The sequence below is a fragment of the Streptomyces sp. NPDC014864 genome (assembly GCF_043081525.1).
In the GTDB taxonomy this organism is placed as follows: domain Bacteria; phylum Actinomycetota; class Actinomycetes; order Streptomycetales; family Streptomycetaceae; genus Streptomyces.
In genome coordinates, this window is the sequence record NZ_JBIBWT010000003.1 from 390314 (window position 1) to 447700 (window position 57387).

The window sequence follows — 57387 nt, forward strand, 5'->3', positions numbered from 1 at the left end:
GGCCGCGTCGTGCGCCCATGCGGCGGGCGGCGGGGTGGGACGGCGCGGTGCCGCTGTTCGAGACGGCCCGGCACGGCCATGTGCCGGACGTGGCGGAGGTCCGGGACCTGGTCGGGTACGTACGCAAGCAGCGTGCGGGCGGGGCCGAAGGGGCCTTCGAGTTCGTGCTGGGCGGTGCCACGCCCCTGAACAGGGCCGAGGCCAAGGACGTGATCGGTCCGCTGCACGACGCCGGTGCCACCTGGTGGGACGAGCGGCAGATCCAGACCGGCCCCGACCTGGATCGTCTGGCCCCGGTGCTCCGTCGCATCGAGGCGGGGCCGCCGGTGATCTGATCAGTCGTACGGACCAGCCTCCGGCGGCCCGCCGGCCGCCGCCCCGTGACGACCCGGCCGCGGGACGGCTGCGGACAACCCCGCCGGGGCCGCAGGCGGCGGTCCCGGCCGGGGGGAGTCCCGGCCGGGGGGAGTCCCGGCCGGGAAGGGCGGGCCTTGTCCGGCCACCTTCACGAGGCGGCAGCCGTCAGGTACGTCAAGTACACCCCCTCCTCGCAGTCGGGCATCTTCCGCAGGGTCCAGCGGCCCTCGACGGTCGCGGAGGCGAAGTTCGACTCGGCGTCGTCCTCCTCCACCTCGCCGTCCTTCGGGGCGTATCCGGCCTTGGGGAGCCGCCTTTGCAGGAACGCCAGAGTGGCGTCGAAGCCGCCGCGTACGACGGTGGCGACGACGAGCCGGTCGCCGGTGCGGTGCTCCACCGAGGTCACGACCGCCCCGTGAGGCACCGGCAGGTTCGCCGGGAAGTCCTGGGGGAGCGGCAGGGAGGCGGCGGTGGGGCATGTCCCGGGTGCGGTGTGGGCCGACTGCCCGGCCGGCGGATGTGTTGCGCGCGGGGCGGTGAGCGGTGAGCCGCCCACGGGCTCGGCGTGCCGCGGCGTCGGCGAGCATCCGGTGGCGGCGGCCACGCTGAGGACAGCGCCGACCAGTACGGTCGCCGGGGGCGAAGGCTTCACTTACCGGACCCCTTGGTCCTGAGGCCCGTGCGCGTGCCGCCGACCCCGGCGTCGTACGCGCCGTACAGCGTGTTGCCGGAGGACTGGCGGGCGATGGAGGCCAGCGCGTCGTAGTTCTGCGCGCCGCCGGTGGCGCAGGTGCCGGTGCAGCCGTCGGCGTAGGCGGCGAGCACGCGGCCCTGGGCGTCGACGGTGACGTCGTTGAAGTCCAGGAGATTGCGGTCCTTGCCGCAGGTCGTGCCGCCCGTACAGATCGATCCCTTCTGCACCGGGTCGGTGGGGGTGGCATCCACGGTGACCCAGGACTGGCCGCCGTCGTAGGTCGTGGCCACGTACAGGTGCCAGACACCGTCGAAGGTGGCGGAATCCTGGTAGTTGCCGCCTGTGGTGGTGCCCAGGAAGGCGAAGGCGGCGCGATTGTCGTCGCCCGCGGTCACGGCCGGGAAGACGATGTTCTTCAGGCCGAGGGCCGCGCCGACGTTCTGGTCGTACAGCCAGGTCTTGCCCTTGTCGTGGCTGACCGCGACACGTGCGGTGCCGTCGCTGTTCTGGTAGCCCATGTAGACGGTCCCGCCGGCCCCGATTCCCACGCTCGGGTCGGAGTCACCGGGGGTGCTGGAAGGGTTGTCGCGAACGGTCCACGTCAACCCGTTGTCCTCGGAGACGGCCATGGCCTGATGCCCGCCGCAGCCCTTGTTGGGCACGTACACCGTGCCGTCGGGAGCGACCTTCACGTGCCCGTGCAGGCCGCCGCAGTCCAGCAGCGAGTACATCGAGACGGCGGGCCCGTACGTCAGGCCCCCGTCCCGGCTGACCGCGCAGGAGGCGTCGGCGATGTCCTGCGAGCAGTAGTAGACGGCGTTCGGGTACGAGGTGATCGGGCCCGGTCCGCCTGGGGCGAAGGGGCCGCCCCCGATGGTCTGGTGGTCCACACCGGAGTTGATGCCCGAGCCGCCCGTCGGCGTCCACGTCTCGCCGTCGTCGTCGGTGTAGCAGGTCAGGGCGCTCTTGCCGGCGAGCTGCGACTCGAAGGTGCGGTGGGTGGCCGGGTCGGTGAACAGGATCGGGTCGAGACTGGTCGTGCTGCCCTGGGGACAGCCGTTGGCCGCGCGGGCGCTCTTGTCCTGCCAGGTGGCGGTGCCTGCGCTGTCGTAGGTGACCTTGAGCGTCGAGGTGTACGCCTGGAACATCGCGGCGCCACTGGCGCGGTCGACACCGATCGAGGGTTCACCGGCGTTGTGTGCGTCCGCGATGGAATCGGGAGCCGAGGAGTTCCCGTACGTCGGCGGTACGGCCGTACTCGGCGGAGGGTCGGCCGGGTTGGCGACGAGGCTCGCGGTGCCGGTGAAGCTGTCGCCGAGCGGTGCGAACGGCACCACGCGGACGGTGTAGGAAGCCGTCACCGCCGGAAGCAGCACGGTCTCGGGGTCGCTGGAGGAAGCCGAGGCGGCCACCTCCCGGCCGCCCGCGTCGAGGACGTACACGTCGAAGTCGGCAGCGGAATTGGGCCACTTGACGTCGAGGCGCAGACTGTGGCCGGCGTCGTAGCCCGCCGGCACCGACACGTCGAGGGCGTAGTCGTCGCACGCTTGCGGAGTCGAGCAGTTCACGGTCCCGGCGGTGCCGGTGGTGTTCGGGACGGTGAAGGGACCCGCGCTCCATGTGGTCGTGGGCGCGGTGTCGCTGACCGATCCGGAGGACGGAGTGGCGGCGTCGGCCGACACACTCGGCAGGCTGCCGACGACGAGCGTCAGCAACCCGACGACGACACGTCCCCGCGACCGCGGGTGGCGGCGGAGACGGAGTGCGAAGTGGAGAGCCACAGATACCTCGTGGGTTCGCGAGTCGGACGAAGGGCGGTGGTGCGTGGCGGAACGGGTGGTGCCTTCATCTGCTCTACGGGGAGGCCGGCCCCATCCGTCGCGACAAACGGAAGCTTCTTTCCAGCCGGGCTGGACGGCGCACACGGGACAGGACTTCCCGAGACCGCCACCGGTGCGCCCTCGGGGACAGCACCAGGAAGACCCAGCCCATCGGCGGCCGGTTCGGCGTCCACCCTCTTGTGCCGCGGCCAGGCGCTGAAGGGGCCCGGGATCTGACGAAGCCTGCGAATGAGTCCGCCGAAGGCCCCGAAGCGGTGGTCAGCGGGGACGTCACAGGGAAGGATGGTCGTCATGACGGATGAAGGCGTCTCCATCGACCCCACCAAGCCCAGCATCGCCCGCGTCTACGACTACCTGCTCGGCGGCAAGGACAACTACGCCGTCGACCGGGAGATCGGCGACGTGTTCAAACGTGACCTTCCCGGTTCGGTGGCCATCGCCTTCGCCAACCGCGCGGCCCTGACTCGGGCGGTCAGGGAGATCGTGACGACGACTGACGTACGGCAGTTCATCGATCTGGGAAGTGGTCTTCCCACCTCCGACAACGTCCATCAGGTCGCGCAACGGCACGCTCCGGAGTCCCGGGTCGTGTACGTCGACATCGACCCCCAGGTACTGGTCCACGGCCGTGCCCTGCTGGAGGAGAACGAGCGGACCCGGGTCGTCCCGGCCGACGTACGCAACCCCGAAGACGTGCGTAATCACCCCGCCACCCTGGAACTGATCGACTTCGACCGCCCCGTCGCCGTCATCTTCAGCGCCATCCTGCACCACGTGAACGACGAGGAAGACCCAGCCGGAATCGTCCGCCACTGGCGCGACCGCGTGCCCTCCGGGAGCTACTTCTTCGTCAGCCACTTCCGTTCGGGCCACAACCCGGAGACGACGGAGGCCGAGGCAGTGCTCCAGCAGACTTTCGGCCGCGGCCGGTGGCGAACCGACAAGGAGATCGAATCCCTGCTGGACGGCCTGGAGATCCTCGACCCCGGGGTCGTCCCCGCGTCCCTGTGGCGTCCTGACGCAGTCGACAGCCCGTTCAACAGAAACGGCGAACGCGAGCTCACCGTCTGGGAGCGTCTCATCGCTGCCGGGCTGGCCCGGAAAGCCTAGATCCGAGTGGCGGCTGCCGGGGTTGCAGCGGAAACGTATGGCCAGGTGTGCACGTGAACGGGCCCACACACGGAACGCTGCACCACGTCGAGCTGTGGGTGCCCGACCTCCACCGGGCGTTCGCTTCCCTCGGCTGGCTGCTTGAGACGTTGGGTTACGCCGTCCACCAGAGCTGGGACGGCGGCCGCAGTTGGCGGCTCGGGCCGACCTACCTGGTCATCGAGCAGTCCCCGGCCCTCACCGCTGAACGGCACGACCGCTGCCGGCCGGGTCTGAACCACCTGGCCTTCCACGTCGAAGACTCCACCATGGTGGAGACGCTGGCCGTCGAGGCTGCTGAGCACGGCTGGCAGCTGATGTTCCCCGAGCGGCATCCCTACGCCGGCGGCAGCCAGCACTACGCCGCCTACCTGGAGAACGATGACGGCTTCGAGGTCGAACTCGTCGCGATCAAACCGCCCGGATGAAACGGCGTGCGACGCTTCTGCATGACGTCTCACAGGGCAGTGTCCGCTGGGCGGGCCCTCGTGCCTGAACGAAGCGGTCTTCGGGGAGGCACGGGGCACACGGGCGTCGGTGAGGGGCTCACGGCCGCGGCCCCCGGACCTTGATCGGTGCGGGGGCCGCAGCTGTCTCACGTCATGTGAGGGCGGGTGTGGGTGGGGTGTTACGGGGTGGGTGTTTTCCAGATGCCTCGGCCGTGCGTGGCGACGTACACCTGGCTGCCGTCCGGGCTGGGGGAGAGGTAGACCGCCGGGGAGGTGGGCAGGTTGGTGCCCAGGCGCGCCCAGTGGCCTTCCGAGGTGCTGGTGAACACGCCCAGGTCGGTGGCGACCACGAGGGTGCCGCCCTTGGTGACGAGCGCCGAGTTCGCCGGGGCGTCCGGGAAGGAGTCCGCGGCTGCCCGGTCGCCGCTGACGTCGGTCCAGGTCTTTCCGCCGTCCGTGGTCTTCCAGACGTGGCCGTAGCCGGCGCCGGGCCCCTCGTTCCAGTGCCGTGAGAAGCCGTTGATCACCGCGTAGACCGTTGCGCCGGAGGCGTCGGACGGGTCGACGGTCAGGCTGGAGATGTAGCGGTTGGGGAAGGCGGCGGGAAGGTTCACCTGGTGCCAGGTGCCGCCGTAGTTGGTGGCGACGCCGCGCCCGAAGGTCTCGTTGACCGCTCCGCAGGGTCCGCACCAGGCCGCCCAGGTCACGTGGTTGCGGCTGGTGACCGCCGAGGCGGAGTGGCCGGCACCCAGGTCGTACAGCTTGGTCCAGTCGGCTCCGGAAGTGCTCTTCCAGGTCTTGGTGTTGCCCCACACGTACTGGCCGCCCGCGACCCACAGGCCGTTCTGGTCGGTCTCGTCCGCGCTGAACGGGGCGATGAAGCGTGCGCCGGGATCGCCGGGCGCGATGTCGGTGATCACGTCCTCGGAGCCGTCGTCGCTCGCGGTGTAGCCGCAGTTGTTCGTGATCTGCAGCGCCAGGTCCACGTACTCGCCGACCGTCTGGCAGCCGTTGGCCGGGTTGACCAGCTGGTCGCCGCCGTCACCGCCGAACGGGGAGACCATCTCGTCGTTCGGGTTGAGCTGGTGTCCCTGGTAGGTGGCGCCCGTGGGGGCGAGCAGCGAGACGCCGTTGTCCTGCAGACCGCCCCAGACGGCCTCGCCGCTGCCGTCGGTCATCCGGCCCGCGCGCACCGAGTAGTACTGGAGGTTGCGCAGCGTGCCCGATTCGTTGAGGTTGCGCCAGCCGGTGGTGGTTTGCGTGGTGGGGCGGGCGTAGGCGCCGCCGTCGTTGCCGACGAACAACTCCGGCGTGCTGCCCTTCCACTGCGAGAAGGCGAGGGCGTGCTGGTCGGAGTGCATGACGTCGCCGTCGCAGGAGTTCGCGTCCGGGTCGTAGGAGAAGCAGGGCATCCCGAAGTCCCAGTAGCGGCCGATCGCCTTCCAGGTGGCGCCGCCGTCCCGGGACTCGAACATCTCCTCAAGTCCCAGGTACACGTGGTCCGGGTTGCTCGGATCGACCGCGATGACCTGGTCGTACCAGGCCTGGGAGCCGGGCTGGTAGCCGGTGCCGATCTCGTTGACCTTCATCGCCGATCCGCTGGTCGACAGCGACGAGGAGGTCGCGATCTGCTTGAACGAGCCGTCGGCGTTGCCGCTCTGGCTGACGTACACGCCGGCGAGGACCGAGTACACCCCGGCCCCCGAGGACTTGGTGAGGAGCTTGGGAGACTCCATCGAGACGTACAGCTTGCTGCCGTCGGCCGCGTAGGCGAAGGCGGCGTTGCCGATCTCGGCGGGGTTGATCGCACCGGTGGGGTTCGCGCGCTTCCAGGTGGTGCCCGCGTCGTCGGAGTAGTAGAAGCCGTTGTAGTCGGCACCGCTGCGCCAGGCCACGTTGGCCAGCAGCTTGGTGCCGTCGCTCCCGGGCTGTACGGCGATGTCGTTGGCGATGTCCGCGTAGTGGCTGTCCACCCCGCAGCCCACGCCGCTGACGCCGACGCCCGCACACGGGGCGAGCACCTTGGTCCAGGCGGTGGACTGACCGGCCGACAGCGGGCGCCGGAAGACGCCGTGCGAGGAGGCCGCGAAGACGTACCCGGCTCCCTTGTCGAAGGTCACGGTGTGGATGGAGGCCGAGTCCAGCTCCGCACCGCCCACCTTGTCGCTCTGACTGAAGGTGCCGGTGACCGGGGTGGCGAGGCGGTAGACGCCGCTGCCCAGATAGTTGTCGGATGCCGTGGTCGCCTCGCCGGTGGCCAGCCACAGCGAGCCGTCGGGGGCGACCGAGAGGGCGCCCACGGACAGGGCGGGCAGCCGGTCGGCGATCGGCGTCCACGTTCTGCCGTTGTCACTGGAGCGGAACACACCGCCGCCGGCGGCGCCCGCGTAGACCACGCCCTGGTGCGTCGGGTCGGTGGCGAGGGCGGCGATACGGCCCGCCGAATGACCCGCACCGCCACCGGAGTTGGAAGCGGACCGGTCGCGGTAGTGCAGCGCGTCCTCGTTGTACGGCGAGGTGGTGACTTCGTTCCAACTGCCCGTCTTCACGGGCATGTTCTGGATATGGGCCCAGGCGTCCGCGTAAGCGCCCGGTGCGATCCGGCCGCTGGGGGAGAGCCTTGGTTCATTGAACGTGTCAAGGGACTCCATCAGCTCCTGGGACTCCTCGCCCGCCACCCCGTGGCGGCTGGATCCCGTGTCGCTGACCGTCCCGTACGCGGACAGGGATCCCGTCCCCGCTATCAGGAGTGCGGCGGCCGCGGCGGCGAGTGCCGCCCGCCCGCTGGTCGCCGCTCTGCGGCGCGGTCTGCGCTGTGCGGAATACACACGCATGCACTGTCTCCGGCTTCTTCGGCACAGGTCGCGGCCGCCCCTACGGCCGCACTGGATCTCCCACTGCCGAGCGCCGGAACCGTACTCCTGTACCACCCCTCAACCCCAGGGGTTTACAAATCCTTTAAAGCCTGACGAACGTAACAATTGTGAATAAGAGCCTCGTTCGCCGCTCCGTCTCTCGAAGCGACGGCATGCCTCATTACTGGAAGCGCAGCCGGCCGGTGTTTTGTCACTCTGCGCCTGTGCGACCGAAGGCGGCGGCCGACATGGTGTCGGCCGCCGCCTGGGGGAGGGGATTCAGGTTCAGATGCGTGGAGAGTGGCGTGGCGTCAGCTGATCGCGCTCCCCGCGACCCACTCGTTCCACGGCATGTTCCAGTCGCTGAGGCCGTTGTCCGCGGCCAGCTTGGTCTTGTCGTCGGAGTTCTTGACGATCACGACGTCACCGATCATCGAGTGGTCGAAGAACCACGCCGCGGGCAGCCTGCCGTTGCCGCCGCCCTTGACGTCCTTAAGCCCCACGCAGCCGTGGCTGGCGTTGACCTTGCCGAAGACCGAGGCGGGAGACCAGTAGTTGCCGTGGATGAACGTGCCCGAGTCGGACAGGCGCATGGCGTGCGGTACGGCCTTGATGTCGTACTCGGGCTTGCCGTCCTTCTTCGTGAGGCCGACGGACGCACCGCTCATGTGGATCTGCCGGAACTTCTCGGAGATGACCATCCGGCCGTTGTACGTCGGGTGCTCGCGGCTGCCGGACGAGATCGGGATGGTCTTGATCGTCTTGCCGTTCCGCACGACGGTCATCAGTTTCGTCTTGGCGTCGACCGTGCTGATCTGGCTCCGGCCGATCTTGAAGGTGACCGTCTTGTGGGTGCCGTGCAGGTTGAGCTTGACGGTGACGGTGGAGCCGGGCTTCCAGTAGTTCTTGGGCCGGAAGTCCAGACGGTCGTTGTTGAACCAGTGACCGACCACCCGCTGGCCGCTGCTGGAGCTGACCTGGATCTTCGACTCCATGGCGGACTTGTTGCCGATCGCCTTGTCGAAGGTGACCGTGACCGGCATGCCGACGCCGACGGTCGAGCCGCTCTGGGGGGAGAGGTGCCCGATGAACTCGTTGGCGGGGGAGACCGTGGTGATCGTGGCGTTCTGGGTGACGGAGCGGCCCTTGGCGTCCTCGGCCTCCGCGGCGACCTGGTACTTGGTGGCCCGGTGCAGCTTGCCGTGCGACTTCCAGGACGTGCCGTGTGCGGACAGGGTGCCCGGAACCTCGGCACCGGTCGCGACGGCGGTCATGGTCACCTTGGTGAGCTTGCCATTACTGACGGTCACCTTGACGGGGGCGTTGACTCCGACGTTGTAGGCACCATGCCCGGGCGTGATCCTTAGTCGGGCGTCGGAGGCGTCCGGAGCTGCCGCCCGGTCCGCCCGCGCCTGCGATTTCAGGTGAGTGTCGGCGTTGTTGTCGCTGGTGGCGGCGTTGCCGGTGCCTGCGAGGGCCGTGAGTGCGAGCGCACCGCCGAGTGCGCCGGCCGTGGCCACCATTCCGGTGCGTCGCTTACGTGCCGTAATCAAACGTTTCTCCCATGCCACTGATCGTTGAATCCCTGGACTTGATTACCGAAGGGGCAACCAGTCTCAAGAACCACTTATACGCACTAATCTGTCCCGATATGAACAAATTGTGGTGAAGGCCACGTGCCGTGGCGTGTGCCGCCGAGATCCACTCGGCGGCCTGACGAGATCGGCTGTGTACACGGGAACGGGTCGTCCGTCGCGTTCGGTAGTCCCTCTGTGGCTTCAGGTGGACGTTGTCGGTCCCGGGTGATGACGTGCCGACCAGGCAGGGCCTGTGACCGGTCGGTGGGAGAGGGCCTGAGCCTCGTCATGCTCTTGCCATGGAGACGCGAGCCGTGGCATGGGCGCGGCGTCGCCGGTCGAGCGACACGGCGTCGAGTTTGATCACCGGTGGGGCACTGCCGAGAAACCCTGTCGGCCGCGCCGCCACCCCAGGTCGCATCGCTGATCGACTGTACGTCCGCAGTTCAGAGACCCGGCCGGACTCGGCCCGCTCTAGGAGGGCTCGCAGAGGGCGAGATGGTCGGCGTGGCCGTGCCGACCGAGGTATCCCTCGCCGACCGTACTCATGGTGCCCGGCGCGAGGGTGGAGCACAGGCTGCTCGCGCCGTCCTGGTAGACGATCGCCACGGTCATGGTGTCAGCGCAGTCGTTGGAAGCCGCGACGTACCGCCAACTCTCATACAGCTTTACGCAGGGAGGGGCCGGCACCGAGGCTTGCGGTGCCGCCGAGGCTGACCCCGTGAGAATCAGCGGAAGGCTTAAGAACATGACGGCACTGGCAGTCGTGGTGATCCGCTTCATCCTTTTATGCATGGATGGGCTCCGCATTCATGTCTCGGACAGTTTCGAGCAGTGTGAACATGGGCCCCGACAGCGTCTTGGCGTGTTCAAGAACCGAAAGTGTCAGTGACAGACTGGCGACCGCAATATCGGGCGCCTGTTCAGGCCAGGCCGGCCCATTCAGCCCCCACAGGGCAACTGCCTGCGTGGACGTCCCCCGGCCCTCCCGACTGCCGAGGTGACGCTTCAACTATTTCAGTAGGGCGTCGCGAAGGTACCTCTCTCGAGCCAGGCAGCCGGACTGGAGCACCGGTGCCGCACCGCGGTTGCTGCAAACGAGATCGAAGCCATGTTGTCCGTCCGCAGACCACACCGAGCCCAGAGGACCCGACCAGCTCCGCACTTCCTCGTCGTCACGGCCCGGCCAGGGCCGCGAGCGGCTGCGCACCCTGCATCACCCGGGACCGCCGACACCGCGGAGCTGATCACCACCGGTTCCGCTCCCGGCCCGGCCCGGCCCGGCCACCCGCGACACCGCCCCCGCGGTCAGTTTCGCCCTGCAGGGGGTTCCTCGACCGAGAACTGTCCGCGCGAGCGCTGAGGGCCTCAGGCAGCAGTCGACCGCCGAGTAGTACTGCGCGGCCCCCGACGGACAGCAGTCCGACCACACGCCCGCGGACCTCCGGCGCGAACAAGCCCACCGCGACCGGCCCCATCACGGCCCGGAACAGCGCCTGGGCGATCGCGGTCAGCAGCCGTGCCACGGGGAGCAGCCAGTAGGAGGGGGCCAGCGCCGCGACGACGCTGGACACGACAAGCGCGGCGAGTAGTCCCGTGAGCACATGACGGCGGGGCACGGCCCGCGCGGTGCGTGAGCATTTCCTGTCGAACGACCCCGACGCGCCGGGCAGTCTGTTCTTCGGGCGTGTCTGATCTGCCCGGCCGATCCTGGGCTCGCGTGCGCGCGTCGATTCGGCGCGCGGGCCGCGGCTCGCTGCCGGAGCTCTGACCGAGGCGGCCCCACGACTCGGCTCCGGACATGCCCTGGCCGGCAGGCCGCTGAGACGGTGATTACAGCAACGGCTTGATCAGAGCCGTCAGTTCGGAGCGGCTGATCTGGCCCACGCGGGCCGCCGCGATTCTGCCCTGCCGGTCGACCACGAGCGTGTAGGGGTACGCCTGCGGATTGACGAGGCCTTTCGGAATGCGCAGAAGCTGGACGGACTTCGGGTCGTGGAGGCTGCGGTAGGTCAGGTGGTGCTGGTGGGCGAAGGACGCGCCGGCTTTTCGGGAGGCGTCGGTGTCGACGCCCATGACACGCAGGCCGCGTGTGCGGAAGGTGGTGTGGACCGCGGAGAGGTCGGGGGCTTCGGCGCGGCAGGGGCCGCACCAGGAGGCCCATGCGTTGATGACGAGCACATTGCCTCGGTAGTCGTGTACGGCGACCGGACGGCCGTCGATCGCCGTGCCCGTCAGGTCGGGCATCGTCTTGCGGTGCGCAGGGGCGAACGTCTCCTGCAGACGGGGAGCTTGACCGTCGTCGAGAGGGGCGCTCGCGCATCCTGAAGCCATCAGGAGGCCCAGGACGAGGCTTGTGGCTTTGGCTGTCTTCATGGGTGGATGAGGAGGTGACGCTTCCTGGTCGCTGAGGAGAAGGGGACGGTGAGACTGTCTGCTCGACCGCTGGTGCGCGTCGGCGGGGCCGGAACCTGGTTGAGGCCGGAACGGGGGATGTCCGCCGGGCGGCACGGTCCTAGGGTGGCGTTCACCTGGTCGGGGTCGCCCGCTCTTCGTCGTCGAGCGTGTGGCGCTTCTTCAGAACGGCGTCGAGCTTTCCCGAGCGCCAGGCGGACAGGCACCAGGCGGTGGGCAGCTGGAGCGTGAACAGGCCGAAGAACGAGTACAGGGCTGCGGCGTCGAGGATTTCCCCCGGGCTGACACTCCGGTAGGGGACGGCGTTCGCAATGCCGAGGGCCAGCACGTATAGGGCGCCGTCGATGAGGACGGTTCTCCAGCGTGGCAGCGGGGAGAGCAGGCGGCGGGCCAGGGCGAGCAAAGTGGTGCAGGTGACCAGGAAGACGGCCTGGTCCCTGCACCATGCGAGCGGCTCGGGGCCGGTGGGCCCGAGGTTGTCTCCGAAAGCGAGCGAGGCTGCGGTCAGCACCACGGTGCCGGTGAGCCATGAGATGAGAGTGACCCAGGCGGCGTAGACGAGGGCACTACGCCACGGAGTGAACATCATGGCGCTCCTTTCAGGCCCATGGTCGGGGCCGGCGGCAGGACTCATCATCCCACTTCACTGCGCGCGGCTGACGTCGGGGCACCGGCCCAGGGGGACTTCTAGTAGCCGCCGTAGTTGGATATGGAGCTGGGTTCGCAGGCGCGGGCGAAGAGGCACTCCAGGCCACTGAACTTCTTGGTGCTCATCTTGTGTTGGTAGACGGTCTTGGCGGAGTGCCTGTTGCCACTGGTGTAGCCGAAGAGGTACATCTCGTGGTCCGGGGCGGGGCGAGCCTTGCCGGACACGTAGAAGTCGCCGTTGCGGGCGAGGCGGGCGTCGTAGTAGACGCCAATGCCGGCGCGACGGATGCCGGACTTGGGGCAGAACGGGTCCGTGGCTTCGATCTGCCCGTGGACTGCACGGGTCTTGCCGTCGAACCGGGTCTTGGTGCGGAAGTCGATCTTCTTGGTCGATGCCTTCCGCTTGTCGATCAACTTCCCCTTCTTGTTGTAGACCTTGGTCCAGCCGGTCTCGGGAAAGAGGTCGTAGGAGGACTTCTTCCAGTAGACGACGCCGCGGACACCGGCGCGGAAGGAGGTGCCGGAGACGGCCTTGGAGAAGCCGCGGCCGTCGCCCTTGTACTTGTAGGCGCTGCCGTACTTGCAGCCGGCGACCTTGCTGATGTAGCTGGGTACGGTCACCCAGCGCTGCCGGATGAAGGATCGCCAGGTCACCACAGTCTTCGTGTATTTCTTGGCCTTGGCCTCGACCTTCTGGGCGGTCTGGGCGAGCGCTGTGGAGGTGTCGCTGGTGGGGACGGTGACGTTCAGGCCCCAGGTGTGGCCGAGGCCCTTTGCGTCACCGCTGATCTGGTAGGAGGGCTCCGAGCCGGGAGCGATCGCGGTGTCGCGGAGACTGTGTCCGGAGGTCCTGGCGATCACCTTGCCGTCACGGATGACGGTGTAGGTCTCGGCGCCGAGATCGGGCCACGACAGGTCAACGAACTCGGACGAGGCCGCCCAGGCGGCGCGCTCGGCCTGGTCGGGGGAGTGGGCGAGGGTGACGTCGGCGACGACGCGCTGGGAGCCGGAGGCGAGGATCTGGCTGTCGGTGGCCTGACCGGTGTAGGTCTTCACGGTGTGCACGGCGCTGGAGGTGAGAGCGGCCTTGCCAGCGGTGAAGGTGCCGGTCGTGGCGTCGAGGACGAACGCGGCCTCTTGTGGCGCAGGGGAGGCTGCGGCGGTGGCTCCGTTGTTGGCCACCGTGGTGGCGAGAAGAGCGACGGGGAGCGCAGCTGCCGCGCACCAGCGTCCCACTGTGCGGTTGACGTTCAAGAACGACTCCTTGGATCAAGCAGTGGCTTCAACGTGCCTGCTTCTAGGGGTGTTTGAGGCCTGGCAGCGCGACGGGGGCGGCTTCCGCGCAGTACGCAGGGCGTTGACACCCTGGAAGCCGCCCCCGGCGGGTCAGGACAGGCCCCACTCCTGGCGTCCGCGGGCCGGGTTGGAGCCTCCGGACTTCTCCAGGTAGGGGTGCGATCCGGCCTTCGTGGAGTTCGACGCGATGACCTTGCCGTTGCGGGCCTGGCTCCAGATCTTTGAGCCGCCCAGCATCCAGCGCTGCGCCTTCCAGCTGGAGTGGCAGGTGTACTGGACGATGTGGCTCTTCTTGTCGACGTTCAGGCACTTGCCCGACTTGTCGTTCTTGATGGTGAACAGCGACTGGTTCCTGTAGAGCCGGTGGAGGGTCCAGCGCTGCGTCTTGTCGGTCTTGGAGCACTTGCCGACGGTGACCCGAGCGTTGTTCTTGGTGCTGCCCCCCATCGAGAGGCAGATGTGGCCGGGCGCCCAGACGCGTTCCAGGCGGGTGTGGGCGTAGGGGTCCCTGGCCTGGGGCGCGGCATTGGCCGTCGGTGCGGTGAGCCCGGTCATCGTGCCGGCGGCAACGGCGGCGAGCAGCAGTGAGCCGGTTGTCTTGCGCATGGGTTCCTCCCCGTTTGATCAACATGGTGCGTCTCGAACGTAGGCGCGAACTGAGATGCCCGCTACGTCTGTTGGGGAGGTGTCCAATGGGGCATCACCCAAGAGGGAGGTGCCCCGTACCCGGTGCGCGATCGTCTGATCCGGTGGCCTACGGTGGCCCTCGCACTGGTCTCACTCACGGGAAGACGACTTTCGCTCATGACGCGTTTGCGCCGTCTCGCATGGGTTGCCGTCTCCGGCGTTGTCGTTCTGACCGTGGGGGGCGCGGTGACGACTCATCTGCTGGACGATCCGGAGCGGGGTCTGACGGCTGCCAGGGGTGCGGGGGATACGCACTGCCGGGAGGCCACTCAGAAGGCGCCGGGCTTGCTGGCAGGCAACGAGCGCCGGTCTGTGAGTCTCGAGGGTGTGGTGGTGTGGGGTGACCAGGACGTGATCCTGCGCTGCGGTGTCAACTCACCGCTGGCTACGAAGGATCCGTGTTTCGAGGCCGGCGGCGTGGACTGGGTGATCGATGTGCGGCAGTCGACGCCGGAGCGGAAGGTCATCGTGACGTTCGGCCGTACGCCCGCGACTCAGGTTGCGATCCGCATTCGTGAGGTGCGGACGGACGAGGCGATCCTCGGGCTGTCGCACCTGGTGGCTGGGATACCGGTGTCCGGCCGGTGCCTGAACTCGCAGTGACCGGCGCCGGGCCCGCCCCCTGCAAGCGGGCGGGCCCGTCCGCCTCAGGCGAGAGTCGGCTCGCGCCACTGGCCTACGACCTTGCCGAGATGCCGTGAACACGAAGGGTCGGTGCACAGCGCATTGTGGGCCAGGGCCGAGATGATCGCGGCCTGTGTCCGCGTCTGCTGTCCCAGCTTTGCCACGATGTTCGCGATGTGCGCCTTCACCGTGCGTTCGGCGATTCCCAGTTCCCTGGACAGCTCGCGGTTGCCCAGCCCCGTCCCCAGTAGCAGCAGAACTTCTCTTTCTCGACCGGTCAGCGCCCTCAGCCGCCAGACGCCGGGTTCCGGGTTCTGGCCAGTTCGCCGGTAGGGGCAGACCGTGTCTGCTACGTCGGACCGTGTGGTCATTCGGTCCCTTTCTGGACGCCGCGTTTCCCGGCAGACCCCCGTGGCCTGGTTGCTGCGGCGCACCATCAGCCAACCTACCTGCTCATCGATTGCATGTTCACGCCATTCTGAGGCCGGACGCGCCACCTCGTCGGCCCGGCACGGGACGCCGGCCTCGGCGAGAGCGCGCACACGAAGCATCTGGTGGGCGCGAGGGAATCTTGGTCGTGAACCCACCTGGTCGACTCGCGATTCTCCTGCGGGGCGGCAAGCCGGTTCGGGGCCGGCGGCGCGATCACCGTGGCACCACCGGCCCGAACAGGCGTGTCCGCCGGACACTTTCTCAGAGAGGTCGGCTGTTCACCGCCTCAGGCGACATACGGCGTCCGCCGCTGGCCCCATACCTGGCCCAGGTGCCGCGAACACATCGGGTCGGTGCACAGTGATCCGTGGGTCAGGGCGGAGACGATCGCGGCCTGTGTCCGCGTCTGCTGTCCCAGCTTCGCCACGATGTTCGCGATGTGCGCCTTCACCGTGCGTTCCGCGATCCCCAGTTCCTGTGCCAGCTCACGGTTACCCTGTCCTGTTCCCAGCAGCAGCAGAACTTCTCTTTCTCTTTGGGTGAGGCTCTCCAGCCGCCGTACACCAGGGTTGGGGCTGTATCCGGTGCGCCGGTAGGGGCAGGCCGTGTCTCCGGCGTCGGACCGTTGGGTCATTCCGGCCCTTCCTGATCGCAGCTTTTCCAGCAGACCCCCGTGGCCTGGTTGCGGCTGCGACCGAACCCCAATCTACCCATCGTTAACAAAGCGCTCACGCCATTAAGGCGCGTCAACTTACCATGGCCGAAAATGCGTTGTCCGTTTGCCCATTGCCCATTGGTGGGGATCCCGTTCGGGCGTTGCCCGAAGAGGCAATATCCGTCAAGCTTTCAAATTGCTCTTGCTGCAGGTCGTGATCTTCATCTCGGCCAGGCGCGATCACGAGCCCGTCACCGGCGGTGACAGGACGGGGGAATCCGTCCACGGGCGCCCCTCGGTCCTCTGGGACCGGGGCCGCTCTCCTCGGGGGGAGAGCGGCCCCACAGTGCGGGCGCTACTTCTGGTTGACGAGCCGGCCGATGAAGGCGCTCCTGGTGGCGTGGAGGGTGACACGCTTGACGGCCTTCTTCCCGAAGGTCTTCACCCGCGGGAGGGCGGTGATACGGCCGCTGGCGTCGTTGCCTTTGACGCTGCTGGTGGCGTCGATGCGGATCGCGGCGTTGATGTTGAACACGTCGGTGCTGGCCTTGGTTGTGCCGGGGAGCTTGCCGACGGTCGGGTAGACGAGGGTGGCGCCCTCGGTGGTGACGGGGATGTTGAAGATCTTCTCCGTCACCGAGAACGTCGCAGTGGTGGTGCGGGCCTTGTCCTTGACGGTCTTGAAGGACGCCTTGGTGACGAAGGTGACGTTCTTGTTGTAGCGGTCGACAGCGGTGACGTTGCGGATCTTGCCCCAGGCCTTGCCGGTGAGAGCCTTGTAGACCTTCTGGTCTTGGAGGGTCTTCACGAAGACCTGCTTCTGATGCTTGCTCAGCTTGGCGAACTGGGCGGCGCTCTTCTTTGCGGCTGAGGTGCTCTGCTGCTTCAGGTACTTCTCGTAGGCCGGAACGGTCAGCTTGGCAGCCGGCTTCGCCGGGGCGCTCTCAGCGGCGTGGGCGGCCGGGACGAGGACGGTGAACCCGGCAATGGTGGCGATGGCGGCAGAGGTGAGACGGCCGGTCGTGGACGTGAGCATGCGCGACTCCCGTGTCGTATGAGCTTCTGTGTGAACGTCAACGACTCTACGAGCGGAACTCCCTGACCGAAATTGTCACTTCAGGCATGGCCCGGTCGGGCACTGCCTGAAGGTGCAATGCCCTTTCGGGTGATCGTCTGCGCCGGCCACCAAGGTGGTGAATGACCACGCCACTCGGCTCAAACAGGCCGCGAACGGGAATTGCTCTTTCTCGTGGCACGTTTTGCAGGAATCCGGGATCTTGCGTGCCGGAGCGGGGGACACGGAACGCGCGCAGTTGGCAGTGCTATGGGGGGCACACACCGCATGGTGTGTGCCCCCCATAGCACTGCCCAGTAGCACTGTCAGTAGTGCTCTTCCCGGTAGACGCCGTCGGCGTCGACACCCCGGCCCCAGTCACCGAAGCTCGTGTTCGCGAGCTCCATGTTGACGACGAAGGAACCGGCCGCGGTGAGGGTGATCCTGAACGGAGCGTCGTCCTCGTCGGGCAGGTTGTTCACGGCCAGCAGAGGAAACTCTGCGGAGGCCAGCGCTCGCTCGTCGGCGATGAGGACGAGAGTACTGTCGGGCCAGTCCTCGTCATCACGGCCGATCCGCGCCTGGACCTGCTCCGCCGTGAGGCCCGCGTAGGCGCGATTGTCGATGACGGTGATCGACTCGTACTGCTCCGAGCCTCGCTCGAGGGTGTGGAGCATGTGTGCCCACTCATCCGGCTGCTCGAAGGACGTCCGTACCAGGAGCGGACCGGCGGACTCCTCGATCGTGGTGGAGGGCGGCTCAGGTTCGGACCCCGTACGCTCGCCCGGGATGACCTGGATGAGGAAACGGGGCTTCTTGCCGTCCGACGAGCGGTCACGGGCATGGACGCGGATCAGGTAGGGGCCGGCTCCGGCGGTGGCGAGATTCTCTTTGCGCAGCGGCTCGTATCCGCTGTCGCACAGGGCGAGGAAGCCGGTCGTGGAGATCACGGTGATCTCCTCGACCTCGTCCCAGCCGCTTTCCGCGCCCGGGTCATCTCCGGCGTAGAGGGTGACGATGGGGTTCTCCAGGGCGCTTCCGGCGTCAATGTGCAGCCAGTCCTTCTCGGCCGCCAGGAACCCGTGTCCGCGCGGCGGCTTGCCGGCATCGGGGTCCATGACGGCCAGGTCGCCCCACTCCTTCATCTTGAGCGGCCGGGTGCGCCCGTCAAGGAGTGGCCAGTTGGAACGCTGCATGGAGAACCCCCATCGTGCTTGCTGTGCCTGCCGGTTACGTGCTGGAAGGTTAGACCGCACCTGTGGCAGGCGCGTTGCGCGCCCTACTTGATGTGGACGTAGTAGCCGTCGCCATTGAGGACGCGCTGGGCCTTGTAGAAGCCGCCGAGACGGGCGCCGGCGCTGCGGTTGTCACCGGCGGAGATGATGCGCGTGCTGCCGCGGGCCGGGTTGCCGCCCTCCTTGCTGGCGGCGAACGGGTACTCGTCGCAGTCGTACTTCTTGGGGTCGGGGTTGTGCACCTTCGCGCACATGGCCTTGCGGTGGGCGTTGATGGTCTTCTCGTTGGTGATGCGGTGCAGCGGGGTGGAGGCGCCCGGGTGACCGGCGATCTTGCGCTGGGCGTCGAGGATGTGGTTGGCGGATTGCCTCACCTTCGCGTCACCGCGGGAGAGGGTGAAGATGGGAGAGGCGGACGGGAAGACGCAGCCAGGGTTCTTGGTGCGCTTCTTGGGACCCCAGAACATGTCGTCGCAGCGGTACTTGGCGGATTTGTAGGTGAAGCCGCCTGCCGTGTAGCCGGCCTTGGTGAAAGTGAACCGGTAGGAGGCGGGGCTGGCGAGCTGCTTCTTCTTTCCGACGCTGGCGGCGTAGCCGACGGTCCCCTTGTGGGCCGGGCCGAGGGTGGACCCTTGCGGGAATTTGACGGCGGTCTTGACGCCCTTGCCGCCGCCGACGGACACGGCGACGTGGATGCCGCCGGCGTTGACGAGCCTGGCCTTGCCGACGGTGAAGCTCTCCGCCCACTTCAGCTTGTTGGTCTTCAGCGTCATGGAGTGCTTGATGTCGAAGGAGGCGGAGCCGACCGGCTTGCCGTTCTTGCGCAGGTCGACGCGGGCGCCGACATCCATGCACATGCTGGTGCGGGTGATGGTGATGGTGTTGAGCCTGCAACTCGCGGCGGCGTCCGTAGCGGCGTAGACGGTCTTGACGGCCGGGGCCTGGGCGAAGGTGATGCTGTACTTCGCCGGTGTGGCCTGCGCGGTTGCGGCGCTGACGCCGGTGAGGAGGAGGGTGCCGAGACCGGCGGATATGACGGCCCTTCCGGGCGCGCTGATGCGCATGGGTGTGTGTCCCCTCGTTGGTGGAGGGACGGCCCCGCGGCGGGGCTGCCGTCCGTGAGGCGAGCACGCTATGCGCTCCAGTGGCCGTGAAACTATTGGTCTTTGGGGCACTGCCTGTTGGGACAAGTCGGCTTTCGGTCAGCAGCGGTGATGGTGGGAGCTGCGACGTCCGAGCCCGGTCGGGGACGCGGTACCGGTCCTCGGCCAGCGCTGATTTCCGTTCCCATGGTTTGTCCGGGCGATTTTCTCTGCAGTGCGTGCCAGGACCGGAACGGGCTTCCTGCATCAGTTCCTTGGCGTGAGCGGTGAGCCTGCCGCTGAGGCTTGATACTGCCTGAAAGGGATGTGCACAAAGAGACAATGGAGGGTAGTGCTGCCGCTTTCGTACGGTGATCCTCCCCTTGTCCGGGGGACGATTACGGGGAGGACAGCATGCAGAAGCTACGCATGGCGGGCATCGGCGCTGTGGCGGCCGGTCTGCTCGCCGGTGCCGCGCCGGCCAACGCGGTGCAGAATCAGGGCCCGCAGCAGACGCAGTCGGTGCAGGCCAAGGCCTTCACGAAGCTGAAGGTGCTCAAGGAGTTCGACTACTCCCACAGCAAGCAGCACCAGCTGCCACTGCGCCTGGGCGAGTACTACCGCAACAAGAAGGGCAAGATGGTCGGCTTCGGCTGGACCAAGATCAAGAAGAAGCACAACATCACCAAGTACGGCATCGTCGGTTGGCTGGCCAAGTCGCCCAACATCGACCACCTGAAGGGCCCCCGCTACAACCTGACCGGCTGGGCCCACCACGTGAAATGCTCCGGAAGCCGCTGCAAGATCGTCGACCGGCGCAAGATGCTGCTGGCCACCGACGAGACTATGACCCCCACCGGCGGGCGCGGCCGGTTCGCCTTCTTCGGCGCGGTCACCGCTTTCTGCGTGGGCACCGAGAAGTGCCCGACCTGGGTGAACACCAAGTTCAAGCCGCGTATGACGGCACTGAACACCGCCCTCGGCGACCAGTACGTGTTCTCCTACGAGCCGCTGAAGGTCAGCAAGGGCAGCCTCGTCCCGATCGTCTGAGCATCCGTCAGAAGATCGGTAGCATGGATGCCGCCCCGGAAGGCAAGCCGGGGCGGCACCCGCACGAGACCGAGGGGAAGCATCATGGCGGCCCGGGGAAAGAGGCGCCGGACGCGCACGGCGACGGTCGGCTCCTACGGACCGCCCTCCGCGAGCAAGCCGGGCGAACGGCCCGCCGCCGACGACGCGACGGCGGCCTTTCTTCTCAGCGTCTCCGACCTCGTCTTCCGCGCCGGGACGCAAGGGATCGAGCTGCGCCGCATGGACGTGGCCACGCGCACCTTCGAGTTCTGCGAGACTCAGACCTCCCGTCGGCACGGCGCCACCAGCGACGGCCGCGCCATCCCCGCCGAGGGGACCGAGCGCCTCGGCCGGTACTGGATGCCGGACGCCGCTTCCCCGGGTTGGGCCCACCTGGCATGGCTCATCCAGGACCTCGCCTCGCTGCCGACCCACCGCGATTACGGTCCCGAGGGTGGCCCCGAACTGGTCGGCCTCCAGGCCTTCGGGCCGGACTGGGTCGATGTGCTCCTCCAGCACCGTGACGGCCGGTGGAGGGTACGGGTCCGGCTGGAAGGACGTGACGAACCCCTGCAGTTCCCGGCCATGGCCCTGGGCGAGCTGTTCGGCGAAGGCCGGCACCGGCACGACGCGGAGCCGGATGAACCCGATCTCATCCGGGACATCCTCTAAAGAGGTGGCTCGCCGGACGCCGACCCCTGCACTGCCGCTACGAACACACGGCCGCACCGGCTATGGCTGACCCGCTGATCCCTCGTCCTCTTCGGCCGTGTCGCCGATGGCCGCACGCAGGTCGTGCATGCCCTGCATGACGTCGATGAGGGCTTCCTCCGCCCCGCCCAGAGCCCGGCGGGTCCCCTCGATATCACCTCGGTCGGCGTGCAGCTGGGCACTGAAGGTGTACAACGCCGTCATCGCCGCCGCGAAGGACGCCTCCCGCCCGGGAGGGGGCTCCTCCGCGTCGGAATCCGAGACCTGCATGGCAGTGCGCTGCAGTCTGTTCGTCAGGACGTTGACCGCAAGGCCGGGATCGGGGCCCAGTTGATCTGCCCACCCGAGCATCGTGTCGAGGACATCCTCGATCTCCCCCTCCTCGGACAGACGTGTCGCGGTGGTGATCTCCAACTCCGTCTTGGCCAGCAGATTGCCCAGCAGCCGCAGACGGTCGCCTTCCTGCGATCCCTCGGAGCCCGCTTCCTGATCCGTCACCGGTTCAGCCCCCAGAGCGCTCAACGCTGCATTGATCTGTTCGGCACTCACCGGACGCTCGTTTCTGATGCTCATACCCTCAGCTTCGCTTCACGGAGGCTCGATCGCCCGTTCACACACCGGCGGGAACACGGCGGGAACACTGCTGGTCCACACCCAGATGGGTGCGGGCCGTCTGCGGCGCCATGCCCGGCAATGCGGTTCCAACCCGGCGAAAGCGCCCACCGATGCGGTCTGTCAGGGCCCGAACAGGGTTCTGCCGGCGGCAGGGCCTATGACGTGGCTTGCGGGCACCGCCTCTCGCACCCAGCCGGCATGAGCAGCTGTTCCGGACTTCAGTGGCCGCGCAGCGGGTTGGCGCGGGCGATCGCCATCAGGTACCAGGCTGTGGCGCCGGTGTGCCGGTACGGGTAGTAGCCGAAGCCGAAACCGGTGTCCAGCGGGCTGCTGGCCGACACCACGCCCGACCGCTCGGGCAGGGCCCGGCCTCCCACCGTCTGCCCCTGACCGAGCCGGTCCTGGGCCCGCTCCAGGGAGGCGAGGAGACGGGCCGCGCGCCGCGCGTCGCCCGGCTGGGCACGCTCGCGCAGGGCCAGGGCGAGGTGGGCGGTGCCCTCGAACCATACGCCGCTGCGGTCGGGCTTGGGCTGGTAGGGCGCGATGGGTGCGCTCTCGTCCGCCACCAGGGAGGCAGAGCTGAAGGTCACGCCCTCGTAGGACTGACCGGCGGGCACGGTGCTGTTGGGGCGGTCGGCGGTGTCCGTCACCTTCAGATGTGCGCAGGCCCAGTCGAGCGACCCGGCGTGGCGACGCTCGCGCAGGGCCAGGTAGCTCCAGGTCTGGGTGTCCTCCGGCTCCGGGGAGGTGTTGACGGTGACACCGTCGTTGGTGCCGGTGTAGAAGAAGCCGCCGGTCGCGTCCCACATCCGGTGGACGAACGCTTCGGCGCGGGCGCGCCGCTCGAACCAGACGCGTTCGCCGGTCAGCCGGGCGAGCCGCCCGAACAGGGACGTCAGGTCGATGTTGTGCTCGGTGGCGCTGTACGGGAGCTTCGCGCCGGACCCGTCGACGCCGAACTTGTAGCCACCGAGGGGCTCGTCGGTGCGGGCGTTCGCCTCCACCCACTCGCCGATCCGGACGGCGCCGGACAGGAAACGGTCCCCTCCGGTACGGTCGGCCAGCGCGGCCAGCGCGATGCCCGCCCACGCCGTGTCCCCGACGGCCGTGCCGGTGAAGCCGAACTGGGTGCCGACGTTCACCGTGCCGTCCGCGCGCACGAACCCGTCCGGCTGCGGCGAGCCGTCGTAGTAGACGTACGGGCCCACGTTGTACGCCTGACGCAGTCGGCCGTCGTCGTGCTGGGGGTCGTGGGTCTGCGCGTACAGCAGCGCGTCCCCGAGCGCCACGGCTCTGGCCCGCGCGGCGTGGTCGGGCTGTGCGAGGTAGGCGAGCACGGCAAGGGCGTTGTCGTAGGTGAAGGCGGTGCTGAACAGGCCCGCCTGGTCGGTGTAGCTCTGGGCGAGACGCGTCGTGCCGTGCTCCGGGTAGGCGTCCATGGCCGCGTCGAGGAAGACGTAGCCGCGTGCCCGCGCGCCGGCCCGTACGGCGGCTTCCGGGGCTCGGCCGGCTGCGACGGCGGACCCGGCGCCGACCATGGACAGCACCGCGGTGGCCGTCCCGGCGCCGAGAAGCGCCCTCCGAGTGAGGTGTTGACGTGCCGTGCCGGACATGGGCCCCTCCAGAATGCTGTCACTCTCCATCTGAGAGCGCTCTCAAGCGTGCACATTCTGTTGGCCGACGTCCGGTCGGTCAAGGAGTGGCGGTGGTTGGGCCGTAGGTCTCCCGCGCTTTCCGTGCTCCGGCGAGCACAGTGGCGTCGCGGCGGTGCGGACCCCGTACCACCCGAGGCGCGGACTCGTCGGCGTCGGCTGGAGATGAAGCCCGTCTCGTCGACCTCGTCCCGGAAGGGGCGAGGCTGGGGCGGTCAACGCGCCGGCGGAGAGTGCTGGGCCGGTCTCGCTGGATGCGGACCGATTTGCCCATGCCGTCGTGCGTGGCGAAGAGCGGCCGGGTCCCCGTGCGCCCCGCAGCCTGCCCACGTCGTGTGGCAGGCTGCGGGGCGCACGGGTGCCGTCACGGCTCGGTTTTATGGGGCCGTAGTCTCACGGGAGGCGGGATCGTGCGCTGAAGGCGGGGAAGGGAGTGGGCAACCGCGGTGCGTGCTCATTTTCGTGCACGTCCCTCCTGGCGGGCTTGCTGGAAGGCTTCGGAGATCGTTTGTGCCGCGCCTGAGAGCGCTCCCTTGGTCATGCCGCGGGCGCCCTCTTCCTTCATCCTGCTCGGCAGTTCGGTCAGTCCGGCCGGCTTGCGGGGCCCTGACTCCAGGTCGAGGCGGTTGCAGGCTTCGGCGAATCGGAGGTAGGTGTCGACGCTTGCGACCACGATCCGTACGTCGATCTTGAGTATCTCGATACCGACGAGGGAGACCCGTATGAACGCGTCGATCACCAGTCCCCGGTCGAGGATGAGCTCCAGGACGTCGTAGAGGCCGCTGGAACCTCCGCCTCCGCCCTGCCGCGCTGCCGTCGTCATCACTCTCAGCCCCTTGTCCTTTTTTTGGGTTCCGCTCCGTATCAGCGTTCCCCCGCGACCGACGACCATGGCATCGGGGGCTTCCGTGCAGTGCAGGGCTCCCGTGTTCGTGTACACCTGCACGCCGGAATGGGCGGATCCGCTGGTCCGGGAAGCGTGGCGACGTTGTAGCTGATGGGACCAGATCTTCCGGTCTTGGTGAGGTAGTACGTGCCGACTTGACCGCTACGCCCTTGTTGACGATCGTCAGGACAGCCCGGTACGTGCTGATGTCCGGCGTGACGTTCTGGTAGAAGTCCGCGTACACGTAGTTGCCCGACTTGCGGTTGTCGGCGCTTGTTGCCGGGCCTTGAGATGGCTTTCCAGCGGCAGTTCCCGATTGCCGTGATGCCGCGGCGAGGCCTTCGATACCTGCGGTAGTACCTTCAGGCCGGATGAGCCGGAACAGGCAAACGCGACACCTGATGACCAAGGTTGTCGAAGGCTTTGATCACGAACAGGGGTCGCGTTCGCGTGCCGTCTTCCTGTGCGGTGTCCCGCAGCGCCCTGCGCGGACATCGGCTCCGCCTGCCCGGATCCGGGACCGCAGCAGTTCACCTCCGCGAAGCGATCGGCGACATCCTCGCCTTCGCTTCGGGATCCCTCCCTCACCGGCTGGAAAGATCAGCCACAGTGGAATGATCTCGATGTGGCTGGTCTGATCAGGGCGTCGGGGCCGTCTTGGATGGTGCCGTTCGACGAACTGAGTTGGCGTCAGTTTGTAATCGCGCAGCGGATGTCGCACCGTTCCGGGCCCGGGTCAGTACGTGGCCGGCCAACACCTGCGGCTCGACTCGCCGTCCAGGCACACGATGTCGTCGGGCAGCACGTCAGCGGCGGCCCCAGCAGCGGAAGGCGGCATGCCCGGGCGCCGCTGGTGTGCTCCACCCGGCCCTCGAGCGCCCGCCGACAGGGGCCTCGCCCGGGCGCGGACGTCCAGGCCGCCCCACAGCAACTCCTCGACGAGTGCGCGCCGCTCGTCCGCCTCCCGGACTTCGGCGGTGTCGGCGAAGCCGGGCGGACGCTTCACGGGGCGGGGGGCGGGGCGGTGGTGGCCCGGGGTAGCAAGTGGGTGGGCAGGACGATGTGTTGCTCGTGGTCCGCGTCGGATTCGTGGATGAGCTTCAGAGCCAGTTCGCCGGCCAGACGGCCCATGTCCGAAGGTGATTGGGAGACGGTGGACAGGTCTGTCCATCCGGCTATCTGGTGGTCGTCGAATCCGATGACGGAGACCCGCTCGGGCACCTGTATCCGAGCCTTGCCCAGAACGTGGATGATGGCGAGGGCCAACTCGTCCATCTCTGCGAAGATCGCAGTGGGCGGTTCCTTCAGGCTCAGGAGGTTCCCGAGCCCCTCCGTGATGCTCCGCGCGTCCTCGAACGACATGGTGACGACCAGATCGTCGTCGAGAGGAATGTCCGCCTCGGTCAGCGCCTGCTGGTAGCCGAGCAGCCGTTCACGCGAGCTGAAGCAGAAGCCGCTGGCGCCCACGGTCGGCGCGAAGGCGATCCGGCTGTGCCCGAGGTTGAGCAGGTGCCGGGTGGCCTTCACCGCTCCGGCCACGTCGTCGACGTACACGCTGGGGCGGCCGTCGACGTGCTGGCTGACATAGATGACCGGCATTCCGAGGTCATCGAGCCGCACGGTCTCCTCGTCGGTCAGGTCGAACCCGAACACCACCAGCGCGTCCGCGTTCCGCCGGGCCGGAAGACGCTCGAAGAACGCGGTGCGCTCGGTCATGTCGGGCACCACGTAGACGGTCAGCTCCATGCCGGCCGTGCGCAGCACCGGGCCCAGGCTGGACAGCGCCGACCCGTGGAACCAGGAGTTGAGCGTGGGTACGAGCACCGCCACGACCCCGGTCTTGCCCGTGACCAGACTCGCGGCCTGTCGTGAGACCGCGAAGTTCAGTTCACGAGCGGCCTCTTCGACCCGGGCGCGGACCTCCGCCGAGACGCTTGGCAGGCCGCGCAGGGCGCGCGAGACGGTGGAGGGGGAGACCCCCGCCTGTTCGGCGACGTCGACCATCGTGGGGAGCCGTTGAGCGGATGACATGGCCGGAAGTTAGCACAGATGCGCCCCATCTGGCCGCTGTCTCATAACAGCGCTGTCACAGGGCTCGGTTGGGGGTTTTTCAGCCGTTTTGTCCAAAAATAGAATGTGTGACACATCCAAATCCATCTGCATTACCGGCAAGTTACGCATTGACACACCGCAGGTGCACTTCTAGCGTGCAAGCGTTGTCTCGACGGGGTCGAACGTGCTTGTAAAAGGTAGTCCTTCGGCCCGCTGACCTGCGCTTTCATTCCATGCAACGTTGTGACAACACTGTCAGTCGCACTTCGGTTTCCGCACGACCAGGAGAAAGACAGTGAAGACCAAGACCCACAGAGCCCTTGAGTGTTCGGCGCTCTTCGCCACCGCCGCGCTGCTCCTCACCGCCTGCGGCTCGTCCGGGGGCAGCGGAAACGGCGGGGAGGCCGGCACCTCGTTCCAGGGTCGCGGCCCCATCACGTACGTGGCGGGCAAGGACACCACCGGCGTCGTGCCGAAGGTCATCGCCCGCTGGAACGCGCAGCACCCGAAGGAGAAGGTCACCTTCGTGCAGCTGCCGACGGACGCGGACTCGCAGCGCCAGCAGATGATCCAGAACGCGGAGACGAAGTCCGACGCCTACACGGTGCTCTCCCTCGACGTCGTGTGGACGTCGGAGTTCGCCGCCCACCAGTGGGTCGACCGCCTGCCCGAGAACCAGTTCCCGCTGGGGAAGATGCTCAAGCCGGTGGTGGAGACGGCGAAGTACCGCGGCGGCCTGTACGCGGTTCCGGCCAGTTCGGACGGGGGACTGCTGTACTACCGCACCGACCTACTGAGCAAGGCCGGCATCTCCGCGCCGCCGACGACCTGGTCCGAGATGACGGCCGACTGTGCCGAGGTGAGGAAGAAGGTGCCCGCCGCCAAGGGCATGTCGTGCTACGCGGGTCAGTTCCAGAAGTACGAGGGCCTGACCGTGAACTTCGCCGAGGCCGTCGACTCCGCGGGCGGTGTCGTCACCGACGCGAGCGGCAAGCCGAACGTCGACACCCCCGCGGCACGGAAGGGCCTGGACTTCCTCACCGGCTCCTTCAAGGACGGGTCGATCCCCAAGGAGGCCATCACCTACCAGGAGGAGGACAGCCGCCAGGCCTTCCAGTCCGGGAAGGTGATGTTCCTGCGCAACTGGCCGTACGTGTACTCACTGGCGGGGAAGGGCAAGTTGGCCGGCAAGTTCGCGGTCGCTCCGCTGCCCGGCCTGAACGGGCCCGGCTCCTCCAGCCTGGGCGGCCACAACCTGGCCCTGTCGTCCTTCGCCAAGAACAAGGCCACGGCCCTGGACTTCATGAAGTTCTTCAGCAGCGAGGAGAGCGCCGGCACGTTCCTCAAGGACGCCTCCCTCGCCCCGCCGTACGCCGATCTGTACGACAAGGCGGCGTTGGTCGGGCGGTACCCGTACCTGCCGGTCCTCAAGCAGTCCATCCTGCACGCCGTGCCGCGCCCGCGGGTCGTGCAGTACGGCGACGTCACCTCGGCCATCCAGCGGGAGGCGTACGCCGCGCTGAACGGCAGCAAGAGCAGCGCGCAGGCGCTGAAGGACCTGCAGGGCGCCCTGCAGAAGTCCACGGCGCAGTGAGGGGCGTGGCCATGGCCGACACCGAGACCCCGCCCGACACCGTAGCGGACGAGTCCGGCACCACGGCCGGCCATCCGGCAGGACGGCCCCCGGGGCCGACGAGTCGTCGGCGCACGCGGACCAGGACGACCGCGGGTTCGGGGCGGATGGTGGCGCTGCTGGTGTCCCCGACCCTCCTGGTGCTGTCGGTCGTCGTGCTCTACCCGACCCTCATGGCGCTGCGTGAGTCCCTGTACGGGACCAAAGGGCTGGACCCGGTGACCGGCTTCATCCGCACCACCGAGCCGTTCGTCGGGCTGAAGAACTACAGCGAGATCTTCGGCGCCGCCGGGGACCGGTTCTGGAACGCCTTCTGGAACACCACCTTCTTCACCGTCGTCACGGTGGGACTGGAGACCGTGATCGGGGTGGCCATGGCCCTGATCATGCACAAGGCGTTCCGGGGCCGCGCCCTGGTACGGGCCGGCATCCTCGTCCCCTGGGCGGTGCCCACAGCCATCTCCGCCCTGCTGTGGCGATGGATCTTCAACAGCAACGGCATCGCCAACGCCCTGATCGGCCACCAGATCCTGTGGACCAGCGAAGGCTTCCACGCCAAGGCGGCGGTCGTCGTCGCCGAGGTGTGGAAGACCGCCCCCTTCATCGGGCTACTGGTCCTGGCCGGCCTGCAGGTGATCCCGAGGGAGGTCTACGAGGCCGCGCGCATCGACGGCGCCGGCGCCCCGCGCCAGTTCTGGCACATCACCCTGCCCCTGGTGAGGCCCGCGCTGCTGGTGGCGGTGCTGTTCCGCTGCATGGACGCGCTGCGGATGTTCGACCTGCCCTACATCCTCATCGGCGCGCAGAAGAACTCGGTGGAAACCCTGTCCATGCTCGCGCAGGACGAGGCCTCCAACGTCCGCTTCGGACCGGCCTCCGCCTACGCGGTGCTCCTCTTCGTCTACGTCTTCCTCATCGCGTTCGCCTTCGTCCGGCTGCTCGGCGCCGACCTCGTCGGCGGCGCCGCGCGCGGCAGCAGAGGCGGCACCAGGCGTCGGCGTACCACGACGCCGCGCCGGCCGGAGGTGACGGCATGACCAGCACGGTGAAATGGCGAAGCCGCCTGCTGTACGTGGGCGTGATCGCGGTGGTGGCCTACTGCCTGGCCCCGTTCTACTGGATGCTGGTCTCCAGCCTGCGGCGCACCTCCGACATCTTCGACACCTCGCTGCTCCCCGGCTCCGTGTCGTTGGAGAACTACCGGGCCGTGTTCGACCCCTCCCAGGGCTTCACCAAGGCACTGCTCAACAGCCTGATCGTGGCCGGAATCACCACCGTGCTGGCGCTGCTGCTGGCCACGTTCACCGCCTACGCGATGGCCCGGCTGGAGTTCCGGTTCAAGCGCCTGATCCTCACGCTGGTCATCGCCACCTCGATGTTCCCGGTGGTGTCGATCGTGGTCCCGCTGCTGAAACTGTTCACCGACATCGGCTGGATCAACACCTACCAGGCCATGATCGTGCCCAGTCTGTCCTTCGCGCTGCCGTTGGCGGTGTGGAACCTGACCACGTTCTTCCGGCAGATGCCCGACGAACTGGAGCATGCCGCCATGATCGACGGCTGCACCCGAGGCCAGGCCTTCCGCAAGATCATCATTCCGCTCGCCGCGCCGGGCATCTTCACCACCGCGATCATCACGTTCATCGCGGCCTGGAACGAGTTCCTCATCGCCCTGTCGATGACCAACAAGCCGGACATGCAGACCGCACCGGTAGCCATCTCCAAGTTCTCCGGCGCGACCCAGTTCGAGACCCCCTTCGGCAGCCAGATGGCGGCCGGAGTCCTGGTCACCGTCCCCCTGGTGGTCATGGTGCTGCTCTTCCAGCGCCGCATCGTCGCCGGACTCACCGCCGGCGCGGCGAAGTAGACACCGCACGCCCTCCTGACCCACATCCTCAAAGGAGTAACGCAGCAGCATGTCCGGTACCGCACCGTGGTGGCGCAACGCCGTCATCTACCAGGTCTACATCCGCAGTTTCGCCGACGGAAACGGTGACGGGGTCGGTGACATCGCGGGCATCCGCTCCCGACTGCCGTATCTGAAGTCGCTCGGCGTCGACGCCATCTGGATCAACCCCTGGTACAAGTCGCCGATGGCCGACCACGGTTACGACGTCGCCGACTACCGAGCGATCGACCCCCTGTTCGGCACCCTGACCGAGGCCGAACAGCTCATCGAGGAAGCGCACCGGCACGGCATCCGCGTCGTCCCCGACATCGTGCCCAACCACACCTCCGACCGGCACGCCTGGTTCCAGGCCGCGCTGGCCGCCGAACCCGGCAGCCCCGAACGCGAGCGCTACGTCTTCCGGGCCGGTCGCGGACCCGACGGAACCGAACCGCCCAACGACTGGGTCTCCTGCTTCGGTGGCCCGGCCTGGACCCGGCTGCCCGACGGGGACTGGTACCTGCACCTGTTCGCCCCCGAGCAGCCGGACCTCAACTGGGAACACCCCGAGGTGCGGGCGGAGTTCGAGTCGGTGCTGCGCTTCTGGTTCAGCCGGGGTGTCGACGGCTTCCGCATCGACGTCGCCCACGGCCTCGTCAAGCATCCCGAACTGCCCGACCTGCCTCCCCGCCCGGGTTCCCCCGCCCTGCCCGGGCCCGCGCAGGAGTGGCCCCGGCAGCACGTCGACCATCCCCACTGGGACCGCGACGAGGTGCACGACATCTATCGCGCCTGGCGCAAGGTGGCCGACGAGTTCCCAGGCGACCGGTGCTTCGTCGCCGAAGCCTGGGCGGACACCCCCGAGCGGCTCGCCGCCTACGTCCGCCGGGACGCCCTGCACACCGCTTTCAACTTCGATTTCTTGATGTCGAGTTGGCATGCCAAGGACCTGCGCGCGGTCATCGACGACTCCCTCGGCATGCTCGGCGCGGTGGGCGCGCCGGCCACCTGGGTGCTCTCCAACCACGACGTCATGCGCCACACCAGCCGCTACGGCCGAACGGCGGTCAAGCGATGGACGGTCAACGAGCCCTACCGTCCCGAAGGCCCCCTGGACCTCGAGCTGGGCACCCGGCGCGCCCGCGCCGCCGCCCTGCTGATGCTGGCCCTGCCCGGCGGCGCCTACATCTACCAGGGTGAAGAGCTCGGTCTTCCCGAGGTCGAGGACCTGCCCGAGGCCGTGCTCCAGGACCCGATCTGGGAACGGTCCGGACACACCGACCGCGGCCGCGACGGCTGCCGCGTGCCGATCCCCTGGTCCGGGCAGACCGCACCGTACGGCTTCAGCCCCCAGGACGCCTCCGCCGCGCCCTGGCTGCCGCAGCCGGAGAACTGGGGTGAGCGCAGCGTGGAGGCGCAGACCGGGGACGAGACGTCGATGTTGGAGCTCTACCGCGGCGCCCTGCGGCTGCGCCGCGAGCACCCCGCCCTCGGCGACGGCGCCCTCACCTGGATCGACGCCCCCGAGGGCGTCCTGACCTTCCGCCGGGGCCCGGACTTCGTGTGCGTGGTCAACCTCTCGGCCGAGGCGTACCGGCTCCCCGACCACGTCTCGATCTTGCTGGCCAGCGGCACGGTGGAGGAGGGACTGCTCGCACCCGACGAGGCGGTCTGGCTCTCCGTGTGACCGTGCTGCTGTCCGCCAGGGCCTGTCCGGTGTTCCCCCGCTGACCGGACAGGCCCTGATCTTTTCCGACTGCACGTCTTGGAACGAGCCTGCCGTCTCCTGGGGATGGCACAGGTCGGGGGCGAGCGGGCGAGACGGAGCTGGGTGCGGGCGGTGATGGTCGGCGGCCTCGGGTCTGGGAGATGCGGCCGACGGTCACGGCTGCCAGGGCGGATCCACCGGTGAACAGGGCGCTGGGCAGTCCGGCGAGGCTGGTGGAGCCGAGCATGTCCTGGGCGAGGAGAGCCCCCACGGTGACGCCGGCGGCGAGGCCTTACGCCGCTGAGGACCTGGGAGGCGACCAGGACGCGCAGAATGCGGCGTTGAGCCTGTTCGGGGCCGGATATGTGGACCGTCGTGTCGGCGCGTGCGGAGCTGGTCATGCTCTCTTCCGGGGCAGGGGGCCGGCGTGGTGGCGCAGCGTGTTCTGGTTGACCGGGGTGGCGAAGGTGTTCGTCCACCACGGTCAGCGCCCCGGCAGCGTGGGCTCTGCTTCGGGTCGGTCGGCCCGGTCACTGCCTGGCAGCCGCTCGGATGAGGGCCGTTGCCGCGGTCCGGATGTCGTTCGGGGTGGTCCAGCGGCCCAGGGTCAGCCGCAGTGCGCCGAGCGCGCGGGCCGGGTCGAGGCCCATGGTCGTCAGCACGGGGGAAGGGGTGTGGGTGCCGCGGTGGCAGGCCGATCCGGTGGAGGCTGCGATCTGGTCGGCTGCGGCGAGGAGTTCGTGGCCGAGGACGCCGTCGACGCTGACGTTGAGGGTGTTCGGCAGGCGCCGCTCGTCGGGACCGTTCAGGTGGACGCGGCCGGGCAGCCCGTCTGTGAGCCGTTGGTGGAGGTCGTCGCGCAGGGCCGTGAGGCGGGCCGGGGCACCGTCGGCGAGTTCGGCTGCCGCGAGCCGGGCGGCTGTGCCGAGAGCGACGGCCAGGGCGACGTTCTCGGTGCCGGCCCGGAGGCCACGTTCCTGGCCGCCGCCGTAGACGACCGGCTCCAGCTCCACGCCGTCGCGCACGTACAGCGCAGCCGCGCCCCTCGGCGCGTACATCTTGTGCCCCGTGATCGTGAGCAGATCGACGCCGAGGTCCTTCACGTCGAGGGAGACCTTCCCCACCGCTTGGGCGGCGTCGCAGTGGAACAGCGCCCCGTGCTCGCGGGTCAGGGCGGCGAGTTCGTCGACCTGCTGCAGGGCGCCGGTCTCGTTGTTGGCGGCCATCACGGACACCAGCACCGTGTCCTCGGTGAGGGCGGCGGCCAGGACGGCCGGCTCGACGAGTCCGTCCCGGTCGACGGGCAGGACTGTCACCCGCGCGCCGTGCAGTCGCTCCAGCGCGCGGAGGGTCTCCAGCACAGCCGGGTGCTCCGTCGCCTGCGTGATCAGGTGGGGCTGCGCGCGGCCGGAGGCCAGGGCCGTGCCGCGCAGCGCGAGGAGATCCGCTTCGGATCCGGAGGCGGTGAACACGATCTCGCCGGGTCCGGCGCCGATCAGGTGGGCCACGTGGGCGCGGGCCTCGGCCAGCGCCCGGCGGGGCGTCCCGGCGTAGGCGTGGCCGCTGGACGGGTTGCCGAAGAAGTCGGTGAGGTACGGGGCCATGGCCTGCGCGACGCGCGGGTCGACGGGGGTGGTCGCGTTGTAGTCGAGGTAGACCGGACCGCCGGCCAGTCCCGGGTGCGGCGCGACGGCGCCGTCCCGCCCGGTCACGTCAGGTCCGAGACGTCGACGGGCAGTTGGGACAGGCGCCACTCCAGCATGCCGTCGTCGAGACGGATGGCCCGGCGCCCGCGGTCCGTCAGCAGCCGCACCGCGTCGTGGGCCAGGACGCAGTACTCGCCGCGGCAGTAGACGACGATCTCCGTGTACTCGGGCAGCTCGTTGATCCGCTCGGCCAGCTCCTCGACCGGGATGGACAGCGCTCCGGGAATGTGCCCGGCCCGGTACTCCTCCACGGGTCGCACGTCGAGCACGACGACGTCCCCGGCGGCGATGCGGGCTCGCAGTTCCTCACGGCTGAGCTCGGGAGCGGTGTCCTCGCCGAGATAGGCGTCCCGGGCGGCGGGCACGGCCGCCTGGTGGGCCTCGGCGACCTTGCGCAGCAGCGCGAAGAGCTGGACGACGTCGCCGCCGGCGAGGCGGTAGTGGATGCGCACGCCCTCACGGCGTGTGGCGACGAAGCCGGCTTGCTTGAGGGTCTGCAGGTGCGCCGAAGCGGTGGTCAGGTTCAGCCCGGCCGCCTTCGCGAGCGCGTCGACGGTGCGTTCGCCCTGGGCCGGCAGATCCAGCAGCTCCAGGCGTTTTCCGCTGGCCAGCGCCTTGCCGCTGGTCGCGAAGGCGTCGTACAGGCGCGCCTTCGTCCCGCTCGTCGTGTGCTCCGACATGGAATCCTCCACAAATCCATGGATTATGGTAACGGCCTGGCCCGCGATTGATCGCGCGTGGTTGCGAGACCCCCGGTGTTTCGTACTGCCGCCGGTCCGTCCGAGCCGAGGCGGGCCCTCGGAGCAGCGGGATGCCGCAAGAAGCAAGATCCGGACTCTCTTCCTTTGTCCGCGCGGCGCGGGATGGCCCTGAGGGCGAGCGGCCGGTCGGCGGGCGCAGAGCGGAGGGGGCGGGCCATGGGCGATGGACGATTCGAGGGCGGCCGGCACGTGGACGGGCGCTGCATGAACTGCGGAGTGGCCCGGCAGCTTGCCCCCGGCCTGGTCGGCGAGGCCGGCGGCCGCTCGGTCGTCCTGCGCCGGCCGCACGGCCGGTCCGAGCTCCGGCAACTCCATGCCGCAGCGCATGCCTGCCCCACCCGGTCGATCCGTCCCCCGGCCGGGCGGCTGGATGCGGCATGGGACCCCTTTCCGATGGCTCCGGACGACACCGTGTACTTGTGCGGGCACAACTCCAGGCACACCGCGGGGGCCAACTCCTACCTGTTACGCCGCCCCGACGGCACTGCGATGATGGTGGACACGCCGCGGTGGGGCACTTCGTCGGCCACGCGCCACGAACGGCTGGGCCCCGTCACCGATGTCCTGCTCACCCACCGCGACCACGCCGCGCACGGCCGCAGCTGCGCCGACCGCTTCGGCGCCCGGCTGTGGATCCACGACCATCGGCGGGCCGCGCTTCGAGTGGCTGCTGCCGGGCCATGGCGACCGCCGACTCCTCCCCGGCGACGACATGGCCCGGCGGCTGCGACGGCTGACGGCGCGTACCCGAGAACTGCGGCCCCGCCCCCTCGACTTCACCGCAGTACGCTGGTAACGGCCCGGCCCGCATGAGGGGTTGACCTCGGCCGTGGGACGACGTCGGCCGCGCGGGTTCCTGTGGTGTGGACACCGAGCAGTCCCCGCGGCCATGGCTCGTCCCGCCTTCTGCGGTCGCCCGCCCCGACACCTCGATGAGTTGGTCGAAGAACTCGCGCCGCGCCGGCAGGCGCGTGGCGGGTTCGGACGCCATGTGCGGCGACGGGGCACTCGCCCACGCCAGGCCACGGGGCTCGGTGCGTCCGCGGCCGACGCGGGCGACCGGGCTCATGCGGCGGCCGTGGCCGGCGGCGTCCAACACGGGCGACGGCCCCCTGATCGTCGACTCGCAGCGCGGTGCATGCGAACGGACGGCTTCGGCGGCCGGCGGCTGCGAGCAGGGCGCCCTGCGTGCGCGCGTGGGACGATGACGGAAGGACGGGAGAGGGGGCGAGGGGGCATCTCCTGGAGGTCTCGTTGCGTGTTGTGATCGTCGGTGACCGTTTCATCCCTGCCGAGCTCTATGTCGACGCCCTGGCGGAGGCCTGCGGCCCGGACTTCGGACCGGTGCACGGTGTGGAGTGGCCGGGAACCAAGGCGGAACAGCATGCGGCGCAGCAGACCATGGAGCGGCAAGGCCCGGAGGCCGTGGCGGTGCCCGACGAGATCCTGGACGCAGTGGGAGAGGCCGAGGTGCTGGCGGTGCACTTCGCCCCGGTGTCCCGTGCGGTGCTCGGGGCGGCCCCGGCACTGAGGGCCGTCTGCGTGGCACGTGCGGGGCTGGAGAACGTCGACGCCGCTGCCGCCACCGCCCTCGGAGTGGGGGTCGTACCGGTGTTCGGCCGCAACGCCACGGCGGTGGCCGAGCTCGCTGTCGGTCTGATGCTGACGGAGGCCCGGGACATCGCCCGGGTGGACGCCTCGGTCAAAGCGGGCGGGTGGCGCAAGACCCTCAGCCGTCCTGGCCGCGAGATCGGCGACAGCACGGTCGGAATGGTTGGCTTCGGCCACGTGGGGCGTGCGTTCGCCACCGTGCTGAGCGGCTTCGGCCCGCGCCTGATCGCCTACGATCCGTACGTGCCCCACGCCGTTCTGGCCGAACACTCGGTGGCACGGGCCGACGGCCTGGACACCGTGTTCCGGGAATCCGACTTCGTCCAGGTCTTCGCGCGGTTGACGGCCGAGACCGAGCGATTCATCCGCTCGCACCACTTCGCCCTGATGAAGCCGACCGCCTACTTCGTGAACACCGCCCGCAGCCGCCTCGTCGACACCACCGCTCTCTACGACGTCCTGGCGGCCCATCGCATCGCCGGGGCCGCACTCGACGTGCACGACCAGGAGCCCCTCCCCACGGACAGCCCCTGGCGCCGGCTGGACAATGTCACGATCACCACGCACTTCGCCGGTGACACGACGACCACGAGCGTGCGTTCCGCGCGGCTGGTCGCCGAAGCCATAGCGGAGCTGTCCGCCACAGGACGGTGTGTCTCCGCGGTCAACGCCCGTGAGCTGGGGTGGGTGTGAGCGGTGGCCGGGGATCTGGTGCTCGGCATCGATGCGGGGCACACCGTGACCAAGGCCGTGCTCTTCGACTCCGCGGGCCGGCAGGTTGCGCGGGGCGTGGGCACAGTCCCGCTCGACACCTCGCGTCCCCGTTGGGTCGAGCGGGACATGGGCGACGTCTGGCGAACCACGCACCGGGCCGTCAGAACCTGCCTCGCCGCGGCCGGCGTCGACGGGCGGGCCGTCGCCGCGGTGGGTCTGGCCGGGCACGGCGACGGCCTGTACGCCGTCGATGAGCAGGGCAGGCCGGTACGAGCCGCAATCGTTGCCATGGACACGCGGGCGGAGCCTGTACTGGCCGAGTGGCGGGACACCGCGGTCTGGGACCGTGCCCTCAGCCTGTCCGGCACGGTCCCCTTCGCGGCTTCTCCGGCCGCCCTGCTGGCGTGGCTCGAACGTCACGAGCCGACCGTCTTGGAGCGGGCCCGTTGGCTGCTGTCGTGCAAGGACTGGCTGCGCTGGCATCTGACCGGCGTGGTGGCCACGGATCCGACGGATGCCAGCGCCTCGTTCACCGACATGTGCCGGGGCGGCTACTCGCAGGAGCTGCTCGACCTGTTCGGGCTCGGACGGCTGGTCGACAAGCTGCCACCCGTACGGGCCTGCGACGCGGTGTGCGGAACGGTGACCCGGGAGGCCGCGGCCCTCACCGGGCTGGCCGCCGGCACGCCCGTCGTCACCGGCGCACACGATGTCGACGCGGCGGCGCTGGGGATCGGCGCCACCGAGGTGGGGGAACTGTGCCTGATCGCGGGGACGTTCAGCATCAACCAGGTGGTCTGGGACCGCCCCGTCACCGACCTGCGTTGGCAGTGCCGCAGATTTCTCCGCCCGGGGCAGTGGATGCTCATGTCCACCTCGCCCGCGTCGGTGGCGAACCTCGGGTGGTTCCTGCGGATCATGGATTCACCGGCCGGACCCCGCGGGGACGTCTACAGCGCCATCGGTCAGGAGGTGGGTGCACATCTGGAGGGCCCTTCCGAGGTGCTGTTCCATCCCTTCGTCTACGGTTCCCCCCACCAGCGCCCGGCCTGCGGCGGCTTCCTCGGCCTGCGCGGTTGGCACGGCCGCGGGCACCTGCTGCGGGCACTGCTGGAAGGTGTCGTCCTCAACCACCGATGGCACGTCGATGTCCTCTGCTCCCACCTGCCGATCACCGGGCCGGCCAGGCTGACCGGCGGCGCGGCGCGCAGCGTCGTCTGGAGCCAGATGTTCGCCGACGCACTGCGGCGGCCGGTCTTGGTGACGGACGTCGAGGAGAGCGCCGCCCGCGGGGCCGCGCTGCTCGCCGCGGGCGCCGTCGGGCCGATCGGCGACGGGACGGGGCCGTTCGCCGACGCCCAGGTCGTCAGGCGACACGAACCGGCCCCCGAGCGGGTCGCGGTTCTGGAGCAGGCCTACCAGCTCTACCGCGAAGCCGAGGAGGCCCTCTGGCCCGTCTGGGCCCGCCTCGACTCGGCAAGCGCGTCGGAGTGACCGGCGCCTGGAGCCCGCGCCGGTGACAGGTTCGGGTCCATCGGGTGAGAGATCTATCAGTCGTTTATCGCATTTTCCGTGATTTTATTCGCGATTCTATTGCAAATGGACCGAGTCGGGCGTAGACAGGCATAAGGACAAACCTTGGCCCGGCTCTCTGTGGCCGGTCACCCGCCACCCGAAGTGGCACCGACCCTCCCAGCCAGTCCGAAAGCTACGGCCATGTCTTCCGAGACCGCCCCGTCGATCGACCACGGCGCCCCGCTCACCACTCAGAGGAGCGGCACACCCTGCCCGGGCCCGCGCTCCTCGAACCCGCACCGGCCGGTGAAGGCCCGGTTCACACTTCCGGCGCACGAGGCACTCGTCGGCTGCCTGCGACGTGCCGCCCGAACAGTGCTCAGGCGCTGGCAGCTGTCCGACGACATTCAGGACTCGGCCCTCCTGATCGTGGGTGAACTGGCCGCGAACGCGGCCGTCCACGGGCGCAGCGAGATGTCGCTCCATCTGGTCCTCGCCCGAGGCACTCTTGGCATCATCATGGGCGATCACGGTGACCCCACTCCGTCGCACCACCGCCCCACGGACGACGATCCGGACGAACACGGCCGCGGCCTCGACATCGTCCACACCCTGTCCACCCGGGTCGACCTGCACCACGACGACCACGGGACGTGGATTCTGGCCCGCCTCGCCGTCCCGGCCCCCCGCTCGGGAGTGGACTGAGTGCGGCGATGTCCGGCGAACGGAAAGCGGGTCGAGTCCGAAGGATCGACCGGCCCCTACGGCTGCGGCGTCGGCATGGGCACGCCGCCGCGATGGAACGGCGGCTGAGCGTCCCCCCGCACGGCCGGCACTCCGAGGCGTCCGAGCGCGGCCGCGACGTTGGGGCAGGAGCCCCCCCGGCCGCGGCTGATGGGCGATGTCGCCCGGGACGGTCCGGGCGGGGGTGAGATCCACCGTGCGTCTCCGGCGACGACGACCGCGGGTGGTCCTGGGGGATGCGGGCCGGCTCTCATGCGGGATTCCTCGGGGATGGGGGCGGGGGGCGCGGAACTCCGACGGGTGGGCCGCCGAGGGCTGCACCGGCGGCCGTCGGACGCGAGGCGCCGGAGTCCTGTGTCTGCAAGGCGAGATCACGATAGATCTCAGAAAGTTTTCTCGCAAGATGTGTTAACAACGGCGCACTATGCTGCTAATAATTCCGCCATCGATGCCGCACCCACACCCCGGGGGGCATCCCTCTTACTCGGTCGAGCCTCGGTCGATGTCTCGACGAGAGCCCTCGCTGAGCGGTTGCACCCACGAGCCGTGCCGCCACGAGTGCCCCACAGGCCGTTTTCCGACCCACCCGCACGAGAGGTCCCCGTCATGCGTCCGACAAGCTTCACCCGATCGACGAGATATGCCCTGATGGCCTGCGCCGCCACCACCGCGCTGCTCGCCACCGCCTGCTCCGGAGCCGGCGCCGGCGGCTCCTCGTCGGGCGGCAAGAGCATCAACGTGCTGATGGTCGGCAATCCGCAGATGGAGGACATCGCGAAGCTCACGCGGAGCACCTTCACCAAGGAAACCGGCATCAAGGTGAACTTCACGGTGCTGCCGGAGAACGAGCTGCGCGACAAGGTCACCCAGGACATCGCCACCAAGGCCGGGCAGTACGACGTGGCCACCATCGGTGCCTACGAGGTACCCATCTGGTACAAGAACGGCTGGCTGCACGAACTCGGCTCCTACGCCGACAAGGACACGAGCTTCGACAAGGGCGACCTGCTCAAGCCGATGGTCCAGTCGCTGTCCGGCTCGGACGGCAAGCTCTACGCCCTGCCGTTCTACGGCGAGTCGTCCTTCCTCATGTACCGCAAGGACGTGTTCGCCCAGAAGGGCCTGAAGATGCCCGAGCACCCGACCTGGCAGCAGGTGGCCGACCTCGCCGCCAAGGTGGACGGCGCGAAGCCGGGCATGAAGGGCATCTGCCTGCGCGGCCTGGCGGGCTGGGGCGAGCTGGGGGCACCGTTGACCAGCGTCGTCAACACCTTCGGCGGCACCTGGTTCACCAAGGACTGGAAGGCCCAGGTCAACACGGGCGGCTTCAAGGACGCCACGAAGTTCTACGTCGACCTGGTCCGCAGGCACGGCGAGGCCGGGGCGGCGCAGGCCGGGTTCACCGAGTGCCTGAACGCGATGAGCCAGGGCAAGGTCGCCATGTGGTACGACGCCACCAGCGCGGCCGGTTCTCTGGAGGACCCGAGCACCAGCAAGGCCGCCGGCAAGATCGGTTACGCCTACGCTCCCGTGGAGAAGACCAAGAACAGCGGCTGGCTGTGGGCCTGGGCGTGGGCGATGCCGAAGACCACCAAGAACGCCGACGCCGCCTCGAAGTTCATGCTGTGGGCCTCCAGCAAGAAGTACGAGAAGCTCGTCGGTGAGAAGCTGGGCTGGTCGCGGGTGCCCGCCGGGAAGCGGGCCAGCACCTACCAGATCCCCCAGTACAAGAAGGCCGCCGGCTCCTTCGGTGACATCACCCTGCAGTCCATCCAGCAGGCCGATCCCGCGAACCCGGGCGTGCAGCCGCGGCCCACGGTGGGCATCCAGTTCGTCGCCATCCCCGAGTTCCAGGACCTCGGGACCAAGACGACGCAGGAGATCTCCGCCGCCATCGCCGGCAAGACCAGCGTGGACACAGCACTCGACGACGGCCAGAAGCAGGCCGAGGGCGTCGCCAAGAACTACAAGTGAGCCGCCCTGCTCCGGCCGGCCCCCGAGCCGGCCGGAGCGGCCGTCCCAGTCCGCACCGCTCCGCGGCGGAAGAAAGTCACTCCATGATCACGCTAGACCGTCCCCACACGAGGCGTCCGCGACCAGCCGCCCGACCGCTCAAGTCCCCGGGCGAACGCGGGTGGCGGCGTCGCCTTCCGCTGCTGCCCGCACTGATCTTCACCATCGCCGTCACGCAGCTGCCGTTCGTGGCCACGCTCGTCATCTCCACGTTCCAGTGGAACATCCTGCGACCGGGTGACCGTCACTTCACCGGCCTGTCCAACTACGCCTTCGTCTTCACCGACGAACGGTTGCGCAACGCGGTCCTCAACACCGTCGTCCTCACCGCGTCCGTCGTCGTCCTCAGCGTGGTGCTGGGCCTGGGCCTGGCCCTGCTGCTCGACCGGCACTTCTTCGGCCGCGGTCTGGCACGCACCCTGCTCATCGCGCCGTTCCTGGTCATGCCGGTCGCTGCCGCTCTGGTGTGGAAGCACGCCATCTACAACCCCGACTACGGGCTCCTCAACGGCACCGTCAACGCCGTCTACCGGCTGTTCGGGGCCACGAACAGCCCCACCGTCGACTGGGTCTCGTCCTTCCCCATGCCCGCCCTGGTCACCGCGCTCGTGTGGCAGTGGACGCCGTTCATGATGCTCATCCTGCTGGCGGGCCTGCAGGCGCAGCCCGGTGACGTGCTGGAGGCCGCCAAGGTCGACGGGGCCTCGGCGCTGCAGACCTTCCGCCTCATCACGCTGCCGCATCTGCGGCAGTACATCGAGCTGGGCATCGTGCTCGGCAGCATCTTCGTGGTGCAGACCTTCGACGCCGTCTACACCATCACGCAGGGCGGCCCCGGCTCCCAGACGACGAACCTGCCCTACGAGATCTACCTGACCATGTTCCGCAAGTTCGAGTACGGCCAGGCCGCGGCCGCAGGTGTCGTCGTGGTGATCGGCTCGATCGTCATCGCGACGTTCGCCCTGCGCGTGGTCGCCTCCCTGTTCCGTGAAGAGGTGTCCCGATGACCGGCACGACCGCGGCCGCCCGTGCATCGTCCAGTCCCGTCACACGCCGGCTCCCTCGGCGACGTCACAACGACCCCGGGCAGTCGCCGCGTCTGTCGCCCCTGTGGACGTTCGTCGCATGGCTGGTCACCCTGGCCTTCTTCGCGCCGGTGGCCTGGATGGTTCTCACCTCCTTCCACCAGGAGTCCGACGCGGCGACCAACCCGCCCAGTCCCTTCGCGCCGCTGACCCTGGACCAGTACAGGCTCCTGCTGGGCCGGGACATCACCCCGTTCCTGCTCAACTCGGCCATGGCCAGCGTCTTTTCCACCCTGCTGGTCCTCGCCCTGGCGCTGCCCGCGGCCTACGCGCTGTCCATCAAGCCGGTCAGGAAGTGGACGGACGTGATGTTCTTCTTCCTGTCCACGAAGTTCCTGCCGCTCATCGCTGCGCTGCTGCCGATCTACATGATCGTCAAAGAAGTCGGACTGCTGGACAACATCTGGACCCTCGTCGTCCTCTACACCGCGATGAATCTGCCGATCGCGGTATGGATGATGCGGTCGTTCCTCGCGGAGGTGCCCAGGGAGATCCTGGAAGCGGCCGAGGTCGACGGCGCGGGGCTGCCCACGGTGCTGTTGCGGATCGTCGCCCCGGTCGCCATGCCGGGAATCGCCGCCACCTCGCTGATCTGCTTCATCTTCAGCTGGAACGAGTTCATGTTCGCCGTGAACCTCACCGCGACCCAGGCCTCCACCGCACCGGTCTTCCTGGTGGGCTTCATCACCAACGAAGGCCTGTTCCTGGCCAGGCTGTGCGCGGCGGCCACGCTGGTCTCCCTGCCCGTCCTGATCGCCGGTTTCGCCGCCCAGGACAAGCTGGTGCGCGGGCTGTCCCTGGGAGCCGTCAAATGAGGGCCGACCCGACTCGGGCGCTGCGGTCCCACGGGGCGATCACCGATGAGGCACACAGCGTCGTCGAGCCGGACGTCCGCAGCGACGCCGTCCGTCCACCATCGGCGGCACCGCACACGATGGCCCGCCTTGCAGCGAGCACCGAACGCAAGCGCCACACCCCTTCCGGCCTCCTCTCCACGTGAACGCCCGAACCGAACGGAACCCCGTCACCATGACCCAGCTGATCCGCCGCGTACTTGTCCGCTCCCTCGACGACATCGTCGTCGAGAAGGCGCCCGTCCCCGTCCCCGGGAACGACGAACTCCTGGTACGCCCCACGATCGTCGGCGTGTGCGGATCCGACACCCATGCCGCGGCCGGACACCATCCGTTCATCGACCTTCCCTACCACCCCGGCCACGAGGCGGTGGGCGTCGTGGTGGCCACCGGCCCGGGGGCCGAGGACTTCGCCCCCGGCGACCGGGTGATCGTCGAACCGAACCTGTACTGCGGCCAGTGCCCACAGTGCCGGTCCGGCCGCTACAACATCTGCGAGGAACTGAAGGTCTTCGGCTGCCAGACCCCCGGCGCCCTCGCCGACCTGTTCACCATCCCCGCCGACCGCGTCCAACGCGTCCCCGACGGCATGACAGACATCCAAGCCGTCCTCGTCGAGCCCCTGGCCACCCCGGTGCACGCCGTGGCCAAGGCCGGCGACCTCGCAGGCCGTACGGTCGCCGTTCTCGGCGCCGGCCCCATCGGACTGTTCACGCTCATCGCCGCCCGGCACGCCGGTGCCGACCGGATCGTGGTGACCGACCTGCGGCAGGGCAAGCGGGACAGGGCGCTGCGCCTCGGCGCCGACGCGGCCCTGCCCGCCGACGCCCCCGACCTGGTCTCCACGGCCCGTGCCGCGCTGGGAGGCCCGGCCGACGTCGTCTTCGACTGCGTCGCCCGGGAACAGTCCATGGCCCAGGCCACCGACCTGGTCGCCAAGGGCGGTCACGTCGTTGTCGTGGGCGTGGGGGCCGCTGGTGCCACGCCGGTCCGCCTCGACCTGGTCCAGGACCGGGAGATCCGCATCGAGGGCACCCTCATGTACACCACCGAGGACTATCGCGTCGCCCTCTCCCTCATCAGCTCGGGCTCCTTCGACGCCGCCGAGATCGTCACCGCCACCTACCCCCTGGAAGAAGCGGCTGCCGCCTTCCGGGCCTCCCTCGATCCGGAGCACGTCAAGGTGCTGGTAACGGTGGACGGTCCCTAGTGCTTCGGCAGGAGCGTACTCGGTCCGCCCCGGCCCCGGCCGTCCCGGGGCCGGGGCACGGGCCCGGCCGGCCGCGGCCCATGTGCGAAACTGCGAGACTGGCGTCACCGACCGCCTGCACGTCGACAACGCCGCAGTCGCAGCCGTGCGTGAGGGTGGCTTCCGTTCCCCGCCGCCGAACGAGCACGACCGAAGGGAAGGAGGGGCGCCGTGGCCGCCCGCACGCGATCGTCCCACGCCGTCGTCGAGGAGCGGCGCAAGGCCGTCCTGCGTTACGTCGCCGAACATGGCGAGACGCGCATCGACGACCTCGCCGAGCAGTTCGGCGTGAGCCTGATGACGATGCACCGGGACCTGGACGACCTCGCCGGGCGTCACCTCCTCCGCAAGGAGCGCGGGCGGGCCCTCGCCTTCCCCGCCCTCACCATGGAAATGGCCACCCGCTTCCGGGAGAGCAGCGCCCTGGCGGCCAAGAACGCCCTCTGCGCAGCCGTCGCCGACCGGATCAAGCCAGGCACCACGGTCCTCATGGACGACTCGACCACCCTGTTCCCGCTGGTCCCGGTACTGGCCGGGTTGGACCAGCTGCATGTCGTCACCAACTCGGTCGGCCTGGCCCAGCGCCTCGGCTCCGAGTCCAGGGTGAACATCACCCTCCTGGGCGGGCGCTACCGCGGCGACTTCAACTCCTGCACCGGCCCCGCGGTGACCCGTGCGCTGTCACAGATCCACGCCGATCTCGCGCTGATGTCCGCCACCGCGATCCTGGAGGGCCGGCTCTTCCACCCCATGAACGACTACGTCGAGGTCAAACTGGCCATGCTCACCTCCGCCAAGCACGCCCTGCTCCTGGCAGACCACTCGAAGTTCGGCAAGACCGCCACGTATGCCTACGGCACCGTGGCCGACTACGAGGCGGTCATCACCGACACCCACACTCCCGAGGCCGAGCTCGCCGCCATCCGCGACCTGGGCGTGCCCGTGGAGACGGTCGCCGCCGAAGAACAGCCCCCCTCGTGATGCGGACACTGTTCGAAACACCAAGCGCCTACCGCCCCAGCGACGCCGAGCGGGCCGCGCCGCTACCCCCGGTGCAGGGTGTGCTCTTCGACTTCAGCAATACGCTCTTCCAGATGATCCCCCTGGAGGCCTGGCTGCGCCGAGTGGGTCACGCGTCCGGCCGCCTCGCGCTGCTCGACGCACCCGGGGCCGAGGCCGAGATCTCCCGCCAACTGCGCACCGCCTTCCAACTGCCGTCCGTCGGCGCACTGCAGCAGGGCCGCGACCTGTCGCCCGAGCGGCACCGGCAGGCCATGCGCGGGTGGTGGCGGCACGTGGACTTCCTGCGCGGCGCGGAAGAGACCGCGTACCGGGAACTCACCGCGCCGGATGCCTGGATCCCGTATCCCGACACCGAGCCCACCCTGCGCGCACTCCGTTCCAGCGGCCTGCGCATCGCCGTCGTCAGCGACTTCGCCTGGGATCTGCGCGCTCACCTCGCCCACCACGGGATGAGTGACCTGATCGACAGCTGTGTCATCTCGTACGAGCAGGGCCGCGAGAAGCCCGATCCGCACCTCTTCTTCAAGGCGTGTGCCGATCTCGGCACCGAGCCCCGGGCCACGCTCATGGTGGGCGACAATCCGGTCCGTGACGGTGGTGCGACCGTCTGCGGCCTGCGGACCTACATCCTGCCCGCAGAGAACCGCACCGGCGAGCGCGGCCTCGCCGACATCCTCCGCCTGACCTCCGAACGGCAGACGCGCGACGCCCAGCCTCCGCGATGACCACGACGGCCGTGCGCGGCGGCGGAGGTGGGAGTACGTACCGGTCGGGGTCGCTCGTCAATGGCTCGTGGAAAGAGGCGGGTTCGGGTCGGACGGTCCCTGGAGAGGCGGCTCCGGGCGCTCGGGGCTTCAAGATCGTCCCGTGGCCCCTCCGGGCACGTCCCGGCGATCCTCCTGGAGGGCGGTGATCTCCGCTCCGTCCGCGCAGCGGGTCGGCGCGGGCGATCGCCGGTGCGTCATCGGACCGCCTGCATCCGCAGAGCCGTGACGGAGCAGTCGGTCGCCGGGGCGAGGCGTTTCTGCGCCGGCCGGCCGTCGATCGGTGCGACTGGCGATGTGATGCTCGATCCGGCCGTCGACCCTACGGTGGTGGCATGGTGCTGATCAGCGACGAGAGGGGGCAAGCGGCGACCCGGATTCGTGTGACGGACGGGCTGGGCCTGGCTGTCCTCTTCCTGCTGTCCGTGGTGGCTGCCTCGATCGAACCGCATGAGCACCGGTTCTCATTACGCTGGACCGCCCTGGTACTGGCGGGCGTCGGCTGCTCGGCACTGATCTGGCGACGCCGCCACCCGATCGGCGTACTGGCCGTCGCACTCGGGTGCGGGGTGGGCTTCCTGGTCCTCGGGTTCCGGGAGAGCCCGCTCGTGATCAGCCCGGTTCTGGTGTCCGTCTACACCGTGGCCCTCTTGACCGACCGACGGACCGCCTGGACCAGCGCCTGCGCCTCGGCCGCCGTCTTGGTGGGCTCCGCCATCCTGTATGCCCCTCGCTCGTGGCTGAACCCCGACAACGCGGCACTGCTGGCCTGGACGGCGCTGCCCGCCGCCATCGGCGACGGCCTACGCTCCCGGCGCGCCTACGTGGCGGCCGTGGAGGAACGGGCGGAGCACGCCGAACGCACGCGTGAGCAGGAGGCGCAGCAGCGAGTGGCGGCCGAACGGGTGCGTATCGCGCGCGAGTTGCACGACATCGTCGCGCACCACATCGCACTGATCAACGCCCAGGCCGGCGTGGCCGCCCATCTCGCGGAGCAGCAACCGGAACAAGTGCTGACGGCCTTGGAGGACATCAGGGAGACCAGCCGGTCGGCGCTCGACGAGCTACGGGTGACCGTGGGGCTGCTGCGGCAGTCCGGCGATCCGGTCGCGCCTCGCAACCCCATGCCGGGCCTGGCTGACATTCCGGTGCTTCTGGCGTCCTTCGAACGCGTCGGCCTCGAGGTCAGCCACACCCGGCACGGCACCGCCGCCCCCCTGGCGCCGGCGGTCGATCTGGCCGCGTACCGCATCGTTCAGGAGGCCCTGACCAACGTGCGCAAGCACGCCGGGGCCGACCACGCCCGCCTGATCCTGCACCATCACCCCGAACGTTTGACGATCACCGTTGAGGATGACGGGGGGACCGCGCAGCATCGTCCGCCCCCTGCGGGTACCGGGCACGGGTTGATCGGGATGCGTGAGCGGGTGGCCACGGTCGGGGGCCGGCTGCACGCGGGACCGCGCCCCGAGGGCGGCTTCAGCGTGACGGCCGAGCTGCCGCTGCGCCCCGGCCTGCTGATCGGCGAGACACCAAGGAGGGACGGACATGACGATTCGCGTACTGCTTGCCGATGACCAGGCCCTGCTGCGAGGCACCTTCAGGATGCTGTTCGACTCCACCAGCGACATGGAGACGGTCGGCGAGGCGTCCAACGGTCACGAGGCCGTGGAGCTGGCGCGGACCCAGCACCCGGACGTGGTGCTGATGGACATCCGCATGCCGGAGATGGACGGCCTCGACGCCACCCGGCTGATCAGCGAGTCCGTAGATCTCGCAGCGGTGAGAGTGCTCATCCTGACCACCTTCGAGGACGACGAGCACGTGGCCGAAGCGCTGCGCGCCGGAGCGAGCGGCTTCCTTGGCAAGGGCGCGCGCCCTGAGGAACTGGTCGAGGCCGTCCGCACGGTCGCAGCCGGCGACGCACTGCTGTCACCCGCGGCCACGGGCGCGCTGATCAGGCGCTTCCTCGCGCAGCCGAACCCCCGCCCAGGAGAGGTGCACGAGCGGCTGAAGTGCCTGACGCCACGGGAACGCGATGTCCTGGGGCTGGTGGCCCTGGGTCTGTCGAACGACGAGATCGCCGAACGTCTGTTCGTCAGCCCGCTGACCGCCAAGACCCACGTCAACCGGGCCATGACCAAGCTGGCGGCCCGCGACCGGGCCCAGCTCGTGGTCATCGCCTACCAGTGCGGCCTGGCCAGCGCGGCGCCAGATCCGCTGCGTTCAGAGGTGCCCACGTAGGCCCCAGCATGTCTGCCCCGGCTGTAGGCGGGCCTCCCGGATACTGCGGCCGTGGTACCCAGGATTCACTGCGCGAGGACGACGCGCGAGGGGTCCTCGCTGGGGGAAGGTGAGACAGCGAACGGAGGTCTCACCATGATCGGAATCCCCAGCCGGACCAGCGACCACGACCGGACTACCACGGGCCGCCAGGCGGACGACTGCCTTGCGGCGGTGGCGCCGCACCTGACCCTCCTACGAGATTTCCTGGCCTGCGACACTCACCGCGACCAGCACGGACACCACGACGGCCGGTCCGAGCGCGGCCACGTGCCGCTCCGTCGTCGCACACCCGCTCCCTCGGCCGGACGGCTCACGCTGCCGCAGTGGGTCAGCAAGACCAAGAACATCAGCACGCCGGCCTTGACGGCCGACGAGGGCCGTGGCGCTCGCCGACAGTCTTCCCCTCGCCTTGCGCAGGCCGACTCCCCGATTCGGACGGTTTCCCTCGACGCCCCTCCCAGACCGCCCCGGTCCCGCGCAGCGTGAGGCTGCTGAACTTGATTGAGCGATGCCGGGACCGGCCGCCCGACATGAGTCGGGTGACTACTCCCAGGGTCTGCCCCTGGACATCGGCCCGCGCCTCGGGCCGCCCCGTCGTCACCGCTCTCGCGACCGGCCTCGGGCCGCCGTCCGCCTGGGGTCGCCGGTCGAGCCGGCCAGGGTTTCCACGTGTGGAGCATCGCAGCGATTCTCGCGGCGGTGCAGCGGGGGTTGTTCAGCTCGTGGGCGAGCGTGGTGAGTTGCTCGCGGGTGGGGCTGACGCGGATGTTGCTGGCTTCGAGGTACACCACTGCGGTCGCGCAGGCGACGGTGAGGCAGGAGCGCTCCAGCCGGCGGCAGCGGCCGACGGTGTGCACCAGCGCCGCGCCGCGGGCGTAGGGGCCGTCATAGCGGGGGTGGTCCAGGAGTTCGCCGCGGTGGCGGGCCACCGCGGCCACGGGCAGGCCGAAGTCGTCCACGCTCGGGTCCCGGTGCCCGGCCCGCTCGGCGACCTCCAGGATCCAGGACTCGTCGATGTGCATCACGCGGCCGCGCCCGGCCGGTAGGCATAGGGGGCGTCGAGCTGCTCCTCCAGGCCGTCCAGGTAGGGGCAGTGCTCCTCGATCAGCCGCTGCGCGGCGGCCATGCCGGCGGGCCGGGCACCGGTTACATGCGCATCGGCGACACCAACCTCGGGGGGTGGCCGAGGCGAACCCGGGGGGCGGGGCGGCACCGCGGATCCTGCTCAGCATCGGTGTCGACGACGTCGACGAGATGCTCGGCCGGGCCCCTGGCCGACTCGTCACGTGAACTCGGCAGCGCGCCCGCCCGCGCCTGCCCTGCGACGCGCCCGGCGGGGGCGGTGGCGATCGGCCTGTCGAGGTCGCGCCGTAAGCTGCGCCGGGATCCGTATAAATGGGAGGCGTGTGTGGGGCGGGACATGGTCCTCAGTGGCCGGTACGAGCTGGCCGAGAAGCTGGGGCAGGGCGGCATGGGAACGGTCCATCGGGGGGTGGACCGGCAGCTGCGCCGTACCGTCGCGGTCAAGCTGCTCTCCTCGGAGTTGGCCCACGATCCACAGTCGCGAGCCCGCTTCCGGCGTGAGGCGCATGCGGCCGCCGCGCTCAATCATCCAGCGGTGGCCACCATCCACGACGTCGGCGAGGAGCCGCACCCGGACGGACCCCGGCCCTACCTGGTCATGGAGTACGTGCAGGGCGCCACCCTCGCCGAGGTCCTCCGAGAGGGCCCACTGCCTGTCGCCGACGCCATCAGCACGGCCTGCGCGGTTCTGGACGCGCTGCGGCACAGCCACGAACGCGGCATCGTGCACAGGGACATCAAACCCTCGAACATCATGCTCACCGGGCCCGACACCGTGAAGGTCCTCGATTTCGGCATCGCCAAGGCGTTCACCGAGGCCGCCACCCGTATCACCGGCAGCGGTGCGGCCATAGGCACCCCCGCTTACCTCTCGCCCGAGCAGATCAGCGGCGCGGAGGTCGACCACCGGGCCGATCTGTACGCGACGGGGTGCCTCCTGCACGAACTGCTGACCGGACAGCCCCCGTTCCGCGGCGACTCGCCCTTCGCCGTCATGCATCAGCACCTGTACGCCGAACCCGAGCCGGCCGCCCGGTTCCGGCCCCAGATACCGCCGGCGGTGGAGGCAGTGATCCTGAGCGCACTGCGCAAGGACCCGGCGGAACGATTCGCCGATGCTGGAGAGATGCGCGCGTCCCTCGCCGACGCCGTCACACAGAGTTCCATGCCGACGGCCAGGGCCACCGCTCTTCCGCCGCCGCCCCGAGCGACGCGGCCCGGCGGCCGAACCGCTCCCCGCGACAGGTTCCGCATCTCACTGCGCCCGTCCGCCGACAGCGCTCTGGCTCTGCTCGGCTGTCTGCTTTCGCTGCTGTGCGCACACGGCCACCTGGTGGACACCGCTCACTTCGGCCAGGTCGCCGTTGCGGCCGGAGTGTTGGGAGTGGCGACGCTGCCATGGTCGACACGCCTGGCATGCGCGGTGGGCTGGGGACCGGCGGCCGAGACGGTGGCGGTCAACTCCGAACTGCGGCGCGCCGAGATTGGCTGGGCCGGCTCCTACGTCGCCATCGCCGCCCTGCTGGCACTGGCCGCCGCCTGCTGCCTCCTCGGCGCGGTACGCAGCCAGGAGCGCGGCGCCGGCTCACTGGTCGCCTTCTGGTTCAGTGCCACCGCATCGATCTGGTACTTCCTCGACGACCTGCACAAACTGTTTGTCTTCTACCTGCTCCTGGCGCTGGTGGCCGTTGCCGCCGTGTCGTGGGAGACCGTCGAACTCGTGCGGCGCCGGTCCGGGCGCAGGGGGGCAGCGCTGGAAAGCTCGTCCGGCAGCGTGACGCCGCCTGGCTGCGGGACCGCGGCCTAGTCTGCAAGGCTGCTTTTTCCGCGTCCCGGAGTCGATCAGGCGCACCGAACCCGGGGCCCTGGGATTCATGGCCCGTCGTCCCGACAGATGGATGCGGTCATTTGCAACTGACGGATCGTGGCCGTCATTGCGCCGATGGCAGGCCGCACGTCGCCCGGCCCAGACAACCCGACGACACGCTTAACGCCCATACGGTTACTCGTTGTGCATGCGCCATAGCATCCAGTAAGGGGGTGCCCGACTCCCCGGGCTGCGGAAGGCGAGTGAAATGATCGCACGAAGAGACTTGCTCGTGGCCGGGGCCGTCGGTGGGGCGGCCCTGGCCCTCCCAGTACCTCATGGGGCGGTGGCACGCCCGAACGGGACCGCGGGGGGCCTGGGGGCCGGGTCTGCCGCCGGACTCCCAGTCTCCACCCTGGACCCCACGACCATCCCGAAATACGTCACCGACCTGGTGATTCCGCCGGTGATGCCGAAGGATCCCCACTCGCGGCGGCACGGCATCGACAGCTACGTCATCGGTGTCCGGCAGTTCAACCAGCAGGTGTTGCCACCCACTCTGCCCTCCACCACTCTGTGGGGGTACGGCTCGCTCGCGGACGACGACACCTTCAACTACCCCTCGTTCACCATCGAGGCCAGGGTCGACCGGCCCGTCCGGGTCACCTGGGTGAACGATCTCGTCGACAGCCAGGGCCGTTTCCTCCCGCACTTGCTCGCGGTCGACCCCACTCTGCACTGGGCGAACCCGCCGGGGGGCAAGACCGGGCGCGACTGCCGACCGGCGTTCACATCGACGCCGGGTCCGTATACCGGCCCCGTGCCGATCGTCACGCACCTGCACGGGGGGTATTCCGCCGAGGAGAGCGACGGCCACCCCGAAGCGTGGTACCTGCCACGCGCGAACGACCTCCCTTCCGGGTTCGCCACCGTGGGCTCGTTCTACGCCGAGTTCCGTCGGAAGTTCGCCGATGCACATGGCCTGAAGTGGGAGCCGGGTACCGCGACCTTCCAGTACGCCAACGACCAGCGGGCGGCGACCCTCTGGTTTCACGATCACACCCTGGGACTGACCCGGCTCAACGTCTACGCCGGGCCCGTGGGGTTCTATCTGCTGCGCGGCGGCGAGTGCGACCTGCCCAAGGGGGCTCTGCCCGGACCGGCGCCCGCCCTCGGTGACCCGCCGGGCACCCGGTACCACGAGATCCCCCTGGCCATCCAGGACCGCTCGTTCAACTCGGACGGCTCGCTGTTCTACCCCACGAGCCGGGAATACTTCGACGGGTACGCGGGTTCGTACATTCCCACCACGGATGTGTCCCCCATCTGGAACCCCGAATTCTTCGCCAACACCATGGTGGTCAACGGCCGGACATGGCCGAAGCTCGAGGTCGAACCGCGCCGCTACAGGCTGCGCTTGCTCAACGGCTGCAACGCCCGGTTCCTCGTCCTGAAGATCGCGGAGAGTCCGACCGCCCGGCCGGCCCAGTCGGCCCTGCCGTTGTGGCAGATCGGCAACGACGGCGGGTTCCTGCCCGCGCCGGTGCGGCTGGAGCGGCTGCTGCTGGCCAACGCGGAGCGGGCCGACGTCATCGTCGACTTCACCGGGATCCGGGAAGGCACCGAGCTGTACCTGATCAATGAGGGCGCGGACGAGCCCTTCGGCCGGGGCGATCCCGGCGTGGACTTCCTCGTGGCGGATCCGGCCACCACGGGTCAGGTGATGAAGTTCGTGGTCGGTCCGTCGGCGAGCAAGGACACCAGCGTCCCGCCGGATCGGCTCAGGCTGCCCCGGCTCGGACCACTCGGCTCGTCGAGTGTCACCCGTCGTCTCTCCCTCAACGAGATGGACTCCAGCAGTCCCCTGGTGCCACCGGATACACCGGTCGAAGCCATGTTCGGGACGCTCGATTCTGCCGGCAATCCGGTGCTGCTCCACTGGGCCGATCCGGTGACGGAGAACCCACGGCTGAACGCGACCGAAACGTGGGAGCTGCACAACTTCACTGACGACGCCCACCCAGTCCACCTCCACGCGGTGGCGTTCGAGGTGGTGAACCGGCAACCGTTCAACGGGTCACCCATTCCGCCGGAGAGCCGGGAGCGTGGCTTCAAGGACACCGTGATCGCCTATCCGGGGGAAATCACCCGGGTGAAGGCCCTGTTCGACCACCCTGGTCGCTTCGTCTGGCACTGCCACATCCTCGAGCACGAGGACAACGAGATGATGCGGCCGTACCAAATCGGAGGCAGGCGCGACTGACAGGCCGGCACCCGTGGTCGGTCGCAGCAGTCGGGGCACCAGGAGACGGTCAACGGCAAACGGTTCCGTCCCAGGGCGGTACTCCACCCGTAGGTCGTGATCACGGGCGTACTGGCGTTGCGGCCGTGACCGCCTCCGGCGTCGTCCGGGCCCGCCGGCACGCCCCCGCGTGGGGACGGCCGGTCGGGCCCGTACGGCCGCGGGGTACGGGCTCAGTGCGCGTCCGAGTCGCCGTGGCTGCGCACGATCTCCTTCATCTTGGCCACTGCGAAGCCCCAGCCCTGTTCGACGGTCGGCTTGGCGGGGACGGCGATCTCATCCGGGTTGGTGAGCACGTCGAGCAGGACGGGCCCGGGGGTGCTCAAGGCGCGGCGCACGGACTCCTCCAGTCGGGCCGGATCGGTCACGCGGATGCCGGTGATGCCCATGGCCGTGGCGACGGCGGCGAAGTCGGGGTTGTCCAGCACGGTGCCGAACTCCGGCAGGCCGGCCTGCTCCTGCTCCAGCTTCACCATGCCCAACCGCCGGTTGTCGAAGACGACGAGTTTGACGGGGAGATTGCTGGTCTTCAGGGTCATCAGGTCGCCCAGGAGCATGCTCAGCCCGCCGTCGCCGCAGAAGGCCACGACCTGGCGCGACCGGTCCAGGCACTGTGCGCCGAGCGCCTGTGGCATGGCGTTGGCCATCGAGCCGAGGTTGTAGGAGCCGAGAAGCCGCCGCTCGCCGCGCATCTCGACGAAGCGCGAGAGCCACACCGTGGCCATGCCGGTGTCCGAGGTGAAGATCGCGTCGTCGTCCGCGAGCCGGTCGACAACGGCGGCCAGTGCCTCCGGGCGGATGTCGTGGTCGCGGTTGTCCAGCGCCGACCGGATCCGCCCGGCCAGACCCTTGTCGTGCGCCGGGTCGGCGAGCCGGGCCTGCCCCGCGCGCCACTGCTCGAAGCTCTTGCGCGCGCCCTCCAGGTGGGAGCGGTCCCGGGCGCCTTCGGAACCGGGAGTCGCGGCGGTCAGGTGGCCGAGCAGGTCCCGGACGGTCGCGCCCGTGTCGCCGACGAGCCCAACCTCGGCGGGGACCCGACGCCCGATGTGGGTGGCCTCGGTGTCCACCTGGATGACCGTCCGGCCCTCCGGCAGCCAGTCCCGGTAGGGGAAGTCGGTGCCCAGCAACAGGAGGGTGTCCGCGTCCTCCAGTGCCGAGGCCGCCGCGGGGTTGCCGATCAGTCCGGTCTGACCGACCTGGAAGGGATTGGTCTCGCCCTCGAAGCCCTCCTTGGCCTTCAGGGTGAGCACCATCGGCGCGGCCAGGCGGTCGGCCAGGGCCAGTACGTCCTCGCGTGCGGCGCGGGCGCCCCGGCCCACGAGCAGCGTGACGCGCTCCGCACGGTCGAGCAGCTCCGCGGCGCGGCGCACCGCGGACTCCTCCGGCCTGGTCACGGGCGGGTTCAGGGAGAAGCGGGCCGGCCGGTCGGCGGTCAGGTCCCGGTCGCCCAGGTCACCCGGCACGGTGAGCACGGCGACGCCCTTGCGGCCCAGCGCGTTGCGCACCGCCGACTCCAGCATCTGCGGCAGCTGGTCGGGGGAGGTGACCGTGGCCCGGAACACCGCCACGTCGCTGAAGAGCGCGTCGTTGTCGACCTCCTGGAAGTAGTCGCTGCCGACTTCGGCGAGCGGCACCTGACCGGCGATCGCCAGGACCGGCGCATGGCTCTTGGCCGCGTCGTAGAGGCCGTTGAGCAGGTGGACGGAGCCGGGTCCGACGGTGCCCATGCACACGCCGAGGGTGCCGCTGAGCTGTGACTGGGCACTCGCGGCGAACGCTGCCGCCTCCTCGTGCCGGCAGCCCACCCACTCCACGTCCTCGGTGGTGCGGATGGCGTCGGTCAGCGGGTTGAGGGCGTCACCGACGACGCCGAAGACCTGGCGCACGCCGAGCTCGCTCAGCGCGTCCACGATCACACGGGCAACGGTTCGGGCCAAGGGATCCTCCAGATCACACGGTGAAACGGTCGGGGTCGGCGGCGTGCCAGTCGGCAGCCCAGGACGCGGGGGGCTCGGCGAGCAACTGTCCCGGGGCCAGCCATTCGTAGAGCTCCTCGTAGGAGCGCTCGGTGATGGGGTCGATGCGCCGGCGCAGCATGTGCGGACGCAGTTGCGAGGGGTCGGTGACGCCCATGGAGGCCATGATCTGCAGTGCGCTGGACACCATGGCCTCCTGTAGACGCTGGACGCGCTGCGTCTTGTCGCCGACGTCGAGGGCGCGGGCGCGCCAGGGGTCCTGCGTGGTCACCCCGGTGGGGCAGGTGTTGGTGTGGCACCGCTGCGCCTGGATGCAGCCGACGGCGAACATCATCGCCCGCGCCGCGTTGCCGTAGTCGGCGCCCTGCACCAGGCGCTTGACCAGGTCCGTACCGGTGGCGATCTTGCCGCTCGCCCCGATTCTTATGCGGTCGCGCAGGCCCGCGCCGACGAGGGCGTTGTGCACGGTGAGAAGTCCCTCGGTGAGCGGGGTGCCGACGTGGTCGGCGAACTCCAGTGGTGCCGCGCCGGTGCCGCCCTCGGCTCCGTCCACGATGATGAAGTCCGGGGCCGTGCCCTCCTGGATCATCGCCTTGCACACGGCCAGGAACTGCCGGCGTGACCCCGGGCAGAGTTTGAAGCCGGTCGGTTTCCCGCCGGAGAGCTCCCGCATATGGGCGATGAAGCGGACGAGTTCGCGCGGGGTGGAGAACACCCGGTGGTAGGGCGGCGAGATCACCGTCCGCCCTTCGGGCACGTCCCGCACCCGCGCGATCTCGGCGTTGACCTTCGCTCCGGGCAGGACGCCGCCGATGCCGGGTTTCGCGCCCTGGGAGAGTTTGAGGGACACGCACTTGACGTGGTCGTGCGCGGCCTTGTCGGCGAACTCCTTGGGATCGAAGTCGCCGTCGTCGGTCCGGCAGCCGAAGTAGCCCGTGCCGATCTCCCAGACGAGGTCGCCGCCCGGCCGCAGGTGGTACTCCGACAGGCCGCCCTCACCGGTGTCGTGAGCGAAGCCGCCCGCCGCGGCACCACCGTTGAGGGCGAGCACGGCGTTCGACGACAGGGAGCCGAAGCTCATCGCCGACACGTTCAGCAGCGCCATGTCGTACGGGCGGTCGCAGTCGGGGCCGCCGATCCGCACCCTGGGCGGTGTCTTCGGGACCGGGCGGGGCGCCATGGACGGGACCAGGAACTCGTAGCCGGGCTGGTAGACGTCCCGCTCGGTGCCGTACGGCTGCTCGGCGTCGGTTCCCTTCGCCCGCTCGTAGACGATGCTGCGCACATCCCGGTCGAAGGGGCGGCCGTCGAAGTTCCGCTCGACGAAGTACTGCTGGAGTTCGGGCCGGATTCCCTCCAGGAGGAAGCGGGCGTGCCCGAGGACGGGGTAGTTGCGCAGTACCGCGTGCCGGCGCTGCAGCAGGTCCCACGCGCCCAGCAGGCCCAGCAGGGCGAGGGGGACGGCGGCGAGCCACCACCACGGCGAGATCCAGCCGGCGGCGCCGATCGCCGCGAGTCCCGCGGCGAGGGTGAGGACGACCAAGCAAATACGTGTCACTCCCCGCTCGTTTCCCCGCAACCGCGCACCATGTCCCGCGAGGTTGCCAAGAGACCGTCAAGGACGTCGTAGCAGGTAGGGAGCCGGTTCGGTACCTGCTGCCGGCCCGTGTCAACCCCGGCGGGCGGCGGCACGGTTGGTGCAGCGCTGCGACGGCCTCGCCACGCTCACCAGCACCCACGCGGAGATCCGAACGGCTGGATTCGGCGGTGAGTCTGCGGCACGTAGAGCGCAGCCGGAGTCCTCGCGTCGCGCAGAGGGTTCCGTTCACGCATGACTGGCCAGCAGCCCCGGCAGGATTCGAACCTGCGCACACGGTTCCGGAACGAATACGCAGAGCGCCCCTCGCAGTGAGGGAGGAGAATGAGCGGCATGACCATGGTGAAAGACATCGAGGCCCGCGGTATGCAGCACTGCGAGACGACGGCGCTCGGCGTGCTGCTGCGGCACGAGGGACTCGACTTGTCCGAGCCCATGTTGTTCGGGCTCGGCTCCGGACTGTCCTTCATCTACTGGGACAGCAAAGGCATGGGCTTTCCCTTCCTGGGAGGTCGGGTCAAGCCGTTCGAGCTCACCAGGAACCTGGCCGCCGCACTCGGACTCGAGCTGCTGGTCGAGGAGACCACCTCCCCGCGCAAGGCTTGGCAGAACGTAGCAGCACCCATCGACGTCGGCAGGCCGGTTGCCCTTCAGCTCGACAGCTACCACCTGGACTACTTCAGCACCAAGGTGCACTTCGGCGGCCACGTCGTGGCCATGTACGGCTACGACGAACAGGACGCCTACCTGGTGGACACCGACCCGCAGGGCGGAGCTGTCACCACCAGTCTCGCCAGCCTGGCCAGGGCCAGGGCCGAGCGCGGCCCCATGACCGCCAAGCACCGCTCCTTCACCATCACAGTGCCCAGTAGCCCGAGGACACCGCAGGACCGGATCATCCCCGCGATCAAGACCTGCGCCGACGCCTTCTTGAACCCGCCCATCGCGAACCTGGGCCACCGGGGGATCGAGAAAACCGCCACGCAAGTGCCGAAGTGGCTGCAGCGCAGCGACAATCCGCGGGAGGACCT

47 protein-coding genes and 4 pseudogenes (2 of these 51 only partly in view) are annotated in these 57387 nt (G+C 69.2%); 25 read left to right on the top strand and 26 right to left on the bottom strand.

Annotation, left to right across the window (positions count from 1 at the left end; all coding sequences use genetic code 11):
• On the top strand, positions 1-335 hold the final stretch of the coding sequence (locus ACF1A5_RS08320; RefSeq protein ID WP_392192039.1) for an LLM class flavin-dependent oxidoreductase. 529 nt of this gene lie to the left of the window's left edge; only the last 335 of its 864 coding nucleotides appear in the window; the start codon falls outside the window, past its left edge; its stop codon occupies positions 333-335.
• A 170-nt stretch (positions 336-505) separates the two neighbouring features.
• Here the strand turns inward: ACF1A5_RS08320 and ACF1A5_RS08325 are convergent, their stop codons facing one another.
• Positions 506-1009: a hypothetical protein gene (locus ACF1A5_RS08325; protein ID WP_392192040.1), complete on the bottom strand. Its 504-nt coding sequence runs from the start codon at positions 1007-1009 to the stop codon at positions 506-508.
• A complete protein-coding gene (locus ACF1A5_RS08330; RefSeq protein WP_392192041.1) occupies positions 1006-2733 on the bottom strand; it encodes a sialidase family protein in 1728 nt (575 codons plus the stop codon). Before ACF1A5_RS08330 ends, ACF1A5_RS08325 begins: the two co-directional genes overlap by 4 nt.
• A gap of 441 nt (positions 2734-3174) precedes the next feature.
• On the opposite strand from ACF1A5_RS08330, the gene ACF1A5_RS08335 reads away from it, so the two are divergent.
• A complete protein-coding gene (locus ACF1A5_RS08335; protein WP_392192042.1) occupies positions 3175-4002 on the top strand; it encodes an SAM-dependent methyltransferase in 828 nt (275 codons plus the stop codon).
• 53 nt (positions 4003-4055) lie between these two features.
• A complete protein-coding gene (locus ACF1A5_RS08340; RefSeq protein ID WP_392192043.1) occupies positions 4056-4469 on the top strand; it encodes a VOC family protein in 414 nt (137 codons plus the stop codon).
• A 200-nt stretch (positions 4470-4669) separates the two neighbouring features.
• On the opposite strand, the gene ACF1A5_RS08345 is transcribed toward ACF1A5_RS08340, so the two are convergent.
• From ACF1A5_RS08345 to ACF1A5_RS08380, 8 genes and pseudogenes are all read right to left on the bottom strand, one after another.
• Entirely contained in the window at positions 4670-7324 is a 2655-nt protein-coding gene (locus tag ACF1A5_RS08345) for a WD40/YVTN/BNR-like repeat-containing protein (protein WP_392192044.1), read from the bottom strand.
• A gap of 332 nt (positions 7325-7656) precedes the next feature.
• Positions 7657-8868 (bottom strand): Ig-like domain-containing protein, encoded by a 1212-nt coding sequence (locus ACF1A5_RS08350; RefSeq protein ID WP_392192107.1) that lies wholly within the window; start codon positions 8866-8868, stop codon positions 7657-7659.
• 528 nt (positions 8869-9396) lie between these two features.
• Positions 9397-9732 (bottom strand): hypothetical protein, encoded by a 336-nt coding sequence (locus ACF1A5_RS08355; RefSeq protein ID WP_392192045.1) that lies wholly within the window; start codon positions 9730-9732, stop codon positions 9397-9399.
• Between the two features lie 572 nt (positions 9733-10304).
• Positions 10305-10547: pseudogene (locus tag ACF1A5_RS08360) on the bottom strand (MFS transporter); the annotation flags it as partial.
• Between the two features lie 208 nt (positions 10548-10755).
• Positions 10756-11169, bottom strand: coding sequence for a TlpA family protein disulfide reductase (locus ACF1A5_RS08365; protein ID WP_392192046.1), 414 nt, complete (start codon positions 11167-11169; stop codon positions 10756-10758).
• A gap of 280 nt (positions 11170-11449) precedes the next feature.
• Positions 11450-11926, bottom strand: a complete 477-nt coding sequence (locus ACF1A5_RS08370; RefSeq protein WP_392192047.1) for a hypothetical protein — start codon at positions 11924-11926, stop codon at positions 11450-11452.
• Between the two features lie 98 nt (positions 11927-12024).
• The gene (locus ACF1A5_RS08375; protein WP_392192048.1) at positions 12025-13239 is read right to left on the bottom strand and encodes a hypothetical protein; all 1215 of its coding nucleotides are present in this window, start codon (positions 13237-13239) and stop codon (positions 12025-12027) included.
• 132 nt (positions 13240-13371) lie between these two features.
• Entirely contained in the window at positions 13372-13887 is a 516-nt protein-coding gene (locus ACF1A5_RS08380; RefSeq protein WP_392192049.1) for an RICIN domain-containing protein, read from the bottom strand.
• A 198-nt stretch (positions 13888-14085) separates the two neighbouring features.
• On the opposite strand from ACF1A5_RS08380, the gene ACF1A5_RS08385 reads away from it, so the two are divergent.
• A complete protein-coding gene (locus tag ACF1A5_RS08385) occupies positions 14086-14571 on the top strand; it encodes a DUF3515 family protein (RefSeq protein ID WP_392192050.1) in 486 nt (161 codons plus the stop codon).
• Between the two features lie 44 nt (positions 14572-14615).
• Here the strand turns inward: ACF1A5_RS08385 and ACF1A5_RS08390 are convergent, their stop codons facing one another.
• The 5 genes from ACF1A5_RS08390 to ACF1A5_RS08410 all read right to left on the bottom strand — a co-directional run bounded on the left by ACF1A5_RS08390 (position 14616) and on the right by ACF1A5_RS08410 (position 19032).
• Positions 14616-14963, bottom strand: coding sequence for a LuxR C-terminal-related transcriptional regulator (locus ACF1A5_RS08390; RefSeq protein WP_392192051.1), 348 nt, complete (start codon positions 14961-14963; stop codon positions 14616-14618).
• 347 nt (positions 14964-15310) lie between these two features.
• Complete coding sequence (locus ACF1A5_RS08395; RefSeq protein ID WP_392192052.1) at positions 15311-15658, bottom strand: response regulator transcription factor; 348 nt, start codon at positions 15656-15658, stop codon at positions 15311-15313.
• A 376-nt stretch (positions 15659-16034) separates the two neighbouring features.
• Positions 16035-16715, bottom strand: coding sequence for a hypothetical protein (locus ACF1A5_RS08400; protein ID WP_392192053.1), 681 nt, complete (start codon positions 16713-16715; stop codon positions 16035-16037).
• Positions 16716-17059: 344 nt separating this feature from the next.
• Complete coding sequence (locus ACF1A5_RS08405; protein ID WP_392192054.1) at positions 17060-17929, bottom strand: DUF6924 domain-containing protein; 870 nt, start codon at positions 17927-17929, stop codon at positions 17060-17062.
• 83 nt (positions 17930-18012) lie between these two features.
• Positions 18013-19032 carry a NucA/NucB deoxyribonuclease domain-containing protein gene (locus ACF1A5_RS08410; RefSeq protein WP_392192055.1) on the bottom strand — a complete coding sequence of 340 codons (1020 nt, stop codon included), beginning with the start codon at positions 19030-19032 and terminating at the stop codon, positions 18013-18015.
• Between the two features lie 432 nt (positions 19033-19464).
• On the opposite strand from ACF1A5_RS08410, the gene ACF1A5_RS08415 reads away from it, so the two are divergent.
• Positions 19465-20100, top strand: a complete 636-nt coding sequence (locus ACF1A5_RS08415) for a hypothetical protein (protein WP_392192056.1) — start codon at positions 19465-19467, stop codon at positions 20098-20100.
• 84 nt (positions 20101-20184) lie between these two features.
• On the top strand, positions 20185-20793 hold the full coding sequence (locus ACF1A5_RS08420) for a hypothetical protein (RefSeq protein WP_392192057.1): 609 nt from the start codon (positions 20185-20187) through the stop codon (positions 20791-20793).
• A gap of 60 nt (positions 20794-20853) precedes the next feature.
• Here the strand turns inward: ACF1A5_RS08420 and ACF1A5_RS08425 are convergent, their stop codons facing one another.
• The 5 genes from ACF1A5_RS08425 to ACF1A5_RS08445 form a co-directional block, all read right to left on the bottom strand.
• Positions 20854-21405 carry a hypothetical protein gene (locus ACF1A5_RS08425; protein WP_392192058.1) on the bottom strand — a complete coding sequence of 184 codons (552 nt, stop codon included), beginning with the start codon at positions 21403-21405 and terminating at the stop codon, positions 20854-20856.
• A 260-nt stretch (positions 21406-21665) separates the two neighbouring features.
• The gene (locus ACF1A5_RS08430; RefSeq protein ID WP_392192059.1) at positions 21666-23060 is read right to left on the bottom strand and encodes a Tat pathway signal sequence domain protein; all 1395 of its coding nucleotides are present in this window, start codon (positions 23058-23060) and stop codon (positions 21666-21668) included.
• A 493-nt stretch (positions 23061-23553) separates the two neighbouring features.
• Complete coding sequence (gene gvpJ / locus ACF1A5_RS08435; protein ID WP_392192060.1) at positions 23554-23922, bottom strand: gas vesicle protein GvpJ; 369 nt, start codon at positions 23920-23922, stop codon at positions 23554-23556.
• A 799-nt stretch (positions 23923-24721) separates the two neighbouring features.
• A complete protein-coding gene (locus ACF1A5_RS08440) occupies positions 24722-24991 on the bottom strand; it encodes a hypothetical protein (protein WP_392192061.1) in 270 nt (89 codons plus the stop codon).
• Positions 24988-26016: a LacI family DNA-binding transcriptional regulator gene (locus ACF1A5_RS08445; RefSeq protein ID WP_392192062.1), complete on the bottom strand. Its 1029-nt coding sequence runs from the start codon at positions 26014-26016 to the stop codon at positions 24988-24990. The genes ACF1A5_RS08440 and ACF1A5_RS08445 overlap by 4 nt, the downstream gene beginning before the upstream one ends.
• A gap of 316 nt (positions 26017-26332) precedes the next feature.
• On the opposite strand from ACF1A5_RS08445, the gene ACF1A5_RS08450 reads away from it, so the two are divergent.
• From ACF1A5_RS08450 to ACF1A5_RS08465, 4 genes are read left to right on the top strand one after another with little or no spacing between them, the layout of a single operon-like run.
• Positions 26333-27631, top strand: coding sequence for an ABC transporter substrate-binding protein (locus ACF1A5_RS08450; protein ID WP_392192063.1), 1299 nt, complete (start codon positions 26333-26335; stop codon positions 27629-27631).
• An 11-nt stretch (positions 27632-27642) separates the two neighbouring features.
• Positions 27643-28707, top strand: a complete 1065-nt coding sequence (locus ACF1A5_RS08455; protein WP_392192064.1) for a carbohydrate ABC transporter permease — start codon at positions 27643-27645, stop codon at positions 28705-28707.
• Positions 28704-29537, top strand: coding sequence for a carbohydrate ABC transporter permease (locus tag ACF1A5_RS08460; RefSeq protein WP_392192065.1), 834 nt, complete (start codon positions 28704-28706; stop codon positions 29535-29537). The genes ACF1A5_RS08455 and ACF1A5_RS08460 overlap by 4 nt, the downstream gene beginning before the upstream one ends.
• Before the next feature lie 49 nt (positions 29538-29586).
• Positions 29587-31245: a glycoside hydrolase family 13 protein gene (locus ACF1A5_RS08465; RefSeq protein ID WP_392192066.1), complete on the top strand. Its 1659-nt coding sequence runs from the start codon at positions 29587-29589 to the stop codon at positions 31243-31245.
• A gap of 157 nt (positions 31246-31402) precedes the next feature.
• On the opposite strand, the pseudogene ACF1A5_RS08470 reads toward ACF1A5_RS08465, so the two are convergent.
• The 3 genes and pseudogenes from ACF1A5_RS08470 to ACF1A5_RS08480 all read right to left on the bottom strand — a co-directional run.
• Positions 31403-31667, bottom strand: a pseudogene (locus ACF1A5_RS08470) (MFS transporter); the annotation flags it as partial.
• 129 nt (positions 31668-31796) lie between these two features.
• The gene (locus ACF1A5_RS08475) at positions 31797-32978 is read right to left on the bottom strand and encodes a cysteine desulfurase family protein (RefSeq protein WP_392192067.1); all 1182 of its coding nucleotides are present in this window, start codon (positions 32976-32978) and stop codon (positions 31797-31799) included.
• A complete protein-coding gene (locus ACF1A5_RS08480) occupies positions 32975-33652 on the bottom strand; it encodes an ArsR/SmtB family transcription factor (protein ID WP_392192068.1) in 678 nt (225 codons plus the stop codon). The genes ACF1A5_RS08475 and ACF1A5_RS08480 overlap by 4 nt, the downstream gene beginning before the upstream one ends.
• Positions 33653-33889: 237 nt before the next feature.
• Between ACF1A5_RS08480 and ACF1A5_RS08485 the strand changes: the two are divergent.
• The 12 genes and pseudogenes from ACF1A5_RS08485 to ACF1A5_RS08540 all read left to right on the top strand — a co-directional run bounded on the left by ACF1A5_RS08485 (position 33890) and on the right by ACF1A5_RS08540 (position 47549).
• Positions 33890-34529: pseudogene (locus ACF1A5_RS08485) on the top strand (4Fe-4S domain-containing protein).
• 467 nt (positions 34530-34996) lie between these two features.
• Positions 34997-36037 (top strand): NAD(P)-dependent oxidoreductase, encoded by a 1041-nt coding sequence (locus tag ACF1A5_RS08490; protein ID WP_392192108.1) that lies wholly within the window; start codon positions 34997-34999, stop codon positions 36035-36037.
• Between the two features lie 3 nt (positions 36038-36040).
• Positions 36041-37552, top strand: a complete 1512-nt coding sequence (locus ACF1A5_RS08495; RefSeq protein WP_392192069.1) for an FGGY-family carbohydrate kinase — start codon at positions 36041-36043, stop codon at positions 37550-37552.
• Positions 37553-37774: 222 nt separating this feature from the next.
• Entirely contained in the window at positions 37775-38278 is a 504-nt protein-coding gene (locus ACF1A5_RS08500) for an ATP-binding protein (RefSeq protein ID WP_392192070.1), read from the top strand.
• Positions 38279-38923: 645 nt separating this feature from the next.
• The gene (locus tag ACF1A5_RS08505; RefSeq protein ID WP_392192071.1) at positions 38924-40291 is read left to right on the top strand and encodes an ABC transporter substrate-binding protein; all 1368 of its coding nucleotides are present in this window, start codon (positions 38924-38926) and stop codon (positions 40289-40291) included.
• 83 nt (positions 40292-40374) lie between these two features.
• Complete coding sequence (locus ACF1A5_RS08510) at positions 40375-41337, top strand: carbohydrate ABC transporter permease (protein WP_392192072.1); 963 nt, start codon at positions 40375-40377, stop codon at positions 41335-41337.
• Positions 41334-42230: a carbohydrate ABC transporter permease gene (locus ACF1A5_RS08515; protein ID WP_392192073.1), complete on the top strand. Its 897-nt coding sequence runs from the start codon at positions 41334-41336 to the stop codon at positions 42228-42230. Before ACF1A5_RS08510 ends, ACF1A5_RS08515 begins: the two co-directional genes overlap by 4 nt.
• Before the next feature lie 214 nt (positions 42231-42444).
• A complete protein-coding gene (locus ACF1A5_RS08520; RefSeq protein WP_392192074.1) occupies positions 42445-43479 on the top strand; it encodes a zinc-binding dehydrogenase in 1035 nt (344 codons plus the stop codon).
• A 210-nt stretch (positions 43480-43689) separates the two neighbouring features.
• Positions 43690-44499, top strand: a complete 810-nt coding sequence (locus ACF1A5_RS08525; protein WP_392192075.1) for a DeoR/GlpR family DNA-binding transcription regulator — start codon at positions 43690-43692, stop codon at positions 44497-44499.
• On the top strand, positions 44499-45266 hold the full coding sequence (locus tag ACF1A5_RS08530; protein WP_392192109.1) for an HAD family hydrolase: 768 nt from the start codon (positions 44499-44501) through the stop codon (positions 45264-45266). The genes ACF1A5_RS08525 and ACF1A5_RS08530 overlap by 1 nt, the downstream gene beginning before the upstream one ends.
• A 374-nt stretch (positions 45267-45640) precedes the next feature.
• Complete coding sequence (locus ACF1A5_RS08535) at positions 45641-46882, top strand: sensor histidine kinase (protein ID WP_392192076.1); 1242 nt, start codon at positions 45641-45643, stop codon at positions 46880-46882.
• Positions 46854-47549, top strand: a complete 696-nt coding sequence (locus ACF1A5_RS08540; protein ID WP_392192077.1) for a response regulator — start codon at positions 46854-46856, stop codon at positions 47547-47549. The genes ACF1A5_RS08535 and ACF1A5_RS08540 overlap by 29 nt, the downstream gene beginning before the upstream one ends.
• 707 nt (positions 47550-48256) lie before the next feature.
• Here ACF1A5_RS08540 and ACF1A5_RS08545 read toward each other — a convergent pair.
• Positions 48257-48613: pseudogene (locus ACF1A5_RS08545) on the bottom strand (fic family toxin-antitoxin system, toxin component); the annotation flags it as partial.
• A 398-nt stretch (positions 48614-49011) separates the two neighbouring features.
• Here ACF1A5_RS08545 and ACF1A5_RS08550 point away from each other — a divergent pair.
• Together ACF1A5_RS08550 and ACF1A5_RS08555 are read left to right on the top strand one after the other, a co-directional pair.
• Entirely contained in the window at positions 49012-50481 is a 1470-nt protein-coding gene (locus ACF1A5_RS08550; protein WP_392192078.1) for a protein kinase, read from the top strand.
• Between the two features lie 346 nt (positions 50482-50827).
• Positions 50828-52744 (top strand): multicopper oxidase family protein, encoded by a 1917-nt coding sequence (locus tag ACF1A5_RS08555; protein ID WP_392192079.1) that lies wholly within the window; start codon positions 50828-50830, stop codon positions 52742-52744.
• A gap of 212 nt (positions 52745-52956) precedes the next feature.
• Here the strand turns inward: ACF1A5_RS08555 and ACF1A5_RS08560 are convergent, their stop codons facing one another.
• Both ACF1A5_RS08560 and ACF1A5_RS08565 read right to left on the bottom strand, forming a co-directional pair.
• Positions 52957-54720, bottom strand: a complete 1764-nt coding sequence (locus tag ACF1A5_RS08560) for a thiamine pyrophosphate-dependent enzyme (RefSeq protein ID WP_392192080.1) — start codon at positions 54718-54720, stop codon at positions 52957-52959.
• A 13-nt stretch (positions 54721-54733) separates the two neighbouring features.
• The gene (locus tag ACF1A5_RS08565; protein ID WP_392192081.1) at positions 54734-56317 is read right to left on the bottom strand and encodes an FMN-binding glutamate synthase family protein; all 1584 of its coding nucleotides are present in this window, start codon (positions 56315-56317) and stop codon (positions 54734-54736) included.
• 372 nt (positions 56318-56689) lie between these two features.
• On the opposite strand from ACF1A5_RS08565, the gene ACF1A5_RS08570 reads away from it, so the two are divergent.
• Positions 56690-57387: the 5' portion of a BtrH N-terminal domain-containing protein gene (locus ACF1A5_RS08570; RefSeq protein WP_392192082.1), read on the top strand. 286 nt of this gene lie beyond the right edge of the window; only the first 698 of its 984 coding nucleotides appear in the window; the start codon lies at positions 56690-56692; its stop codon lies off the right edge, out of view.

Excerpts from the sequence above, each read along its gene's own strand:
- ACF1A5_RS08430 (WP_392192059.1), bottom strand. The coding sequence starts at position 23,060 with ATGTCCGGCACGGCACGTCAACACCTCACTCGGAGGGCGCTTCTCGGC.
- ACF1A5_RS08410 (WP_392192055.1), bottom strand. The coding sequence starts at position 19,032 with ATGCGCATCAGCGCGCCCGGAAGGGCCGTCATATCCGCCGGTCTCGGC.
- ACF1A5_RS08380 (WP_392192049.1), bottom strand. The coding sequence starts at position 13,887 with ATGCGCAAGACAACCGGCTCACTGCTGCTCGCCGCCGTTGCCGCCGGC.
- ACF1A5_RS08400 (WP_392192053.1), bottom strand. The coding sequence starts at position 16,715 with ATGCTCACGTCCACGACCGGCCGTCTCACCTCTGCCGCCATCGCCACC.
- ACF1A5_RS08355 (WP_392192045.1), bottom strand. The coding sequence starts at position 9,732 with ATGCGGAGCCCATCCATGCATAAAAGGATGAAGCGGATCACCACGACT.
- ACF1A5_RS08395 (WP_392192052.1), bottom strand. The coding sequence starts at position 15,658 with ATGACCCAACGGTCCGACGCCGGAGACACGGCCTGCCCCTACCGGCGC.
- ACF1A5_RS08550 (WP_392192078.1), top strand. The coding sequence starts at position 49,012 with ATGGTCCTCAGTGGCCGGTACGAGCTGGCCGAGAAGCTGGGGCAGGGC.
- ACF1A5_RS08455 (WP_392192064.1), top strand. The coding sequence starts at position 27,643 with ATGGCCGACACCGAGACCCCGCCCGACACCGTAGCGGACGAGTCCGGC.
- ACF1A5_RS08420 (WP_392192057.1), top strand. The coding sequence starts at position 20,185 with ATGGCGGCCCGGGGAAAGAGGCGCCGGACGCGCACGGCGACGGTCGGC.
- ACF1A5_RS08445 (WP_392192062.1), bottom strand. The coding sequence starts at position 26,016 with ATGTCATCCGCTCAACGGCTCCCCACGATGGTCGACGTCGCCGAACAG.
- ACF1A5_RS08520 (WP_392192074.1), top strand. The coding sequence starts at position 42,445 with ATGACCCAGCTGATCCGCCGCGTACTTGTCCGCTCCCTCGACGACATC.
- ACF1A5_RS08370 (WP_392192047.1), bottom strand. The coding sequence starts at position 11,926 with ATGATGTTCACTCCGTGGCGTAGTGCCCTCGTCTACGCCGCCTGGGTC.
- ACF1A5_RS08510 (WP_392192072.1), top strand. The coding sequence starts at position 40,375 with ATGATCACGCTAGACCGTCCCCACACGAGGCGTCCGCGACCAGCCGCC.
- ACF1A5_RS08530 (WP_392192109.1), top strand. The coding sequence starts at position 44,499 with ATGCGGACACTGTTCGAAACACCAAGCGCCTACCGCCCCAGCGACGCC.
- ACF1A5_RS08345 (WP_392192044.1), bottom strand. The coding sequence starts at position 7,324 with ATGCGTGTGTATTCCGCACAGCGCAGACCGCGCCGCAGAGCGGCGACC.
- gvpJ (WP_392192060.1), bottom strand. The coding sequence starts at position 23,922 with ATGACGACGGCAGCGCGGCAGGGCGGAGGCGGAGGTTCCAGCGGCCTC.
- ACF1A5_RS08405 (WP_392192054.1), bottom strand. The coding sequence starts at position 17,929 with ATGCAGCGTTCCAACTGGCCACTCCTTGACGGGCGCACCCGGCCGCTC.
- ACF1A5_RS08515 (WP_392192073.1), top strand. The coding sequence starts at position 41,334 with ATGACCGGCACGACCGCGGCCGCCCGTGCATCGTCCAGTCCCGTCACA.
- ACF1A5_RS08415 (WP_392192056.1), top strand. The coding sequence starts at position 19,465 with ATGCAGAAGCTACGCATGGCGGGCATCGGCGCTGTGGCGGCCGGTCTG.
- ACF1A5_RS08350 (WP_392192107.1), bottom strand. The coding sequence starts at position 8,868 with ATGGTGGCCACGGCCGGCGCACTCGGCGGTGCGCTCGCACTCACGGCC.
- ACF1A5_RS08535 (WP_392192076.1), top strand. The coding sequence starts at position 45,641 with ATGGTGCTGATCAGCGACGAGAGGGGGCAAGCGGCGACCCGGATTCGT.
- ACF1A5_RS08480 (WP_392192068.1), bottom strand. The coding sequence starts at position 33,652 with ATGTCGGAGCACACGACGAGCGGGACGAAGGCGCGCCTGTACGACGCC.
- ACF1A5_RS08390 (WP_392192051.1), bottom strand. The coding sequence starts at position 14,963 with ATGACCACACGGTCCGACGTAGCAGACACGGTCTGCCCCTACCGGCGA.
- ACF1A5_RS08500 (WP_392192070.1), top strand. The coding sequence starts at position 37,775 with ATGTCTTCCGAGACCGCCCCGTCGATCGACCACGGCGCCCCGCTCACC.
- ACF1A5_RS08425 (WP_392192058.1), bottom strand. The coding sequence starts at position 21,405 with ATGAGCATCAGAAACGAGCGTCCGGTGAGTGCCGAACAGATCAATGCA.
- ACF1A5_RS08385 (WP_392192050.1), top strand. The coding sequence starts at position 14,086 with ATGACGCGTTTGCGCCGTCTCGCATGGGTTGCCGTCTCCGGCGTTGTC.
- ACF1A5_RS08540 (WP_392192077.1), top strand. The coding sequence starts at position 46,854 with ATGACGATTCGCGTACTGCTTGCCGATGACCAGGCCCTGCTGCGAGGC.
- ACF1A5_RS08465 (WP_392192066.1), top strand. The coding sequence starts at position 29,587 with ATGTCCGGTACCGCACCGTGGTGGCGCAACGCCGTCATCTACCAGGTC.
- ACF1A5_RS08505 (WP_392192071.1), top strand. The coding sequence starts at position 38,924 with ATGCGTCCGACAAGCTTCACCCGATCGACGAGATATGCCCTGATGGCC.
- ACF1A5_RS08365 (WP_392192046.1), bottom strand. The coding sequence starts at position 11,169 with ATGCCCGACCTGACGGGCACGGCGATCGACGGCCGTCCGGTCGCCGTA.
- ACF1A5_RS08335 (WP_392192042.1), top strand. The coding sequence starts at position 3,175 with ATGGTCGTCATGACGGATGAAGGCGTCTCCATCGACCCCACCAAGCCC.
- ACF1A5_RS08460 (WP_392192065.1), top strand. The coding sequence starts at position 28,704 with ATGACCAGCACGGTGAAATGGCGAAGCCGCCTGCTGTACGTGGGCGTG.